Source organism: Arenibaculum sp., assembly GCF_035998295.1.
GTDB lineage: Bacteria > Pseudomonadota > Alphaproteobacteria > Azospirillales > Azospirillaceae > DASYHS01.
This window is the reverse complement of the sequence record NZ_DASYHS010000157.1, coordinates 1-53,931: the sequence shown is the minus strand read 5'-3', so window position 1 is coordinate 53,931 and position 53,931 is coordinate 1. Positions and strand designations below refer to the sequence as shown.

Annotated in this window: 56 protein-coding genes and 1 tRNA gene (1 of these 57 only partly in view); 37 read left to right on the top strand and 20 right to left on the bottom strand. The window is 70.2% G+C overall.

What is annotated here, in order from left to right; genetic code table 11:
* The 3 genes in view from folD to VGO20_RS15840 are tightly spaced (at most 35 nt apart) and all read left to right on the top strand, a layout consistent with a single transcriptional unit that may run on beyond the window.
* Window positions 1–849: the 3' portion of a bifunctional methylenetetrahydrofolate dehydrogenase/methenyltetrahydrofolate cyclohydrolase FolD gene (gene folD / locus VGO20_RS15850; protein ID WP_327503343.1), read on the top strand. The gene continues 45 nt to the left of window position 1, outside the view; the window shows 849 of its 894 coding nt (coding positions 46–894); its start codon lies off the left edge, out of view; the stop codon is at window positions 847–849.
* Entirely contained in the window at window positions 849–1,850 is a 1,002-nt protein-coding gene (locus tag VGO20_RS15845; protein ID WP_327503342.1) for a magnesium transporter CorA family protein, read from the top strand. Before folD ends, VGO20_RS15845 begins: the two co-directional genes overlap by 1 nt.
* 35 nt (window positions 1,851–1,885) lie before the next feature.
* The gene (locus VGO20_RS15840; RefSeq protein ID WP_327503341.1) at window positions 1,886–2,140 is read left to right on the top strand and encodes a hypothetical protein; all 255 of its coding nucleotides are present in this window, start codon (window positions 1,886–1,888) and stop codon (window positions 2,138–2,140) included.
* A 6-nt stretch (window positions 2,141–2,146) separates the two neighbouring features.
* On the opposite strand, the gene VGO20_RS15835 is transcribed toward VGO20_RS15840, so the two are convergent.
* Window positions 2,147–2,587, bottom strand: a complete 441-nt coding sequence (locus VGO20_RS15835; RefSeq protein WP_327503340.1) for a DUF1622 domain-containing protein — start codon at window positions 2,585–2,587, stop codon at window positions 2,147–2,149.
* A gap of 114 nt (window positions 2,588–2,701) precedes the next feature.
* Here VGO20_RS15835 and VGO20_RS15830 point away from each other — a divergent pair, with 114 nt between their 5' ends.
* Window positions 2,702–3,391 carry an NnrU family protein gene (locus VGO20_RS15830; protein WP_327503339.1) on the top strand — a complete coding sequence of 230 codons (690 nt, stop codon included), beginning with the start codon at window positions 2,702–2,704 and terminating at the stop codon, window positions 3,389–3,391.
* A gap of 27 nt (window positions 3,392–3,418) precedes the next feature.
* On the opposite strand, the gene VGO20_RS15825 is transcribed toward VGO20_RS15830, so the two are convergent.
* Window positions 3,419–4,630 (bottom strand): argininosuccinate synthase, encoded by a 1,212-nt coding sequence (locus tag VGO20_RS15825; RefSeq protein ID WP_327503338.1) that lies wholly within the window; start codon window positions 4,628–4,630, stop codon window positions 3,419–3,421.
* 134 nt (window positions 4,631–4,764) lie between these two features.
* Here VGO20_RS15825 and VGO20_RS15820 point away from each other — a divergent pair, with 134 nt between their 5' ends.
* Window positions 4,765–5,013, top strand: a complete 249-nt coding sequence (locus VGO20_RS15820; RefSeq protein ID WP_327503337.1) for a hypothetical protein — start codon at window positions 4,765–4,767, stop codon at window positions 5,011–5,013.
* A 3-nt stretch (window positions 5,014–5,016) separates the two neighbouring features.
* Here VGO20_RS15820 and VGO20_RS15815 read toward each other — a convergent pair whose 3' ends face one another.
* The 6 genes from VGO20_RS15815 to VGO20_RS15790 form a co-directional block, all read right to left on the bottom strand.
* The gene (locus VGO20_RS15815; protein ID WP_327503336.1) at window positions 5,017–5,346 is read right to left on the bottom strand and encodes a hypothetical protein; all 330 of its coding nucleotides are present in this window, start codon (window positions 5,344–5,346) and stop codon (window positions 5,017–5,019) included.
* Window positions 5,347–5,359: 13 nt separating this feature from the next.
* Window positions 5,360–5,578 (bottom strand): hypothetical protein, encoded by a 219-nt coding sequence (locus VGO20_RS15810; RefSeq protein WP_327503335.1) that lies wholly within the window; start codon window positions 5,576–5,578, stop codon window positions 5,360–5,362.
* A 103-nt stretch (window positions 5,579–5,681) separates the two neighbouring features.
* Window positions 5,682–5,867: a PLD nuclease N-terminal domain-containing protein gene (locus VGO20_RS15805; RefSeq protein WP_327503334.1), complete on the bottom strand. Its 186-nt coding sequence runs from the start codon at window positions 5,865–5,867 to the stop codon at window positions 5,682–5,684.
* Window positions 5,868–5,975: 108 nt separating this feature from the next.
* Window positions 5,976–7,142, bottom strand: coding sequence for a dual-specificity RNA methyltransferase RlmN (rlmN, locus tag VGO20_RS15800; RefSeq protein ID WP_327503333.1), 1,167 nt, complete (start codon window positions 7,140–7,142; stop codon window positions 5,976–5,978).
* 133 nt (window positions 7,143–7,275) lie between these two features.
* On the bottom strand, window positions 7,276–7,803 hold the full coding sequence (locus VGO20_RS15795) for an invasion associated locus B family protein (protein WP_327503332.1): 528 nt from the start codon (window positions 7,801–7,803) through the stop codon (window positions 7,276–7,278).
* 180 nt (window positions 7,804–7,983) lie between these two features.
* Entirely contained in the window at window positions 7,984–8,583 is a 600-nt protein-coding gene (locus VGO20_RS15790) for an RNA methyltransferase (protein WP_327503331.1), read from the bottom strand.
* Window positions 8,584–8,678: 95 nt separating this feature from the next.
* Between VGO20_RS15790 and VGO20_RS15785 the strand changes: the two genes are divergently transcribed.
* On the top strand, window positions 8,679–9,749 hold the full coding sequence (locus tag VGO20_RS15785) for an asparaginase (protein WP_327503330.1): 1,071 nt from the start codon (window positions 8,679–8,681) through the stop codon (window positions 9,747–9,749).
* Window positions 9,746–10,984: a class I SAM-dependent methyltransferase gene (locus VGO20_RS15780; RefSeq protein ID WP_327503329.1), complete on the top strand. Its 1,239-nt coding sequence runs from the start codon at window positions 9,746–9,748 to the stop codon at window positions 10,982–10,984. The genes VGO20_RS15785 and VGO20_RS15780 overlap by 4 nt, the downstream gene beginning before the upstream one ends.
* A gap of 10 nt (window positions 10,985–10,994) precedes the next feature.
* Here VGO20_RS15780 and VGO20_RS15775 read toward each other — a convergent pair whose 3' ends face one another.
* On the bottom strand, window positions 10,995–12,821 hold the full coding sequence (locus VGO20_RS15775; protein ID WP_327503328.1) for an ABC transporter ATP-binding protein: 1,827 nt from the start codon (window positions 12,819–12,821) through the stop codon (window positions 10,995–10,997).
* Window positions 12,822–12,970: 149 nt separating this feature from the next.
* On the opposite strand from VGO20_RS15775, the gene VGO20_RS15770 reads away from it, so the two are divergent.
* The 8 genes from VGO20_RS15770 to VGO20_RS15735 all read left to right on the top strand — a co-directional run bounded on the left by VGO20_RS15770 (window position 12,971) and on the right by VGO20_RS15735 (window position 21,938).
* Complete coding sequence (locus tag VGO20_RS15770; RefSeq protein ID WP_327503327.1) at window positions 12,971–13,981, top strand: alpha/beta fold hydrolase; 1,011 nt, start codon at window positions 12,971–12,973, stop codon at window positions 13,979–13,981.
* On the top strand, window positions 13,978–14,532 hold the full coding sequence (locus VGO20_RS15765) for a hypothetical protein (RefSeq protein ID WP_327503326.1): 555 nt from the start codon (window positions 13,978–13,980) through the stop codon (window positions 14,530–14,532). The genes VGO20_RS15770 and VGO20_RS15765 overlap by 4 nt, the downstream gene beginning before the upstream one ends.
* A 321-nt stretch (window positions 14,533–14,853) precedes the next feature.
* Window positions 14,854–16,116, top strand: a complete 1,263-nt coding sequence (gene glgC / locus VGO20_RS15760; protein ID WP_327503325.1) for a glucose-1-phosphate adenylyltransferase — start codon at window positions 14,854–14,856, stop codon at window positions 16,114–16,116.
* Between the two features lie 19 nt (window positions 16,117–16,135).
* On the top strand, window positions 16,136–17,587 hold the full coding sequence (gene glgA, locus VGO20_RS15755; RefSeq protein ID WP_327503324.1) for a glycogen synthase GlgA: 1,452 nt from the start codon (window positions 16,136–16,138) through the stop codon (window positions 17,585–17,587).
* 95 nt (window positions 17,588–17,682) lie between these two features.
* Window positions 17,683–19,542 (top strand): DNA helicase RecQ, encoded by a 1,860-nt coding sequence (gene recQ / locus VGO20_RS15750; protein ID WP_327503323.1) that lies wholly within the window; start codon window positions 17,683–17,685, stop codon window positions 19,540–19,542.
* Window positions 19,543–19,603: 61 nt separating this feature from the next.
* Entirely contained in the window at window positions 19,604–20,536 is a 933-nt protein-coding gene (locus VGO20_RS15745; RefSeq protein ID WP_327503322.1) for a lysozyme family protein, read from the top strand.
* Between the two features lie 67 nt (window positions 20,537–20,603).
* A tRNA-Thr gene (locus VGO20_RS15740) sits at window positions 20,604–20,678 on the top strand.
* 510 nt (window positions 20,679–21,188) lie between these two features.
* A complete protein-coding gene (locus tag VGO20_RS15735; protein ID WP_327503321.1) occupies window positions 21,189–21,938 on the top strand; it encodes an SDR family NAD(P)-dependent oxidoreductase in 750 nt (249 codons plus the stop codon).
* Between the two features lie 25 nt (window positions 21,939–21,963).
* Here the strand turns inward: VGO20_RS15735 and VGO20_RS15730 are convergent, their stop codons facing one another.
* Entirely contained in the window at window positions 21,964–22,866 is a 903-nt protein-coding gene (locus tag VGO20_RS15730; protein WP_327503320.1) for a LysR family transcriptional regulator, read from the bottom strand.
* Window positions 22,867–22,971: 105 nt separating this feature from the next.
* Here VGO20_RS15730 and VGO20_RS15725 point away from each other — a divergent pair, with 105 nt between their 5' ends.
* The 6 genes from VGO20_RS15725 to VGO20_RS15700 are packed head-to-tail and all read left to right on the top strand — an operon-like array spanning window position 22,972 to window position 28,331.
* Window positions 22,972–23,829, top strand: a complete 858-nt coding sequence (locus VGO20_RS15725; protein ID WP_327503319.1) for a dimethylarginine dimethylaminohydrolase family protein — start codon at window positions 22,972–22,974, stop codon at window positions 23,827–23,829.
* 55 nt (window positions 23,830–23,884) lie between these two features.
* Complete coding sequence (locus VGO20_RS15720) at window positions 23,885–24,985, top strand: ABC transporter substrate-binding protein (protein ID WP_327503318.1); 1,101 nt, start codon at window positions 23,885–23,887, stop codon at window positions 24,983–24,985.
* 7 nt (window positions 24,986–24,992) lie between these two features.
* Window positions 24,993–26,045 carry an ABC transporter ATP-binding protein gene (locus VGO20_RS15715; RefSeq protein ID WP_327503317.1) on the top strand — a complete coding sequence of 351 codons (1,053 nt, stop codon included), beginning with the start codon at window positions 24,993–24,995 and terminating at the stop codon, window positions 26,043–26,045.
* On the top strand, window positions 26,042–26,896 hold the full coding sequence (locus tag VGO20_RS15710; protein WP_327503316.1) for an ABC transporter permease: 855 nt from the start codon (window positions 26,042–26,044) through the stop codon (window positions 26,894–26,896). Before VGO20_RS15715 ends, VGO20_RS15710 begins: the two co-directional genes overlap by 4 nt.
* Window positions 26,893–27,690 (top strand): ABC transporter permease, encoded by a 798-nt coding sequence (locus VGO20_RS15705; RefSeq protein WP_327503315.1) that lies wholly within the window; start codon window positions 26,893–26,895, stop codon window positions 27,688–27,690. The genes VGO20_RS15710 and VGO20_RS15705 overlap by 4 nt, the downstream gene beginning before the upstream one ends.
* Window positions 27,687–28,331 carry an MliC family protein gene (locus VGO20_RS15700; RefSeq protein ID WP_327503314.1) on the top strand — a complete coding sequence of 215 codons (645 nt, stop codon included), beginning with the start codon at window positions 27,687–27,689 and terminating at the stop codon, window positions 28,329–28,331. The genes VGO20_RS15705 and VGO20_RS15700 overlap by 4 nt, the downstream gene beginning before the upstream one ends.
* Here the strand turns inward: VGO20_RS15700 and VGO20_RS15695 are convergent.
* Window positions 28,309–28,707, bottom strand: a complete 399-nt coding sequence (locus tag VGO20_RS15695; RefSeq protein WP_327503313.1) for a MerR family transcriptional regulator — start codon at window positions 28,705–28,707, stop codon at window positions 28,309–28,311. The genes VGO20_RS15700 and VGO20_RS15695 overlap by 23 nt on opposite strands.
* Before the next feature lie 77 nt (window positions 28,708–28,784).
* Between VGO20_RS15695 and VGO20_RS15690 the strand changes: the two genes are divergently transcribed.
* Entirely contained in the window at window positions 28,785–29,429 is a 645-nt protein-coding gene (locus VGO20_RS15690; RefSeq protein ID WP_327503312.1) for a cation efflux transmembrane domain-containing protein, read from the top strand.
* Window positions 29,430–29,432: 3 nt separating this feature from the next.
* Here VGO20_RS15690 and hemW read toward each other — a convergent pair whose 3' ends face one another.
* The 3 genes from hemW to rph are packed head-to-tail and all read right to left on the bottom strand — an operon-like array spanning window position 29,433 to window position 32,007.
* A complete protein-coding gene (gene hemW / locus VGO20_RS15685; protein ID WP_327503381.1) occupies window positions 29,433–30,635 on the bottom strand; it encodes a radical SAM family heme chaperone HemW in 1,203 nt (400 codons plus the stop codon).
* A gap of 2 nt (window positions 30,636–30,637) precedes the next feature.
* Entirely contained in the window at window positions 30,638–31,234 is a 597-nt protein-coding gene (rdgB, locus tag VGO20_RS15680; RefSeq protein WP_327503311.1) for an RdgB/HAM1 family non-canonical purine NTP pyrophosphatase, read from the bottom strand.
* 53 nt (window positions 31,235–31,287) lie between these two features.
* Complete coding sequence (gene rph, locus VGO20_RS15675; protein ID WP_327503310.1) at window positions 31,288–32,007, bottom strand: ribonuclease PH; 720 nt, start codon at window positions 32,005–32,007, stop codon at window positions 31,288–31,290.
* Between the two features lie 168 nt (window positions 32,008–32,175).
* On the opposite strand from rph, the gene hrcA reads away from it, so the two are divergent.
* The gene (hrcA, locus tag VGO20_RS15670; protein ID WP_327503309.1) at window positions 32,176–33,210 is read left to right on the top strand and encodes a heat-inducible transcriptional repressor HrcA; all 1,035 of its coding nucleotides are present in this window, start codon (window positions 32,176–32,178) and stop codon (window positions 33,208–33,210) included.
* A gap of 36 nt (window positions 33,211–33,246) precedes the next feature.
* Window positions 33,247–33,891 (top strand): nucleotide exchange factor GrpE, encoded by a 645-nt coding sequence (gene grpE, locus VGO20_RS15665; protein ID WP_327503308.1) that lies wholly within the window; start codon window positions 33,247–33,249, stop codon window positions 33,889–33,891.
* Between the two features lie 108 nt (window positions 33,892–33,999).
* Here grpE and VGO20_RS15660 read toward each other — a convergent pair whose 3' ends face one another.
* Complete coding sequence (locus VGO20_RS15660; protein WP_327503307.1) at window positions 34,000–34,203, bottom strand: hypothetical protein; 204 nt, start codon at window positions 34,201–34,203, stop codon at window positions 34,000–34,002.
* 621 nt (window positions 34,204–34,824) lie between these two features.
* On the opposite strand from VGO20_RS15660, the gene dnaK reads away from it, so the two are divergent.
* The 3 genes from dnaK (at window position 34,825) to VGO20_RS15645 (ending at window position 39,461) form a co-directional block, all read left to right on the top strand.
* Complete coding sequence (dnaK, locus tag VGO20_RS15655) at window positions 34,825–36,747, top strand: molecular chaperone DnaK (RefSeq protein WP_327503306.1); 1,923 nt, start codon at window positions 34,825–34,827, stop codon at window positions 36,745–36,747.
* Between the two features lie 182 nt (window positions 36,748–36,929).
* On the top strand, window positions 36,930–38,069 hold the full coding sequence (gene dnaJ / locus VGO20_RS15650; protein ID WP_327503305.1) for a molecular chaperone DnaJ: 1,140 nt from the start codon (window positions 36,930–36,932) through the stop codon (window positions 38,067–38,069).
* Window positions 38,070–38,219: 150 nt separating this feature from the next.
* A complete protein-coding gene (locus VGO20_RS15645; RefSeq protein ID WP_327503304.1) occupies window positions 38,220–39,461 on the top strand; it encodes a cation:proton antiporter domain-containing protein in 1,242 nt (413 codons plus the stop codon).
* 75 nt (window positions 39,462–39,536) lie between these two features.
* Here VGO20_RS15645 and VGO20_RS15640 read toward each other — a convergent pair whose 3' ends face one another.
* Window positions 39,537–40,124, bottom strand: coding sequence for an OmpA family protein (locus VGO20_RS15640; protein ID WP_327503303.1), 588 nt, complete (start codon window positions 40,122–40,124; stop codon window positions 39,537–39,539).
* Between the two features lie 554 nt (window positions 40,125–40,678).
* On the opposite strand from VGO20_RS15640, the gene VGO20_RS15635 reads away from it, so the two are divergent.
* Together VGO20_RS15635 and dapB are read left to right on the top strand one after the other, a co-directional pair.
* Window positions 40,679–41,662, top strand: coding sequence for a zinc ABC transporter substrate-binding protein (locus tag VGO20_RS15635; protein ID WP_327503302.1), 984 nt, complete (start codon window positions 40,679–40,681; stop codon window positions 41,660–41,662).
* Between the two features lie 58 nt (window positions 41,663–41,720).
* The gene (gene dapB, locus VGO20_RS15630; protein WP_327503301.1) at window positions 41,721–42,518 is read left to right on the top strand and encodes a 4-hydroxy-tetrahydrodipicolinate reductase; all 798 of its coding nucleotides are present in this window, start codon (window positions 41,721–41,723) and stop codon (window positions 42,516–42,518) included.
* On the opposite strand, the gene VGO20_RS15625 is transcribed toward dapB, so the two are convergent.
* Window positions 42,515–43,039, bottom strand: a complete 525-nt coding sequence (locus tag VGO20_RS15625) for a DUF2244 domain-containing protein (RefSeq protein ID WP_327503300.1) — start codon at window positions 43,037–43,039, stop codon at window positions 42,515–42,517. The genes dapB and VGO20_RS15625 overlap by 4 nt on opposite strands.
* 85 nt (window positions 43,040–43,124) lie before the next feature.
* On the opposite strand from VGO20_RS15625, the gene nth reads away from it, so the two are divergent.
* Window positions 43,125–43,796 (top strand): endonuclease III, encoded by a 672-nt coding sequence (nth, locus tag VGO20_RS15620; protein WP_327503299.1) that lies wholly within the window; start codon window positions 43,125–43,127, stop codon window positions 43,794–43,796.
* On the opposite strand, the gene VGO20_RS15615 is transcribed toward nth, so the two are convergent.
* From VGO20_RS15615 to VGO20_RS15605, 3 genes are all read right to left on the bottom strand, one after another.
* The gene (locus tag VGO20_RS15615) at window positions 43,763–44,617 is read right to left on the bottom strand and encodes a c-type cytochrome (protein WP_327503298.1); all 855 of its coding nucleotides are present in this window, start codon (window positions 44,615–44,617) and stop codon (window positions 43,763–43,765) included. The two genes, nth and VGO20_RS15615, sit on opposite strands and share 34 nt — an antisense overlap.
* On the bottom strand, window positions 44,614–45,093 hold the full coding sequence (locus VGO20_RS15610) for a c-type cytochrome (protein WP_327503297.1): 480 nt from the start codon (window positions 45,091–45,093) through the stop codon (window positions 44,614–44,616). Before VGO20_RS15610 ends, VGO20_RS15615 begins: the two co-directional genes overlap by 4 nt.
* 82 nt (window positions 45,094–45,175) lie before the next feature.
* A complete protein-coding gene (locus tag VGO20_RS15605; protein ID WP_327503296.1) occupies window positions 45,176–46,261 on the bottom strand; it encodes a lysine-2,3-aminomutase-like protein in 1,086 nt (361 codons plus the stop codon).
* A gap of 127 nt (window positions 46,262–46,388) precedes the next feature.
* Here VGO20_RS15605 and VGO20_RS15600 point away from each other — a divergent pair, with 127 nt between their 5' ends.
* The 7 genes from VGO20_RS15600 to VGO20_RS15570 all read left to right on the top strand — a co-directional run.
* Window positions 46,389–47,117 (top strand): glycerophosphoryl diester phosphodiesterase, encoded by a 729-nt coding sequence (locus VGO20_RS15600; RefSeq protein ID WP_327503295.1) that lies wholly within the window; start codon window positions 46,389–46,391, stop codon window positions 47,115–47,117.
* 160 nt (window positions 47,118–47,277) lie between these two features.
* A complete protein-coding gene (locus VGO20_RS15595) occupies window positions 47,278–48,675 on the top strand; it encodes an NAD(P)H-dependent flavin oxidoreductase (RefSeq protein WP_327503294.1) in 1,398 nt (465 codons plus the stop codon).
* A gap of 248 nt (window positions 48,676–48,923) precedes the next feature.
* Entirely contained in the window at window positions 48,924–50,762 is a 1,839-nt protein-coding gene (locus VGO20_RS15590; RefSeq protein ID WP_327503293.1) for an ABCB family ABC transporter ATP-binding protein/permease, read from the top strand.
* Between the two features lie 112 nt (window positions 50,763–50,874).
* Entirely contained in the window at window positions 50,875–51,306 is a 432-nt protein-coding gene (gene irrA, locus VGO20_RS15585) for an iron response transcriptional regulator IrrA (RefSeq protein WP_327503292.1), read from the top strand.
* 202 nt (window positions 51,307–51,508) lie between these two features.
* The gene (locus VGO20_RS15580; protein ID WP_327503291.1) at window positions 51,509–51,925 is read left to right on the top strand and encodes a rubrerythrin family protein; all 417 of its coding nucleotides are present in this window, start codon (window positions 51,509–51,511) and stop codon (window positions 51,923–51,925) included.
* 145 nt (window positions 51,926–52,070) lie between these two features.
* Window positions 52,071–53,423, top strand: a complete 1,353-nt coding sequence (locus VGO20_RS15575; RefSeq protein ID WP_327503290.1) for a heterodisulfide reductase-related iron-sulfur binding cluster — start codon at window positions 52,071–52,073, stop codon at window positions 53,421–53,423.
* Between the two features lie 23 nt (window positions 53,424–53,446).
* On the top strand, window positions 53,447–53,931 hold a 485-nt coding region (locus tag VGO20_RS15570), incomplete at its 3' end, for a DUF3501 family protein (RefSeq protein WP_327503289.1).

Sequence of the window (53,931 nt, the reverse complement as noted above, 5' to 3'; positions counted from 1 at the left end):
CTGCGCGCCCGCATCGGCGGGGAAGTCGCCGAATTGAGGGAGCGGCATGGGCTGGTGCCCGGCCTCGCCGTGGTCCTGGTCGGCGAGGACCCGGCGAGCCAGGTCTACGTCCGCAACAAGGGGCGCGCCACCCTGGAAGCCGGCATGCGCTCCTTCGAGCACCGGCTCGAGGCCGGCACCGACCAGGCGACGCTTCTGGCGCTCATCGACCGCCTGAACCGGGACCCCGAGGTGCACGGCATCCTCGTCCAGCTGCCGCTGCCGTCCGGTATCGACCCGTCCGCCGTCATCCGCGCGATCGACCCGGCCAAGGACGTCGACGGCTTCCATCCCGTCAACGCCGGGCTGCTCGCCCAGGGCCTGCCCGGCCTCGTTCCCTGCACGCCGCTCGGCTGCCTGATGCTGCTGCGCGACGCGCTGGGCGACTTGGCGGGGCTGCGCGCCCTCGTGCTGGGCCGCTCGACCATCGTCGGCCGACCGATGGCCCAACTCCTGCTGGGCGCGGACTGCACGGTCACGCTCGCCCATTCGCGCACCCGCGACCTGCCGGAGGAATGCCGCCGGGCCGATATCCTGGTCGCCGCCGTCGGCCGGCCCGAGATGGTCCGGGGCGACTGGATAAGGCCGGGGGCCACGGTGATCGACGTCGGCATCAACCGCGTGCCCGCGGCCGAACCCGGCAAGACCCGCCTCGTCGGCGACGTGCGCTTCGACGAGGCCGCCGCGGTCGCCGGGGCGATCACCCCGGTGCCGGGCGGCGTCGGGCCGATGACGATCGCCTGCCTGCTCCATAACACCGTGCTTGCCGCCCGCGCCTCGCACGGCCTCCACCGCTTCGGGCGGGACTGATGATCCGAGCCTATGGACTGGCCTCCGGTGCCGTCGTCGAACTGCCGCTGGCGCCGGGCGTGCCGTTGCCCGAGGGCACGGTATGGATCGACCTGCTGCATCCCGACGACGCCGAACGGGCCCATGTCGCCACCGTCGCCGGGATCGAGCCGCCGACGCGCGAGGAGATGAAGGAGATCGAGGTCTCGAGCCGCCTCTACGCGGAGGGGCCTGCCGCCTACATGACGGCGCCGGTCATCACGCGCGCCGACACGGAGCATCCCGAGCTGGGACCGATCACGTTCATACTGACCCAGAAGCTCCTCGTCACCGTCCGGTTCGTCGAACCGAAATCGGTCGCGACCTTCACCGCGCGCATCCGCCGGCAGCCCGACCTGCTCGCGGGTCCCGAGGAGGCGATGCTGAACCTTCTGGACGCGATCATCGACCGTGCGGCCGACGTGCTGGAGCTGATCGGGGGACGCCTGGACGAACTCGGCCGCTGCATCTTCGTCGCCGACCCGACCACGTCGGCCGGCCGGCGCGACGGCGGCGCGGCCGGCCGGCCGGCCGCGCTGACGGACGTGATGCGCAGCATCGGGCAGGTCGGCGACCTTACGCACAAGACGCGCGACAGTCTCGCCGGGCTCGACCGCCTGTTGGCCTATTTCGTCGCGGTGCATTCCGGCCGGCTGGGCAAGGAGCAGAAGGCGCTGCTGAAGACGCTGACGCGCGACCTGCGTTCGATCTCCGAGCATGCGGCCTTCCTCGCCAACCAGACCGGGTTCCTGCTGGATGCGACGCTCGGCGTCATCAACATCGAGCAGAACGCCATCATCAAGATCTTCTCGGTCGTTGCCGTCGTGTTCCTGCCGCCGACCCTGATCGCCAGCATCTACGGCATGAACTTCGAGGTGATGCCGGAACTCGAATGGCCGCTGGGATATCCGCTCGCCCTGTTGATGATGGTGGTCTCGGCCATCGTTCCGCTCGCCTATTTCCGCCGCAAGGGTTGGCTCTGACACGGGTCCGCCCTGCCAACGTTCCGGAGCCGTCCATGTCCGTCCACGATTTCCGCCGGCCGAACCAGCCCCGACCCCCTCGGCGGCGCAATCCCGACGCCCTGGCCTGGGTCGCCTTCCTGGGCGGCGCCGTCGTCTCCGTGCTGTGGAGCCTGTTCCTCGCGGGCTCGGGCGGCGGCGGAACGTTGATCGGCCTGCTCGCCGCGGTCGGCCTGTGGCTGGCGCTCAACGGGGGCGTCACCGGGGGCGGCAGCCGGGGCGGGCGCGGCGGGCCGCCGAGGCGCTACTGACGGGGCTCAAGAGCCGCCCTTGTCGTCGCGCGGCCCCCGTTTCCACGGCCAGCGGCCCTCGATCTCCGTTTCCAGCGAGAAGCTGAGGAAGGTCCGTATCAGGACGATGAGCCCGAGGATCGCGACGTTGCGCAGTGTCGGGTCGACCGCAACGGTGCCGATGATGTCGGCGGCGACCAGGAACTCGAGGCCCAGCAGGATGCCGCGCGCAAGGCGCGTCCGGTAACCATGGTAGGCGGAGGAGAGGTCGCGGCGCCTGGCCGCCAGCGCTGCGACGAAGATGGCCGTCGCCGAAACCACCGCCACCACGATCACGACGATCCCCGCCGTCTCGATGCCGAGCGTTATCCAGTGCAGCGACAGGTCGTACCATTCCGGCACCGCCATGCGGCCCGTCCCTTCGGAGGCGGCATCGATGCCAGCGGCCCCTCTGGCCGTCTCCTCCATGCATCGCTCCTCTTTTCCGTTTGCGCATCCGGGGAACGGGTGGAGCGGTTCCCGGTTCCGTGCGGCCGGCCGACGCGCTAGCCTCGCGACGTCTTCGAGCGGACGGAGAGGGGTATGGAGACGCTGATCCTGGCGGCGGTGGTGCTGCTGGCCACGCATTTCGGCGCGTCGAGCACGCCGCTGCGCAGCGTGCTGGCCGCGCGTCTGGGGGAGCGCGCCTTCCTCGCCCTGTACTCCCTGGTCGCGCTGGCCGCGATCGTATGGCTGGTTGCGGCCTACCGGCGCGCGCCGTTCGTCGCGCTATGGGGGACGGCGCCTTGGCAGGCCTGGGTCCCGCTGCTCGTGGTGCCGCTTTCGCTCGTGCTGCTGGTCGCAGGCGTCAGCACGCCCAATCCGACCGCGGTCGGCCAGCAGGAACGGCTGTCGGCATCGAGCGTGCGCGGCATGCTGCGCGTCACGCGCAATCCCGTGATGTGGGGCATCGGCCTGTGGGCGCTGGCCCATCTGGTGCCGAACGGCGACCTCGCCTCGGTATTGTTCTTCGGTACTTTCGCGGTGCTGGCGTTGGGAGGGACGCTGCTGATCGAGGCCAAGTCGGCACGCCGCCAGGGGCCGGCCTGGGAGAGCTTCGCGGCGGCGACGTCGAACCTGCCGTTTGCGGCCGTCCTGTCCGGCCGCCAGTCCGTGGGGGCCGCGCTACGCGAGACGGGATGGCCGCGCATCCTCGCCGCCCTCGTGCTGTACGCGCTGCTGCTGCACTTCCACGCCCCGGTGATCGGGGCCTCCCCCCTGCCCGCGGGCTGAGGGGAGCACCGGCGAATTCGGTCCGGCTCAGGACCCTTCGGCCATGCGGCCGAGGCGCAGGCGCAGCGCGTTCAGGCGGATGAAGCCCTGCGCGTCGCGCTGGTCGTAGACGCTGTCCTCCTCGAAGGTGACGTAGTCCAGGCGGTACAGGCTGTGCGGCGACTTGCGGCCGACGACCGTGACGTTGCCCTTGTAGAGCTTTAGGCGCACGGTGCCGGTCACGCGCTCCTGGGTCTGGTCGATCAGCGCCTGCAGCGCCAGACGCTCCGGCGAGAACCAGAAGCCGTTGTAAATCAGCTCCGCGTAGCGGGGCATCAGCTCGTCCTTGAGATGCATCGCCCCACGGTCGAGCGTCAGGCTCTCGACCGCGCGGTGTGCCGCCAGCAGCACGGTGCCGCCGGGAGTCTCGTAGACGCCGCGGCTCTTCATGCCGACGAAGCGGTTCTCGACCAGATCGAGGCGACCGACGCCGTTCGCCCCGCCAAGCTCGTTCAGGCGGGTCAGCAGCGCCGCCGGCGACAGGCGGGTGCCGTCGACCGCGACTGCGTCGCCCTTCTCGAAATCGACCTCGACATAGGTCGGCCGGTCCGGCGCCTTCTCGGGCGAGACGGAGCGGGTGAACATGTCCTCGTCGGGCTCGACCCAGGGATCCTCCAGCGCCTTGCCCTCATAGGAGATGTGCAGCAGGTTGGCGTCCGTGCTGTAGGGCGGCTCGCCGCGCTTGTCCTTGGCGATCGGGATCTGGTGCTTCTCGGCGTAGTCGAGCAGCCGGGTCCGGCTGGTCAGGTCCCACAGCCGCCAGGGAGCGACCACCTTGATGTCGGGCTTGAGCGCGTAGTAGCCCAGCTCGAACCGGACCTGGTCGTTGCCCTTGCCGGTGGCGCCGTGGGCGACCGCGTCGGCGCCGACCTCGTTCGCGATCTCGATCTGGCGCTTGGCGATCAGCGGCCGGGCGATCGAGGTGCCGAGCAGGTAGGTGCCCTCGTAGAGGGTGTTGGCGCGGAACATCGGGAAGACGAAGTCGCGCACGAACTCCTCGCGCAGGTCGTCGATGTAGATCCGCTTCACGCCCATCATCTCGGCCTTGCGGCGGGCGGGCTCCAACTCCTCGCCCTGGCCGATATCGGCGGTGAAGGTGACGACCTCGCAGCCGTAGGTCTCCTGCAGCCAGCGCAGGATGACGGAGGTATCCAGGCCGCCCGAATAGGCCAGCACGATTTTCTTGATGTCGCCGCTCATGATCTTGCCCATGCGGGTGAGGAGTGGGAAACCGCGGGAAGGTAGAGCGTGACGCGCCGGGCCGCAAGCCCGGCGCTGGGCAACTACCCACACCTCGCGGTGGTTGAACCGGCGGGAAACGGAAAGGGCGAACGATGAAGACGATGCTGACGGTGGGCGTCCTGCTGGGCGTGCTGGTCGTCGCCGCGGTGCTGGTCTACCGCTGGATGGCGGCCGCCGCGCCGGTCGAGCTCAGCACTCACGGGATGGTGGCGATGGCGCTCGGCGTGCTCGGCACGCTCGTGCTCGGCGTGGGGCTGATGTTCCTCGTCTTCTACAGCCATCGCCGGGGCTACGATCAGGCCGCCGACGAGTGGCGCCGCGACCGGCGCGACCGGGAGTGACCGCTACGGCCCGTCGGGCCGCCGGTCGTCGACCCGCCGGTTGTCGACCCGATCTTCGGTCCGGCCGGCCTGCCAGCGCGGCCAGCGCGCATAGGCCAGCGCCCAGACGACAAGGATCTCGGCCAACGGGACCATCAGTACCAACGCCCACAGGGGACTGCGCCCGGTCTTGGCCAGGACGAAGCCGGCGAAGCCGATCCTGCCGGCGACGATCAGGCTGACGATGAGCAGGCTGAGCCAGGCCGGCAGGCTCAGCACGCCGTCCAGCAGCCAGTGGCCGGCGACGGAAGGCAACGCCGACTCGGCCGTCACGGTCTCGATCACGGGGTCCATGGCCGGCACCTCCTCAGGTCGCCCGCTGCTTGCGCAGCGGCGGCGGAGGCGGCGGCGGCATGGTCGGCCAAGGCTTGAGCGCCAGCACGGCGGCGACAGCCAGCAGCCCGACCAGGGGCAGGAAGGTCAGCAGCGACCACCACGGCGACAGGCCGGCGCGCCGCAGGATGCGCGCGAGGGGCCAGACCGTCAGCGCGCCGACCACCAGGGAGTTGATGAGGGAACCGAGCAAAGGAAGACACCACCCGCGCATCCGATCGATCGCGAGAGAAAAGGGGATCGAGGGGGCGTCTGTCGAGCCGAAAATCCTTCCGCCGGCAGGTTTTTCCGTCGCGTCAGGTCGCCATCGAGGCGGTTCGCCGCGGGCCGGCGACCAGCCAGATCAGGAAGCCCACCACCGGCATGATCAGGATCAGCAACACCCACAGCACCTTGGCGAGCGTGGACGATCTGCTGCCGATGACGTGAATGATGGCCCAGACGTCGAGGACGAAGACGACCAGCCCGAGCAGAAATTCCATGACGCTCCCCATCCGAGTTTTCGTGTCACGCCAGCCAAACAGGCGCGAAGGTGGAGTGTTCCGCCGAAAGTGCGGCCTGGTCAGAGGGGCCCGGTCAGAGGGGCCCGGTCAGAGGGACTGGGCCGCTTCCTTCTCCGCGATCACCTGGGCCATGGCTGCGCGCTCGGCGGCCGAGAGGCGCAGGCTGTCGGACTTCAACTGGCCGCATGCCGCCATGATATCCTCGCCACGCGGCGTCCGCACCGGACTGGCATAGCCGGCCGCGTTGACGAAGTCGGCGAAGCGCTCGATCTGTTTGCGGTCCGAGCGCTCGAACGGGGCGCCCGGCCAGGGATTGAACGGGATCAGGTTGATCTTGGACGGGATGCCCTTCAGCAGGCGCACCAGCTCGCGCGCGTCGGCGAGGCTGTCGTTCACGCCCTTCAGCATCACGTACTCGAAGGTGATGCGACGCGCGTTGCTGGCGCCGGGATAGGTGCGGCAGGCCTCCAGCAGCTCGGCGATCGGGTATTTCCGGTTGATCGGCACGATGCGGTCGCGCAGCTCGTCCGTGACCGCGTGCAGGGATACTGCGAGATTGACGCCCAGCTCCTCGCCGCAGCGCCGCATTATCGGCACCACGCCCGAGGTCGACAGTGTGATGCGCCGCTTGCTGATCGAGATACCCTCGCCATCCATCACGATCTTCAGCGCCTTGGCGACGTTCTCGTAATTGTAGAGCGGTTCGCCCATGCCCATCATCACGATGTTGGACAGTAGCCGCCCGTCCGGCGGCGCCGGCCACTCGTCGAGCGCGTCGCGGGCCATCATGACCTGGGCGACGATCTCGCCCGCCTCAAGGTTGCGCACGAGGCGCTGCGTACCGGTGTGGCAGAAGCGGCAGGTCAGGGTGCAGCCTACCTGCGAGGAGACGCACAAGGTGCCGCGGTCCTCCTCCGGGATGTGCACCGTTTCGAACTGCTGGCCATCCTCCATGCGCAACAGCCATTTGCGCGTGCCGTCCTCGGAGCGGAGATCCCGGCTGACCTCGGGACGGCGGACCATGAAATGCCCGGACAGGCGTTCGCGCACGGGCTTGGCGAGCGTCGTCATCGTTTCGAACGATGTGGCGCCGCGATGATAGATCCAGTGCCAGAGCTGGCGTGCGCGGAACGGCTCGAGCCCGAGCTCGGCGACCGCGGCGGTCAGCTCGGCCCGGTCGAGCCCGACGAGATTGCGGCGCCCGTCCGACCCGACGGTCGGCGCGAACGTGCTGGCATGACTGAGGACACCCATGGGCGCAGAAATGGGCTCTGCGCCCGCCGCTGTCAAAAGGAAAGTGGGGTCGGCCCCCGCCGCAGGGCGGCGCTTTTAACGGCTGATGCCGCAGGCGGCGTTTTTTATCGGCTGACGCCGCAGGCGGCGTTTTTTATCGGCTGACGCCGCAAGCGGAGTTCATGGCGGTGTAGGCGGCGGACGAGCCGGCAAGGCTGTAGGTGTCCGTCGTCGCGGTGCCGCGGTTCGACGTACCGCGCACGACCATCGAGTTGCCGCCACGGATCGCGGCTACGATCTGGCGGTCCGTCGCCTCGTCCCGGGCCCAGGCCGTGTCGCCGTCGGTGAACAGCCGGAAGGTCTGGTTGCCGATCTGGACCGTCGTCTCGCTGGCGGGCTGGTAGGTATAGCCGGCGATCACGCTGACGACGTCGAGGCTCTTTTCGGCCGGGCGTTGCGTGACCAGCACGTAGATCTCTCCACGCGCCCGGTAGTTGCCCTCGTGCTTGGTCGGCCGGCTCGCCATATAGCAGACCCGGTTCCCGTTCTCCTCGTAGGTGAAGACGTTCCAGTCCTTGTGCGAGCCGACCAGCTTGGGTTCGGCGGCCGAGGCGGCTGCGGAGAGGAATGCGCTGCCGAGGAGCAGGGCGGCGGTCACGGAAGGGATCAGGCGTCGTAGCATGGAGGAGCGCGGACTCTTCGTGCGGGTGCGGTGCGGCATCGCGAGGGGGCCACGGTACATGGGTTGAGGCGGAATTTCCAGCGGGACCGCCGGACCGGAGCAGGTTGCGGGGCGGCCCGTACCGCAACCGGTGCGTTCGGGGCCGCCTGGTCCCAGTCTGCCGGGTTTTGTGGCGAAATTTTAGCGGTCCTCGCCCGGGGCGTCGGCCCGGAACTCCTGGGCGGCGAGACGGCGGTCGCGGCGGGTGCGTACCTTCTGCGCGCCATGCGCCTGCACGCCGTGGGTTTGGCGCGCCGGCCCCTCGGCCGGGCCGCCGACGCGGACCGGCCGTTCCGCGAAACGGCCCAGGCTGATCATGCGGTCGTACATCACCAGCGCGCCGGCGACCCCGACGTTGACGCAGAAGCGGGTCGGTATCCTGACCACGAACTCGCACCGCTCGACCAGGGCGGGCGACAGGCTGCCCCGTTCCGGCCCGAGGACATAGGCTGCGCGCAGGGGATGTCGGAAGCTTGGCAGGTCGACGGCTTCGTCCAAGAGCTCGACGCCGACCAGGCTGCAGCCCTCGGGAAGCCGCATGCCCTCGGGGTCGGGCCAGGTGTAGAGCGGCAGATGGGTGCGCGCGTCGGAGGTGTCGGACACCTTCATGTCGCGCAGGTTCAGCCGGCTCGCCACGGTGAAGGCGAAGCTCGCGCCGAAGGCATGGGCCGAACGGACCAGGCTCCCGACGTTGAAGACCTTGCTGACCCCCTCGACGCCGATGGCGAAGTATCCACGCATGCCCGCACCTTGCACCTGCCGCCGCCGCAGGGCAAGTATCGGGGGCGACCGCCCGTCCGGGCGGCCGTCCCCGTTCCCTACCGCGACGGTCCGAGATGAGCGACGAGTCCCATTCCTCCTGCTGCGGCCACGAGGCCGGGCATAAGCCGGACGACGCCCCCGTCCTGGTCGAGGTGACGCGCGGCGGCATGGTCGAGTCGCGCCACCATGCCGTGGCCTGCGTCGTCGACGCGGAAGGCCGGGTGGTCCGCCACTGGGGCGATTTCGAGCGGCCGGTCTACGCCCGCTCGGCCATCAAGTCGCTCCAGGCCCTGCCCTTGATCGAGACCGGTGCTGCGGACGCCTTCGAGCTCGGCGACGAGGAGTTGGCGCTTGCCTGCGCTTCGCATGCCGGCGAGCCCGTGCATACCGCCCGGGTCGCGGCCTGGCTGGAGCGCATCGGCCTCGGCCCGTCCGACCTCGAATGCGGCGTCCATCTGCCTTACGACGAGGAGACGGCCCACGACCTGCTGCGCCGGGGCGAAGGGCCCCGCCCGGTGCACAACAACTGCTCGGGCAAGCATGCCGGCATGCTGACGACCGCGGTGCATCGGGGCGAGCCGACCCGGGGCTACATCCGCCGCGACCACCCCGTCCAGCAGCGCATCCTGGGCGTTCTCGAGCAGATGACCGGCCACCCCCTCGAGGGCGCCCCCTGGGGCCATGACGGCTGCGGCATCCCGACGATCGCGATCCCGCTCGGCGGCATCGCCTTCGCGATGGCACGCATCGCCGATCCCTCGGGCCTGCCCGACCGCCGGGCCGAGGCGGCGACGCGGCTGCGCCGGGCCTGGAGCGCGCATCCGCACCTCGTCGGCGGCCGGGGCAGCTACGACACCGGCCTGATGAAGGCGGCCGGCAGCCGGGTGCTGCTGAAGGTCGGCGCGGAAGGCGTGATGTGCGCGGTCGTGCCGGAGCTTGGCCTGGGCGCGGCGGTCAAGGTCGAGGACGGGGCGGGCCGCGCCGCCGGCGTGGCAATGGCCGCGATCCTCGGCGAACTCGGCGTGCTGCCGGACGCGGGCGAGGACCTGGCGGCGCTGCTGCGGCCGCCGCTCGCCAACCGCGCCGGGCTGCGGGTCGGCGAGGTCCGGCCGTCCGACGTGCTCGCCGGCGGGCCGGCGGCATGAGGGGGGACCTTCGCGCGCAGTACGAAGCCTATCCCTATCCCGAGCGCGACCCCCGGGACGAGGCGCGCCGGCTGGTCACGGGATCGCCCGGCCACCTGGACGAGGTGATCCATTTCGGGTTCGGCGGCCGCCTCGACGCCGCACGGCCGTTCAGAGTACTGGTCGCCGGCGGCGGCACCGGCGATGCGACGATCATGATCGCGCAGCAGGCGCGCGATGCCGGCTTGCCGATGGAGGTGACGTATCTCGACCTCTCGGACGCCTCGCTCGCGGTCGCGCGGGCGCGCGCCGAGGCGCGGGGACTGACCTCGATCCGGTTCCTGCGCGGCTCGCTGCTCGACCTTGCCGGCCTCGGCCCGTTCGACTACGTCGACTGCTGCGGCGTGCTGCATCATCTGGACGACCCCGAGGCCGGGTTGCGCTCCCTCGCCTCGGCGCTGGCGCCGGGCGGGGCGATCGGCATCATGGTCTATGGCACCTATGGCCGGACGGGCGTCTACCCGCTCCAGGACGCGTTGCGGGCGCTCACGGACGGCCTCGACCCGCCGGCCCGGATCGCGCTGGCCAAGCGGCTGCTGGCCGGGCTGCCGCCGACGAACTGGCTGCGCCGCAATCCCCATGTCGGCGACTGGCGGCAGTCGGACGCGGGGCTCTACGACCTGCTGCTGCACGGCTGCGACCGGTCCTACACGGTGCCGGAGCTGTTTACCCTCGCCGATGCGGCCGGGCTCGCGATCACTGCGCTGATCGAGCCCGCGCGCTACGAACCCGGGACCTGGGTCTCCGACCCGGCCGTGCTGAAGCGTGCCGAAGGGCTGGATCGGATCGGCCGCGCGGCATTGGCCGAGCGGATCGCCGGCAATGCGGCGAAGCATGTCTGCTACCTGACCCGGCCGGAGGACGCGGCGTCGGCCGTCGCGGCGCCGGACGGGCCGGACGTGGTGCCGGTCCTGCGCGACCTCGACGGGCCGGCATTGGCTCGCGGCCTGAAGCCGGGCGCGGCGCTGGAGGCCGAACTCGGCGGCGTCGCCCTGCGCTTCGCGCTGCCGCGGCTTGCGGGCCCGATACTGGCCCGCATCGACGGCCGCACCAGCCTGGGGGCGGTGCACGCGGCCCTGCAAGACCTCGACTCCCGGCTGGGCTGGGACGCGTTCATGACCCAGTACGACGAGCTGTACCGGGTGCTGAACGGGCTTAACAAGCTGGTACTGCGGCGCCGGGCGCATCGGTCGTAGCCGGCTGCCCTCACACCGCCAGGAACCCGCCGGACTGACGCTCCCACAGGCGGGCGTAGAGGCCGCCGCGGGCGATCATCTCCTGATGGGTGCCCTCCTCGACGATGCGGCCCTCGTCCATCACCACCAGACGGTCGAGGGCGGCGATCGTCGACAGGCGGTGGGCGATCGCGATCACCGTCTTGCCCTTCATCAGGGCCGCGAGCTGGCCCTGGATGGCCGCCTCGACCTCCGAGTCCAGCGCCGAGGTCGCCTCGTCCAGGATCAGGATCGGCGCATCCTTCAAGATCACGCGCGCGATCGCGATGCGCTGGCGCTGGCCGCCGGACAGCTTGACGCCGCGCTCGCCGACCTGGACGTCGTAGCCGGTGCGCCCCTGGCGGTCGCGCAGGGCTTCGATGAAGCCGTCCGCCTCCGCCAGCCGCGCGGCGCGCACGACGTCCGCGTCGGTGGCCTCTGGGCGGCCGTAGCGGATGTTCTCGGCGATCGTGCGGTGCAGCAGCGCGGTGTCCTGGGTCACCACGCCGATATTGGCCCGCAGGCTCGTCTGGGTCACGTCGGCTATGTCCTGCCCGTCGACCAGGATGCGCCCGCCCTCCAGGTCGTAGAACCGCAGCAGCAGGTTGACCAGCGTCGACTTGCCCGCCCCAGACCGGCCGACCAGCCCGACCCGCTCGCCCGGCCGGACGTGCAGGGTCAGTCCATCGACGACCCCGGATTCCCGGCCGTAGTGGAAGCGGACATCCTCGAAGCGGATCTCTCCGCGGCCGACGGTCAGCTCGCGGGCGCCGGGGCGGTCGGTCACGCCGTGCGGCCGGGCGATCGTCTCCATGCCGTTCTGGACGGTGCCGACGTTCTCGAAGAGCGCGGTGATCGTGCGCAGGATCCAGCCCGACATCTGGGTCAGGCGGATGATCAGGCCGGTCGCCATCGCGGTCGCGCCGGCCGTCACGGTGCCGCCCAGCCACAGATGCACCGCGAACCCGACTGTCGCGGTCAGCAGCAGCCCGTTCAGGACCGTCAGGATCACCGTCATGTCGAAGATCGCCCGCATCATCGCCCGGAACGCCTCGAGGTGGCGGACGAGGCCGGCCCGCGCGAAGGCGTCCTCGCGCTCGGCATGGGCGAACAGCTTCACCGAGAGGATGTTGGTGTAGCTGTCGACGACGCACCCCGACAGCGACGATGTCGCCTCCGACAACGCCGCCGACTTGTGGCGCACCGGCGGCACCATGCGCACGATCACGATGGCGTAGGCCGCCGTCCAGGCCGCGAGCGGCAGCAGAAGCCGCCAGTCCAGCGCCGCCAGCAGAGCCACCGTCCCGGCGAGGAAAGTGACCAGGAACCATACCCCGTCGATGACGTTGACGACCGATTCGCGCACCGCCGGGCCGGTCTGCATCACCTTCTGCGCGATGCGGCCGGCGAAGTCGTTCTGGAAGAAGGACAGGCTCTGGCGCAGGACCCAGCGGTAGTTCTGCCAGCGGATGCGGTTGGTCAGCGCCGGCACCAGGGTCAGCGTGATCAGCCCGCGCGACGCGAGCACCAGGATCGGGCGCAGGACGAGCGCCACTGCCGCCATTCCGGCGAGCGTCCAGCCGTGCTGGTCGAGGAAGTCCTCGCGCGCCGTGGTGCCCATCCAGTCGACTATGATGCCGAGGAACGCGAACTGCGCCAGCTCCGCGACCGAGGCAAGCCCGGCCACCACCAGCGTCAGCACGAGCAGTCCCCGCACCGGCTTCAGGAAATGCGCGTAGAAGCCGGCGACCCCGGCCGGCGGCTGGACCACGTCCTGGGAAGCGAGAGGCTCCAGGAGGCGCTCGAAGAAGGCATGCATGGAACCGTCACCGGGTTGGGGGCTGCGCGGACGGGGGCGACAGCAGGTGAAACACTCTTCGCCCCCGACCGGTCAACAGGCGACGGGGCGGGAACCATCCCGACCGGCCGTGGTTCTCGGGGCCGGAACACGGGAACGGGAGATCGGGCATGGCGCTGCAGCGATGGCGGGACGCCGAGGCCGGAGGACGGGTGCGGAGCGGGGCGATCCTGGCCGTGGGAGCGGCAGCGCTCGCGGCGGCCGCCGTCTACAACGCGCGCCGGGCGCGGCGCATTCAGCGGGAGATGCCGCCGACGGGACGGTTCGTCACCGTCGACGGCGTTCGGCTCCACTATCTGGAAAAGGGAGAGGGGCCGCCGGTGGTTCTGCTCCACGGCAACCTGGTCGAGGCGCGGGACTTCGCGCTGAGCGGCGTGCTGGATCTCGCGGCCGGGCGGCACCGCGTCGTCGCCTTCGACCGCCCCGGCTTCGGCCACAGCGACCGGCCCCGCGGAAAGGCCTGGACGGCCCGCCAGCAGGCCGAACTGCTCCACCGCGCCTTCGAACGGCTCGGGATCGTGCGGCCGGTCGTCGTCGGCCATTCCTGGGGCTGCGTCGTGGCCCTGGCCATGGCCCTCGCCCGGCCGGACTCGGTGCGCGGGCTGGTGCTCGCCGGCGGCTACTACTTTCCTACGGCCAGGCTGGACGCGCTGATGGTGGCGCCCGCCGCCCTTCCCGTGGTGGGCGACGTGCTGCGCCACACCGTGCTGCCGCTGCTCGGCCGCGTGCTGACGCCGCTGATGCTGCGCAGCGTGTTCGATCCGGCCCCCATCCCTCCGGGCTATGCGGGAGCCCTGCCGGTCGAGCGCGCGGTCCGGCCGTCGCAGATCCGCGCCACGGCCCAGGATGGCGCCACCATGGTGCCTACCGTGGCCGGGATGCGCCGCGGCTATGGGGACCTGCGGATGCCGGTCGCGATCTTCGCCGGCACGGGAGACCACGTCGTCGGCCACGAGGCGCATGCGGTCCGCCTGCACCATGAGATCGCATCCTCGGAACTGCGGCTGATCGCCGGTGCCGGGCACATGGTCCACCATGCCGTCCCCGAACTGGTCGCAGACGCCATAGACGCCGTTGCCGCGCATCCCGCGGTCCTGGCGGAACCGGAGGCGGTGCGGTGAACCCGGTCCTGGCGGCCGCCGTCGCCGGATGCCTGGCAACCGGCCCGATGACGGCCGTCATGTCCGGGCTGTTCCGCCGCCTTCCCGCCGGCGAGCGCCACCCGCTGCCGCCCCGCCTCGTGACCGAGCGCCTCCTCGGCCCGCTGGGGCTGCTGGACGGCGTGCCGGAGGACCGGCGGGCCGACGCGGCGCTGGCGGCCCATTACGCCTATGGGGCGCTTACCGGGGCGGGATACCCGCTCGCGGCCCGCGTGCTGGGCGGCCCGCCGGTAGTCGCGGGCGCGGCCTACGGGGTCGCGGTCTGGGCCGCCAGCTATCTGGGCTGGATCCCGGCGACCGGTACGCTGACGCCGGCCACCCGCCATTCCCGGCGCCGCAACGCGATGATGATCGCAGCCCATCTCGTCTGGGGCGGGGCGACCGCCGCGCTGGCGCAGACTCTGTGCGCGCGTCCTTCCGGATTTGGTGCGCCGCACGGTGCGACCGCGCCGGTGTCGCCGGCCTTGCCGGAGATCCCGGAGCCGGAGGCGGTGCGGATGAGGGCCTGGTAGTAGAGCGTCTGCCGGTGGCGCTCCAGCGCCACGGCCGAGACGACGGCGAGGAAGGTGAGCGGGCCCGCACGCACCGCGACGCCCTCCACTTCCAGCACCTCGCCGAGCCTCTGAGCGGCGCGCGTGCTTCATGCCGTCTCCGTCAACATCCACCTGGACCCACCGGTCGGTCGCGCTCGAATGTTGCCGCCAAGTGCTTCGATCGTCCGTTATGAAGTCGGAGAGCCGGAGCGGTGGTCCGCAGCAGCGAAACATGGCAGGTTGGCGAGAGCCCGGACGGCCGGGTGCCGCCGCCGGGCGGAAGAGGATCGGGAGGACGCCGTGGCATACGAACGGGAATTGCGCCTGGCGCCGCGGCGCGCCATCGCCCTCGTCCTGGCGGGAGGGCGCGGCAGTCGGCTGAAGCAGCTGACGGATCGGCGCGCGAAGCCTGCGGTCCATTTCGGCGGCAAGTACCGGATCATCGACTTCGCACTGTCGAACTGCATCAATTCCGGCTTCCGCCGGATCAGCGTGCTCACGCAGTACAAATCGCACTCGCTGCTGGTGCATCTCCAGCGCGGCTGGAACTGGTTGCGCGGCGAGATGGGCGAGTACGTCGACTTCCTGCCGGCCCAGCAGCGCATCGACGAGACCAGCTGGTACCAGGGCACGGCCGACGCCGTGTACCAGAACCTGGACATCCTCAGAAGCCGTGGCGCCGACTACGTGCTCATCCTGGCCGGCGATCACATCTACAAGATGGACTACGCGGCGATGCTGGCCGAGCACGTCGAGCGCGGCGCCGACGTCACCGTGCCCTGCGTCGAGGTCCCGCGCCTGCAGGCGACGGGCTTCGGCGTGATGCATGTCGACGAGACCGACCGCGTCGTCAGCTTCCTGGAGAAGCCGGCCGATCCGCCGGCGATTCCGGGCAAGCCCGACCGCGCGCTCGCCAGCATGGGCATCTATGTCTTCAACGCCCGTTTCCTCTATGACCAACTGATGCGCGACGCGGCGGACCCGACGTCCAGCCGCGACTTCGGCAAGGACATCATCCCGTACCTGGTGCCGCGTGCGAAGGTGATGGCGCACAGGTTCGAGAACTCGGCGGTGCGGACCGAGCAGGAGGCGGAACCCTACTGGCGCGACGTCGGTACGATCGATGCCTACTGGGAAGCGAACCTGGACCTGACCTCGGTAACGCCGGCGCTCAACCTCTACGACCGGGAATGGCCGATCTTCACCTACCAGGAGCAGTTGCCGCCGGCGAAGTTCGTGTTCGACGACGAACGGCGGCGCGGCATGGCGGTGGACAGCCTGGTGTCGGGCGGCTGCGTCATCTCGGGCTCGTCGGTGCGGCGCTCGCTGCTGTTCAGCCAGGTGCGGGTCAACAGCTATTGCCGGCTCGACGAAGCGGTGGTGCTGCCCCAGGTCGAGATCGGCCGCCACGCGCGGCTGAGCCGGGCCGTCGTCGACCGCGGCTGCCGTATCCCCGATCACCTCGTCGTCGGCGAGGACCCGGAGGAGGACGCCCGCCGGTTCTACAGGACCGATCAGGGGATCACGCTGATCACGCGCGAGATGCTGGCCCGACTCGGCTGAGGCGGGTATAACCTCGGGCATGCGTATCCTTCACGTCGCTTCGGAGTGCTACCCGCTTATCAAAACGGGTGGCTTGGCGGACGTCGTCGCGGCGCTGCCGCCGGCCCAGGCGCTGCTCGGCGCCGACGCGCGGCTGCTGCTGCCCGGATATCCGGCCGTGCTAGACGGGCTCGCCGACGCGCGGCGCATCCGCCATTTGCCCGATCCCTGGACCGGAGGGACGGCGCGGCTCGTCCACGGGACGACGCCGGCCGGGGTCGCGTGCTACGCGGTCGAGGCGCCGGAGCTGTTCGGCCGGCCCGGCAACCCCTATGTCGACCCGTTCGGCCGGGACTGGCCGGACAACCACCGGCGCTTCGCGCTGCTGGGCTGGGTGGCGGCCTGGCTCGCCGGGCCGGGCGGCGGGCCGCGCTGGCGGCCCGACATCGTCCATGGTCACGACTGGCAGGCCGGACTGGCCCCGGCCTATCTCGCCCATGCCGGGGGGCCGCGCCCGGCGGCGGTGACGACGATCCACAACATCGCCTACCAGGGCGTCTTCCCCGCCGGCCTGTTCGATGAGCTGCATCTGCCGCCGGCGGCCTTCGCGATCGACGGCGTCGAGTATTACGGCGGCGTCGGCTTCCTGAAATCCGGCTTGTGGCACGCCGACCGCATCACGACCGTGAGCCCGAGCTATGCCGCCGAAATCCGCTCGCCCGGCGGCGGCATGGGGCTGGAGGGGCTGCTCGCGGCCCGTTCCTCCGACCTGCTGGGTATCCTCAACGGGGTCGACTACGCGGTGTGGGACCCCTCGGGAGACCCGCTGCTGCCGGCGCGCTACGATGCCGACGACCTCTCCGGCAAGGCGAAGTGCAAGGCGGCGCTCCAGGCGGAGCTGGGGCTCGACGTCGCGCCGGAGCCGCCACTGTTCGCGGTCGTGACCAGGCTGACGGAGCAGAAGGGTTTCGACCTGCTGCTGGAGGCGGCACCGATGCTGCTCGGGCGCGGCGGCCAACTCGCCGTGCTCGGCAGTGGCGAGCCCTGGCTGGAGGACGGCTTCCGCTCGCTGGCGGCGCGATTCCCCGGCCGGGCGGCGACCGTGATCGGGTACGACGAGGCGCTGTCGCACCGGATGCAGGGCGGGGCCGACCTGATCGTCCTGCCGAGCCGGTCGGAGCCTTGCGGCTTGGTCCAGATGTTCGGCCTACGGTACGGCACCCTGCCGCTGGTGCGCCGCGTCGGCGGCCTCGCCGACACGGTGGTGGACGCGGACGAGGCGGCGCTCCGGTCCGGGCGCGCGACCGGCTTCACGTTCGATGACGCCGCCCCCGAGGCGCTGTCGCGCGCGATCGAACGCGCGCTGGCGCTGTTCCGCCGTCCGGGCGACTGGCGTGCCGTCCAGCGCCATGCGATGTCCCGCGACTTCAGCTGGGCCGCGAGCGCGACGAGCTACCTGGATCTCTACCGGACCCTGTATCTCGAGGTGTGAGGACCGGCCGCCTGACGATTGGCCCTTCCATAAGCGGCTCGCGATGTGCAAATACGGTGCACCGAGACCGGCTTCGACAAACCGATCGCCAGACATTGAGCCAAGCGCTGAACATCGCCGGGCGCGACCCGGCGCTGGAGACGCTCCGCCGCGTCTTCGGCTACGAGAGCTTCCGCGGCCCGCAGGCGGAGATCATCGAGCACGTGGTCGCCGGCGGCGACGCGCTGGTGCTGATGCCGACCGGCGGCGGCAAGTCGCTGTGCTTCCAGATCCCGGCGCTGGTGCGCCCCGGGCTTGCGGTCGTGGTCTCGCCGTTGATCGCGCTGATGCGCGACCAGGTAGATGCGCTGCGCCAGGTGGGCGTTTCGGCGGCCTATCTCAACTCGTCCCTGGACTGGCGCGACGCGCTCGACGTCGAGCGCCAGATCGCCGCGGGCGCCCTCGACCTCGTCTACGTCGCGCCCGAGCGGCTGGTGACGCCGCGGTTCTTGGAGCTGCTGTCGCAGACGGAACCGAGCCTGTTCGCGCTCGACGAAGCGCATTGCGTCAGCCAATGGGGCCACGACTTCCGGCCGGAATACCTCCAGCTCTCGCTGCTGCACGAGCGCTTCCCGACCGTGCCGCGCATCGCCCTGACCGCGACGGCCGATGCGCAGACCCGCGCGGACATCCAGCAGCGCCTCGGCCTGCAGGACGCGCGGGTCTTCATCTCCAGTTTCGACCGGCCGAACATCACCTATCGCATCCTCCAGAAGCGCGAGCCCAAGCGCCAGCTCCTGGATTTCATCCAGGCGAATCACCCCGAGGATGCCGGCATCGTCTACTGCCTGTCGCGGGCGAAGGTGGAGGAGACGGCGGAGTGGCTGGCCGAGCGCACCGGGCGCGAGGTGATCCCCTACCATGCCGGACTCGACCCGGCGCGGCGCGAGGCGAACCAGGACCGCTTCATCAAGGGCGAGGGGGTGATCGTGGTCGCCACGGTCGCCTTCGGCATGGGCATCGACAAGCCCAATGTCCGCTTCGTCGCGCATCTCGACCTGCCACGCTCGCTGGAGGCCTACTACCAGGAGACCGGGCGCGCGGGGCGCGACGGGCTGCCGGCGACGGCATGGCTCTCCTACGGGGTCCAGGACGTCGTGATGATCCGCCAGATGCTGGAGGGATCGGACGCGGCCGAGACCTTCAAGCGGGTCGAGCGGGCGAAGCTGGAGGCGCTGGTCGGCTATTGCGAGACGGCGTCGTGCCGGCGCCAGGTGCTGCTGAACTATTTCGGCGAGGTGCTGGCGGAGCCGTGCGGCAACTGCGACACCTGCTTCGAGCCGGTAGAAACCTATGATGGTACGGTGGTGGCGCAGAAGGCATTGTCGGCCGCCTATCGCACGGGGCAGCGGTTCGGGGCGGGCCACCTGATCGACGTGCTGCGCGGCACGGCGACCGAGAAGGTGACGAAGTTCGGCCACGATCGCATCCGCACCTTCGGAGTCGGGGCGGACCTGTCGAAGCAGGACTGGCAGTCGGTGTTCCGCCAGCTGATCGCTGGCGGACTGCTCGCGGTTGACCACGAGAACTACGGCGGGCTGTACCTGACGCCGGCCGCGACGGCCGTGGTCAAGGGCGAGCAGGGGGTGCGGCTGAGGCGCGAGGCGGCGGAGCGCACGAAGCGCAGCCTGCGCGAGGCGCGCGGTGCCCGGGCATCGGCGGCGCCGGCCCAGCTCTCGGCCGCGGACGATCGGCTTTGGCACGCGCTGAAGGCCTGCCGGCTGGAGATCGCGCGCGCCCAGGGCGTCCCGCCCTATGTGATCTTCCACGACAGCACGCTGCTGGAGATGGTGCGCGAGAAGCCGCTCGACGAAGGCCGGCTCGCGGCGTTGGCGGGCGTCGGCACGCGCAAGCTGGAGCGCTACGGCGACGCGTTCCTGGGCGTGATCCGGGAGCATGCCGGCACGAACGGGTGACGCCGGCCGCGGCTCTGATATGCTGGCCGGAGCCGAACGCCACCGCCGCGATGCCCGCCTCATGACCATCGACCGCACCCCGTCCCCGCCGCTTCCGGCCCGCAAGCCGCCCGTGGTCCAGGCGTCGGCCCCGCTCCCCGGACGCAAGCCTTCGGCGGGCGCCTTGGCCGCGGCGCCGCCGCCCACCCCCGGCCGCAAGCCGGAGCCGCCGGTCCAGCAGGCCGAGGCGGCGCGGACTGGCGCCCCGGCCCACGGTACCCCGACGGAGGCGGACCGCCTGGGCGAGGCGATCCGCTCGGTCGCCGGGCTTTCGGGCCACAGCTTCCAGACGCTGCTGGCCCAGGCGACGCAGGAGAGCGGGCTGGACCCCAAGGCGCGGAGCCGGACCAGCTCGGCCGTCGGTCCCTTCCAGTTCCTGGAGCGGACCTGGCTCGACATGATCCGCCGCCACGGCGCCGCCTACGGACTGGGCGACCTCGCGCGCGCGGTCACGGTGCGGGACGGCGTCCCGGTCGTCGCGGACGCGCGCCTGCGCAAGCGGATCCTGGCGTTGCGCGAGGATCCGCACCTGTCTGCCGGCATGGCCGCGCGCCATCTGGCGGAGGGGCGCGAGGCCTTGTCGCGCCGTCTCGGCCGGCCCGCGAGCGAGGTCGAGAGCCGCATGGCCTATGTGATGGGGGCGGCGGGGGCGGCGAAGCTGATCACCGCGGCCGAGCGGACCCCGGGCGTGCCGGCGAGCGAGCTGCTGCCCAAGGCGGCCAAGGCGAACCGCCCGCTGTTCCACGATGCCGGCGGCCGGGCGCTGCCGGTGCGCGAGATGGTGGCACGCCTCGCCCGGCGGATGGAGGAGGACGCAATGCGCCTGGGCGCGCTGGAAGCGGCCGGGCAAGGTGGCGCCGGCGCGCCCGAGGCGCCGCGCCGGGACGATGCGCCTCCGAACCCGCTGCTGTTCGCCCAGGAGGAGGGAAGCGGCGTGGAACGGGGCGGCGCCTGACGTCCCCGAGCAGGAACGCAAGGCTTGCATTCCAGGAACGATGGCGCTAGGTTCCGCCGTCTCTGGCGCCGCAGTAGCTCAGGGGTAGAGCAACTGATTCGTAATCAGTAGGTCCGGGGTTCGAATCCCTGCTGCGGCACCACTCTAAGGCCCTGAAACGTAACGCGTTTCGGGGCCTTGCCATGTCCGGGGCCAGCAATCTTCAGACATTCCGTATGTCTGAATTCAGACACCGGTTAGTTGGACGTGCCCGTTCCGGCCCGCTTCCGTTCCTCGAACGCGACCAGCTTCGCGATTACGGCGTCGGCCCTAAAGCCGCTCATCGCGAGGCAGTGCTTGAGTGGCCTTGTAGGCACTTTTCAAGTCGTGGCCGAGCGCTGCCATTGGACTTGCTTCATGTTCATCAGGGCCTCCTTCGTCTCCGCCATTCCGCTCTTCGATGTCTTTCCGCCAGTAGCGCTTCGCACAGTCGGCCGTCTTTGTGCTTGCTTCACTTGGCCCCGCGTAGTCTGCGATGACGTTGCGCTTTACATGGCCGGGGCTCTGTGTTTCTGCTCCTGCCAAAACCTGTCACTCCGGACCCTTAGGATGTCTCTCCAAGAGGATCACCAAGGACTATGAGCCTCGCTGGCCCGCACATAATGGAGCCGTCATGTCCGAGTTCATGAACAAAGTCGTTCTCGTGACCGGTGCCGCCACCGGCATCGGGGAGGCGATTGTCACGAAAGTCCACCAACTCGGCGCGACCGTCGTCGCGACCGGCCGGAGCCTGGAGGGCGTGTCCGCCCTGGCCGCGCGCCTCGACCGTTCGGGCGAGCGCGTGTTTCCGCTCGAAGCGGACGTGCGGGACCCCGGTGCCGTCGCGGCCATGGTCGAGGCGGTCCTTCGCCGGTTCGGTGCTCTCCACTGCGCGGTGAACAACGCCGGCATCACCGGCCCACGGGCTTCGATCGAAGACACGACCGTCGAGACCTGGAACGACGTGCTGGCGACGGATCTCGGCGGGGTGTTCTTCGGCCTGAAGTACGAGTTGCCGGCCATCGTTCGCAGCGGCGGCGGCTCGATCGTCAACATGTCCTCCGCCAATGGGGTGGTGGGCGTTGCCGGCGTCGGCGCCTACACGGCGGCCAAGCACGGCATCCTCGGCCTCACGCGGACGGCCGCGCTGGAATATGCCGGCCGCGGCGTGAGGGTGAATGCCGTCGGCCCGGGATACGTGGACACGCCCCGCATGAAGCTCCTGCCCGAGGAGGACCGCATGGCCATGGCCGCGAGCCATCCGATGGGCCGCATGGCCGAACGCGAGGAGGTCGCCGAGCTCGTCGCCTTTCTGCTCTCGGACCGCGCGTCCTTCATCACCGGCAGCTTCCACCCCGTCGATGGCGGCTATACCGCCCGATGATCCGGCCCGCTCCGGCCGTGCACCCTCAGTCCGCCGCCCGTTCCGCCATCAGGTCGTCGGCGAAGGCCGCCACCACCCGGGTCGGCTGGACGCCCCGCCGCAGCACCAGATCGAACAGGGCGTCGTAGGAAAGGGCGTCCGGCAGCAGCGCCTGCAAGGCTCCCGCCTCGACCCACCGGCGCGCGTAGTGCGTCGGCAGGAACCCCAGATAGGCCCCGGACAGGATCAGCGCCGCCTGCGCCTCCATGTTGAAGACGGTGGCCGCCGCCGCTGCCGGCGGCAGGTCGAGGCGCACGATGTCGTGCTGGTTCCAGTAGCCCCGCGTCACGATGCGCGCGCGCCGGATCTCGTCCAGGCCGATGCTCCCGGCCGCGAACAGCCGATGCCCGAACCCGCAGTAGAAGTCCTGCCGCTCCGCGTAGAGCGGCGCATAGGTCAGGCTGGGCACGCGGCGCGGGAAGCTGCCGACCGCGAGGTCCAGGCCGCCGTCGAGCACGCCCTGCTCCAGCTCCTGCGGGCCGGCGATCGACACGCGCAGATGGACGTGGTGGTCGCGCGCCGAGAACCGCCGCACCGCCCGGACCACGGGCGAGGCGTCGTCGGTCACGGTGTTGTCGACCAGCCCCATGCGCAGGTCGCCCGACAGCGCGCCTTTCAGGGAGGCGGCCTGGCTGCGGAACGCCTCGGCCGCGTCGAGGAGCCGGCGCGCCGCGTCGTAGACGATGCGGCCCTTGTCGGTCAGGCGGAACCCGGCCCGCCCGCGCTGGCACAGCTCCACGCCCAGGCGCTGCTCCAGCGCCGCCATGTGGTTGCTGATCGTGGTCGCGGCGATGTTGAGGCGCGGCTGCGCCGCCGCGAAGCCGCCGGCGTCCGCGACCGCGACGAAGACCCTTAGCAGGCGCAGATCGGCGGTGCTGATCCCGGTCATGGTCATCACATTGAAGGATCTCAAAGTGAATCGCACGAATGCGGTATTTTATCCACCGATCCGTCATGCAAGCGTGAACCGTCGAACGGATCTGGGAGACGCGCGATGGCTTGGCGGGTGGATTCGGAAACCGGCGTCCTGCGCGACGTGCTGCTGTGCCGGCCCGATCACTATTCCTGGCAGCCGACCAACAGCATCGCGCGCGCGACCTTGGAGCGCGGCTCCGCCTTCGACCGCGACGCCGCTTCGCGCCAGTACGGCGAGATGGTCGCGGCGCTGGAGGAGGCGGGTGTCCGCTGCCATTACCTTGCTCCCGAGCCGCACCTCCCCTATCAGGTCTATACCAGGGACTCGAGCCAGACGACCCCCTGGGGCCCGGTGCTGACCCAGCTCTTCCGCCCGCAGCGGCGGGGCGAATACGCGTCCGTGCTGGACTTCCACCAGTGCGACGGCGCTGGGTTCTGGCGCATGGGCAGCGCCGGCACGCTGGAGGGCGGCGACATCCACGTGATCCGCCCCGGCCTGCTGCTGGTCGGCTGGACCGGCGAGCGGACCGACCTCGCCGGCGCGCGCCAGTTCGCGGGCTGGTTCGAGGCCGAGGGATGGGAAGTGCGCCTCGAACCCTTCGCCGAGCATTTCCTGCACCTGGACGTCCTGTTCTGCATGGTCGCCGACGGCCTCGCCGTCGCCTGCACGGACGTGCTCGACGACGCGCTGCTCGCCTGGCTGCGGGGACACGGGATCCGACTGCTGCCGGTCTCCTACAAGGCGGCGATGGAGATGGGCTGCAACGTCCTGGCGCTGGGGGGTGGGCGCGTGGTCTCGCCCCGGCACAACGCCGAGCTGAACGCCCGCCTGCGCGCCGAGGGGCTGCGCGTGCTCGACCCCGAGCTGGATCTCTTCACGATGGGCGGCGGCGGCGTACACTGCATGACCATGCCGCTGCGCCGCGACACGCCCTGAGGCCGACCGTTCCCACCAAATCATTCCCGCCAACCGACCGCTGCGAGGTATCGAGATGAGCCAGTCCTCCGCTTCCAACGGCTTCTCCCGCCGCACCCTGCTCAAGGCGACCGCCGCCGCGGCCGCGGTGACCGCGACCGGGCTGCGCGCGCCCTTCGTGCATGCCCAGCAGCGCAGCCTCAAGGTCGGCACCTATGGCGGCTATTTCGAGGAGAGCTTCTCCGAGCACGTCTATCCCGGCTTCACCGAGGCGACCGGCATCGAGGTCGAATCGATCCCGGAGCCGACCGGCGAGGCGTGGCTGGTCCAGCTCCAGGCGGCCGCGCGCGCCGGCCAGGCGCCGGCCGACGTCTCGATGATGGCCCAGGTGCCGATGCTGCGCGGCATCACCGCCGACCTGTGGCAGCCGCTCGACATGGAGCGGATGCCGAACGCGCGCGAAACGATCGCGGAGTTCCGCAACACCTGGCCCGACGGGCGCGTCGCCGGCGTCCCCGCGGTCACCTGGTACATCACGCTGGTGACCAACACCGACGTCTATCCCCAGCCGCCGGAGAGCTGGGCGGACATGTGGGCGCCGGGGAACGAGCGCCGTCTCGGCCTGCTGGCGCTCGCCAGCAACTCCTTCCTGCTCGAGATCACGGCGGAGACCTTCTTCGGCGGCCAGGACCTGCTCGCCACCGACGAGGGCGTCGAGCGGGTCCTCGCCAAGCTCGCCGAACTCAAGCCGAACGTCGCGCTGTGGTACCGCGACGAGGGCCAGTTCCAGCAGGCGCTGCAATCCGGCGAGATCCCGATGGGCCAGTACTATCACGACGTCACCGGGCTCGCCGCGGCCGACGGCTTCCCGGTGCGCTCGACCTTCCCGAAGGAGGGCGGCGTGGTCGACCGCGGTTCCTGGGCGGTGGTACGGTCGTCCGACCGCCTGGAGGAGGCGCAGGTCTTCATCGACTACGTCTCCCAGCCTGAGATCCAGGCCCTGCTCGCCCGCAAGGTCGGCACCGCGCCGACGATCCCGCGCGAACTGCTCGACCTGACGGACGAGGAATTCGCGGCCGTGTCCAGCACCGGGCGGCCGATCATCCCGAACTACGCCCTCTACACCGAGCGCGGCGACCGGATCGCCGACCGGTGGACCGCGATGATCACGGGCTGACCGGGCGATGCACGAGCTGCGGCTGGAGGGCGTGCGCAAGGCCTACGGGCCGGTGCTGGCCGTGACCGACGTCGACCTGCTGGTTCCGGCCGGGGAGCTGGTGTGCTTCCTCGGGCCGTCCGGCTGCGGCAAGACCACCTTGCTGCGCATCGTCGCCGGGCTGGAGGCGCCGTCCGCCGGCCGCGTGCTGCTCGACGAAGCCGACATCACGCCGGTGCCGACGGACCGGCGCCAGTTCGGCATGGTGTTCCAGTCGCTGGCCCTGTTCGGCCATCTCTCGATCGGCGACAACATCGCCTATCCGCTGCGCATCCGCGGCGTGCCCGCGGCCCGGCGCCGGGCCCGGGTCGAGGAGCTGCTGGAACTGGTCCGCCTGCCCGGCGTCGCGGAGCGCTCCGTCACCCAGATCTCGGGCGGGCAGCGCCAGCGCATCGCGATCGCCCGCGCGCTCGCGATGGAGCCGAAGCTGCTGCTGCTGGACGAGCCGCTCTCCGCGCTCGACGCCAAGCTGCGCGAGGCGATGCAGATCGAGCTGCGGCTGCTCCAGCAGCGGCTCGGCATCACCTCCGTCCTGGTCACCCACGACCAGCGCGAGGCCATGACCATGGCGGATCGCATCGTCGTGATGGGCGAGCGGCGCATCCAGCAGGTGGGCCGGCCGCTCGACATCTACCGCAACCCCGCCAACACCTTCGTCGCCGACTTCATAGGGACCAGCAATCTGCTGCCGGTCCGCCTGGCGCCCGGCGGCGTCCGCTTCGCCGACCGCGTCGTCCAGGTGGACCGCGTGCCGGCCGGCCTCGCGGACGGAGCGGCGGCGACCCTGCTGGTCCGGCCCGAGGAACTGCACGTGCGGCCGGGGCTCGATGCGGCCGGCGCCGGACTGCCGGCCCGGGTCGCTTTCGTGCGCGATCTCGGAAGCATCGTCGAGGTCCATGTCGACTGCGCCGGCAGCCGGCTGGTCGCGACCGCGTTGCGCAAGGACCAGCCTCCGCTGGCTCCAGGGCAGGAGGTGGCGCTGGACCTGCCGGCCGAGGCCTGCGTGGTGCTGGCGGCATGACGGCCGGAACGGTGCCATCGGGGCTGCGCGGCCATCTGCCGGTGATCTACCCGGCGCTGATGCTGCTGGTCTTCTTCGTGGCCCCGTTCGCGATCATGCTGGCCTTCAGCTTCTTCCACCGGGTCGAGGGCGGCTTCCACGAGCCGGCGTTCGAACTGTCGAACTATGCCCGTTTCCTTTCGCCGCTGTTCGTCTCGGTGCTGGGCTTCTCGATCCTCCTGTGCTCGCTGGCGGCAGTGATCTGCGTACTGGCGGCGCTGCCCTTCACCTGGCTGCTCGGCCGCTCCACGCCGCGCGTCCAGACGGCGTGGCTCGTCTTCATCCTGTCGGTGCTGTCCCTGTCCGAGGTGATCGTCGGCTTCTCCTGGTCGGTGCTGCTCTCGCGCACGGCCGGAATATCGAACCTGCTGGTGGCGCTCGGCCTCGCGGACGGGCCGCAGGCCTACGCGCCGGGCTTCGCGGCGCTGCTGCTGGGCCTGTGCTATCTCAGCTTTCCCTATGCGGTGCTGGTCCTGTACCCCTCGGTCGTGCGCCTCGACCCGCAACTGACCGAGGCGGCGCGCACCCTGGGCGCCAGTCCGCTGGTCGGCTTCCTGACCGTGGTGGTGCCGTCGCTGCGCCGGGCGATCACCGCGACCTTGATCCTGGTCTTCGTCTTCACGCTCGGCTCCTACGTGCTGCCGCAGGTTCTCGGCCGGCCGCAGCACTGGACGCTGTCGGTATTGATCACCGACCAGGCGGTCTACCAGTCGAACATTCCCTTCGCGGCGGCGATCGCGATCTTCCTGATGCTGGTCAGCCTGGCGCTGATCGGGCTGACCCTGCTGCTTTCGGGCGAGAGGCGGGGATGAGGCGCGCGAACCTGGCCGGGCGGCTGTTCATGGGCGCGGTCGCGCTGTTCCTGGCCGCGCCCCTGGTCGTGATCGCCGGCGTCTCGCTCAACGGGCAGCGCCGCCTGCTGTTTCCGCCCGAAGCGCCGTCCTTGCGCTGGTACACGGCCTTCGCCGGCGATGCCGGCTGGACCGGGGCGCTGACGAACAGCGTCGCGATCGCACTGTGCTCGGCGGCACTGGCGGTGTCGATCGCGCTGCCGCTGTCCTGGTTCCTGTGGCGCTACCGGGTGCGCTACGCGCGTGCGCTGTTCACGCTCGGGGTGGCGCCGTTCATCCTGCCGCCCGTGGTGACGGCGCTGGGCTTCCTGGTGTTCTGGACCTCGGTCGGGCTCTACGGGGACATCCTGGCGACGATCATCTCGCACGGCATCTTCTTCGTGACCCTGCCGCTGGTGAACCTGTCGCTGGGCTTCGAGTCGATCGAGCGCGAGACGGTGGAGGCGGCGCGCACGCTGGGCGCCGACGACCGGACGGTGTTCCGCACCGTCGTGCTGCCGGCGATCCTGCCCTATCTGCTGTCGGGCTACGCTTTCGCCTTCGTGCTCAGCATCAACGAGTACATCGTCGCCTACATGGTCTCGGGCTTCACGGTGGAGACGGTGCCGATCCGCATCTACAACGCGCTGCGCTACGGCTACTCGCCCGTGATGGCGGTGGTCGCGGTGCTGTTCGTGACCGTGTCGCTGACGGTATTCGGCCTGATGGCCCGCAAGGGCCGCCTGCTGCGCCTGCTCGGGCGGGATCGGGCGTGAAGCGCGCCGCCGCCTGCCTCATCCTGCTGTGCGCCGGCTGCGCCGGCCTTGCGGAGGCCGGGCCGGAGCGCGGTCTCGTGCCGTACGCGTGCGGCGACGAGACGGCGGTCGCGCGCTTTTCCGATGGTGCCGTGTCGCTCGCGCTGACCGAAGCCGATCTCCGTCTGCCGCAGGTGCCTGCCGCGTCGGGAGCTCGCTACGAGGCGGACGGCACCCTGTTCTGGATCAGGGGCGAAGAGGCGCTCCTGGAGCGTGCGGGCGGGCCTGCGCGAACCTGCGCCGTCGGCCCGCCGGCGAGATGGCGGGACGCGGCGGAGGCGGGGACCGACCTGCGGGCGGTGGGCCAGGAGCCGGGCTGGCTGCTCGACCTCGACCTGGGGAAAGGAATCGTGCTCCGGGCGGATTACGGCGAGACCGTCGTCAGCACGCCCGCTCCGGCGCCCGGTGCCGGGACCTTGTCCTGGCACGCTCGTGCCGGTAGCCGGCGCCTGTCGGTGGCGGCCGAGGAGCGTGTCTGCCGGGACGCGATGAGCGGCCAGCCCTACCCGCTGGCGGTCGCCGTCACGCTCGACGAGCAGGTCCTGCACGGGTGCGGGACATGGCTGGGCGGGAGCCATCCTATGGCGACAGCGCCTCGATAATACGGCATTCCGACACGAGGCCGCCGCGGCACTGATGCGCGAGGCGCTCGAGTTCCGCGCGCAGCCGTTCCAGATCGGCGATCTTGCGCTCGACCGCCTGGAGCTGGTCGACGACCAGCGCATCCACCTCGCCGCAGGGGCGGTTCGGCTGGTCGGCGAGCGCCAGCATCGCGCGGACCGCCTCCAGCGGGAAGCCGAGCTCACGCGCCTTGCGGACGAAGCTCAGGCGCGCGGCGTGGGCTTCGCCGTAGCTGCGGTAGTTGCCCGCCGTCCGCTCGGGCTGCGGCAGGATGCCGACCTTCTCGTAGAAGCGGATGGTCTCCGGTTTCGTACCGGTCGCCTTGCCGAGCGCGCCGATCGTCATGCCGCCGTCCATGAAAAACTCCCTTGACCCTATAGCGACTACAGGGTCCATCTTGGGCAGCGGCACGCATCCGAGCAAGGGATACAATCATGGGCGCCAAGTGCTGCGGCAGCACCTGCTCCTCGTCGAAGCCGCCGGTCGACCGGACCTATCGCCGCGTCCTCTGGGCGGCGCTGGTCGTCAATGCCGGCATGTTCCTGGTCGAGATCGTCGCGGGAGCCGCGGCGGGCTCGGTCTCCCTCAAGGCCGACGCCATGGACTTCCTGGGCGATGCCGCGAACTACGCGGTCAGCCTGTTCGTTCTCGGCATGGCGCTCGCCGTGCGGGCGCGAGCGGCGCTGCTCAAGGGGATCTCGCTCGGGCTGATCGGCCTCTGGGTCGCGGGGGAAACGGCCTTCAACGCCGTTCACGGCACGGTGCCGGAGGCCGGGATCATGGGCGTCGTCGGTTTCCTGGCGCTCGCCGCCAACTTGGCGGTCGCTGCGATGCTGTTCGCATGGCGGACCGGCGACGCCAACATGCGCTCGGTCTGGATCTGCTCGCGCAACGACGCCATCGGCAACGTCGCCGTCATGATGGCGGCGCTGGGCGTGTTCGGGACCGGCACGGGCTGGCCGGACCTCATCGTCGCCGCGGTGCTGGCGGCCCTGGCGGTGACCGGCGCGGCCCAGATCGTGCGCGGGGCGTTGCAGGAGCTCCGCTCCGCCCGCGGAGCCCCGGTTCCGGCGGAGTGAGCGCTACCGCACCAGCGCCGCCAGCACCGCATTGAGGCGCTGGCGCCCGGCGGCGGCGGCGCGCAGGCGGGTCGCCGTCAGCTCGACGAAACCGGCCGCCGACAGGCGGGCCAGCGCCCCCGGATCGACCGCCTCGTCCACGTCCCGCCCGGTCTCCTCGACCAGGCGGCGGCGCGAGATCCCCTCGGCGAGGCGCAGGCCCATCATCAGCATCTCCTCCAGCCGCGCCTCGGGAGGGACCACCTCCTGCTCGTGGCCGCCATGGCCGCGGCTCTCTACCCGCTCCAGCCAGGCTTCGGGGGCCCGATGGGTGCGCGTCGCGCGCTTCGTCCCGTCCAGCGTCAGCCGCCCGTGCGCCCCGGGGCCGACGCCGACATAGTCGCCGTAGCGCCAGTAGGTCAGGTTGTGCCGGCATTCCTGGCCCGGCCGCGCGTGATTGGAGATCTCGTAGGCGGGCAGGCCGGCCGTCTCCAGCACCTCCTGCGTCGCTTCGTGCAGTGCCGCGGCCGTGTCCTCGTCCGGCAGCACCAGCTCGCCCCGGCCGTGCAGCGTGTGGAAGCGGGTCCCCTCTTCGATCGTAAGCTGGTAGACCGACAGGTGCCCGACCGCGAGACCGACGGCACGGGCCAGCTCGGCCCGCCACGCTGCCTCGTCCTGGCCGGGCCGGGCATAGATCAGGTCGAACGAGAAGCGCTCGAAATGCCGTGCCGCCAGCCCGATGGCGTCCAGCGCCTCGGCCGAGTCGTGCCGCCGGCCGAGGAAGCGCAACGCCGCGTCGTCCAGCGCCTGCACGCCGAGCGAAAGCCGGTTGACGCCGGCAGCCCGGAACGCCCGGAACCGCCCGGCCTCGGCGGAGGTCGGGTTCGCCTCCAGCGTCACCTCCAGGCCGGGCGCGATCGTCCAGTGGCGGGCCACCCGCTCGATCACGGCGCCCGCGGTCGCCGGCTCCATCAGCGAGGGCGTGCCGCCGCCGAAGAAGATGGACGTGACCGTGCGTCCCGGCGTCAGCGCGGCGTAATGGTCCAGCTCCGCCAGCAGGGCCCGGCGCCAGCGGTCATGCTCCACCCGCTCGCGGACATGGCTGTTGAAGTCGCAATAGGGGCATTTCGACAGGCAGAACGGCCAGTGCACGTAGATGCCGAAGCCCGCCTCGTTCTCCGTCTCCGCGTTCGCCGTCTCCGCCTTCTCCGTCGCCGCGTCCTGCATCATCACGTGAAGCATGCCGCCAGCAGCCGGCGGAACGCATCGGCGCGATGGCTGATGCGGTCCTTCGACTCGGGCTCCATCTCGCCGAAGGTGTCGGCGAAGCCGTCGGGAACGAAGATCGGGTCGTAGCCGAAGCCCCTGTCGCCCCGCGGCGGCCAGGTCAGCTCTCCGTATACCCGGCCCTCCACCGTCTCGACGTGGCCGTCCGGCCAGGCGAGCGACAGGGCGCAGACGAAATGGGCGTTGCGCGGCGCGTCCTCGGGCAGTTCGCTGTGGACGCGCTCCATCGCGGCCCGGAAGTCCTTGCCCGGTCCGGCCCAGCGTGCCGAGTAGATGCCCGGGCTGCCGCCGAGTGCCGCCACCACCAGCCCGCTGTCGTCGGACAGCGCGGGGCGCCCGCTCGCGGTGGCGGCGGCCAGCGCCTTCAGTTCGGCGTTCTCCCGGAACGTCGTTCCCGTCTCCTCCGGCTCGGGCAGGCCGATCTCGCCGGCCGAGGCGAACCGGGCGACGTGCGGGCGCAGGAGCTGGGCGATCTCCCGCACCTTGCCCTGGTTGTGGCTGGCGATGACGAGTTCGTCGCCCGAGAATTTCCTGCTCATCGGCTTTCCGGAAGGAGGTTGCGGCGTGACGCCCATATGGGGGGTGCCGGCCCTCAGTCCAGGCCGAGCGCGGCGCGCTGGATCTGGGTCAGCTCGGCGATGCCCCCACGCGCGAGGCGCAGCAGCTCGAGGAACTGTTCCTCGGCGAAGGGCTCCTCCTCGGCGGTGCCCTGGATCTCGACGATGCCGCCGGCACCGGTCAGCACGAAATTGGTGTCCGCCTGGCAGGAAGAGTCCTCGGCATAGTCGAGGTCGAGCACGGCCGAGCCCTTGTAGAGGCCGCAGCTCACGGCGGCGACGTGGTCGGTCAGCGGAATCCCGGAGATGCGGCCGATCGCCTTCAGATGCGCAAAAGCCTGGTACAGGGCGACCCAGCTGCCGGTGATCGCGGCCGTCCGGGTGCCGCCGTCGGCCTGAAGCACGTCGCAGTCGACCTTGATCTGCACCTCGCCCATCGCCGCGCGGTCGGTCACCGCGCGCAGCGCCCGTCCGATCAGGCGCTGGATCTCCTGCGTCCGGCCGGACTGCTTGCCGCGCGCCGCCTCGCGGTCGGTGCGGGTATGGGTCGAGCGCGGCAGCATGCCGTATTCGGCCGTCACCCATCCGAGGCCGGTGTTGCGCAGGAAGGGCGGGACCTTCTCGTCGACGCTGGCGGTGCACAGGACATGGGTGTCGCCGAAGCGCACGAGGCACGACCCCTCGGCATGCTTGGCGAAGCCTGGCTCCAGGCTGATGGGGCGCAGGGCGTCGAAGGCTCGGCCGGACGGGCGCATGGGGGTGTCTTCCGCATATGATCGTTTCATGGGGCCGGCAGGCTAGCCGCATGGCCCCGTGCCGTCCAGGGCACGCATTGATAAGGTGCCGCGGCACAACTACATTCGGAACGCCGGTTCCGCCGGTATTTCGTATGTTCCCGTTCGAAGGCCCGTTCGTCGGAAGACATGATCAGCGAACTGAACCAACGGTCGCGCGAGATCTTTCGGACCATCGTCGACGCCTATGTCGAGACGGGGGAGCCGATCGGCTCGCGGACGATCTCGCGCCGGCTCGGCATTACGCTGTCGCCGGCGACGATCCGCAACGTGATGGCGGACCTGGAGGAGCAGGGGCTCCTCTACGCGCCCCACACCTCGGCCGGCCGGCTGCCGACCGAGGCCGGCCTGCGCCTGTTCGTGCACGGCCTGCTCGAGTTGGGCGCGCTCGGCGAGGGCGAGCGCGAGAGCATCGAGATCAAATGCAGGGCTGCCGGCCGCTCCCTGCCGGAACTGCTGACCGAGGCGACGACGATGCTCTCCGGCCTGTCGAGCTGTGCCGGTCTCGTCGTCGCTCCCAAGTCGGACCGCCCGCTGCGCCACATCGAGTTCGTCAACCTCGGCCCCGGCCGCGCCCTCGTCGTGCTCGTCACCGAGGACGGCCTGGTGGAGAACCGCGTCGTCGAGGTGCCGCTGGGCATGCCGGCCTCGACCCTGCAGAGTGCGAGCAACTATCTCAATGCCAAGCTGGTCGGCCGGACCCTCGACGAGACCCGGATCGAGATCCTGTCCGAGATCGAGGCCCAGCGTACCCAGCTCGACGAGTTGTCGTCGCGCGTGGTCGAGGCCGGGCTCGCGACCTGGGCCGGGGCCGGATCGACCGGGCACCTGATCGTCCGCGGTCAGGCGAAGCTGCTCGACGACGTGACGGCGCTGACCGATCTCGAGCGCATCCGCGCCCTGTTCGAAGCGCTGGAAACGAAGGAGTCCATGGTCCGGCTGCTGGATGCGACCGGTAGGGCGGACGGCGTGCAGATCTACATCGGCGCCGAGAATTCCCTGTTCAACTATTCCGGCTGCTCGCTCATCATCGCGCCCTACCAGAACAGCCGCGAGCAGATCGTGGGCGCGATCGGCGTGATCGGTCCGACCCGGATCAATTACGCCCGCATCATTCCGATGGTCGACTACACGGCCAAGGTCATCAGCCGCCTGCTCGGCTGAGCCGGCCGGTCCAACAAGCGACGAGAAGAGTTGCGCATGAACGCCGATTCCAACACCAGCAAGAATCCCGATCCCAGGGACGCCGCCACCCAGCCGGGCCCCGGCGCGCCCAGCCCCGAAGCGGCTGCCGGCGAAACGGCGCCGGCTTCGGAACCCCCGGCCGAGCCGGTGTCGCTCGACGACGACCGCGTGGCCCAGCTCGAAGGCGAGGTGGCGGGCCTGAAGGACCAGCTCCTGCGTGCGGTCGCCGAGACCGAGAACGTGCGCCGGCGTGGCGAGCGGGAGCGCGAGGAGACGTCGCGCTACGCGGTCGCCCGGTTCGCGAAGGAACTGGTGGGGGTGGCCGACAACCTCCAGCGCGCGCTGACCGCCGTGCCTGCCGAGGCGCGCGCGGCCGACGAGGCGCTCAACAACCTGATGGTCGGCGTCGAGGCGACCGAGCGCCAGCTTGCCTCCGCTTTCGACAAGTTCGGGGTGAAGAAGCTCGACAGCCTCGGCAAGGCTTTCGATCCGAACTTCCATCAGGTCGTGATGGAGGTCGAAGCTACGGGGAAGGCCGCGGGCACCGTCGTGCAGGTCCTGCAGGAAGGTTACGTGATCCACGACCGGCTGCTGCGCGAGGCGATGGTCGCGGTCGCCAAGCAGGGCGACGGCCAGGGCCACGTCGATACGACCGCCTGACCCCGCTGGCCTATCCGTGACCTGCCCGATGCCCTGATCGGCCGGCCGAGCGGTCTCCCGGCCGGGAGACCGCTCCCGCATCCATCCGCGGGCGGGCCGATCCGGCGTTCAGCAGTGGCCGGCTTCCCCGGCCAGCAGCGCCTTCAGCAGGTCGCCGCGCGGGTCGGCGGCGGCGGCGGCCTCCTCGGCGGCCAGCGCCGCCAGGCTGATGAAGTGCGCGAGTTCGCCCATCTCGCTGCGCGCGGCGTCGTCGGCGAGACTTTCCAGGCATGACTTGATCGCGATCGCAAGGTCGCGGCGGCTCTCGGACATCTTGAAGCTACCCCCTCGTGCACCCCGTTGGGCCCGGGCGCGTGGCGGATGCCTCCCGGGGCTCCGCGACATTCGCCTTTGGCCGAATGGATATACCATATTCTTCAGGGCAAGTAGACGCTGATAATTCGGTCAGGTTAGAGAAAACTGACAACCGTTAATTGAGCCCTGGCGAATAATCACGCGGGCAGAATTTAAGACTTCGTTAACTTGAAAAGTTGGTTGTCGAACATTCGGCCCCGATATTCGCATGTGTGGCCGCGGCTTCTTCCTCGCGAGATTTACTCCGGGTAGTAGTTCTATCGCGGCAATTCGAGCGGCGTGCGAATATTGCATACTCAGGTATGAAAATGAGGGCGGCGGCCTCGTGCCGCGGGCCGGCCGCCTCCTTTCGGACCGTCGTCCGCCATGTCTGCGCCGCACATCCGCCCCTGTCGCCCGCCGTCCGTCCGTCCGTCCGGCGCCTCTGCCCGGATGCCTCCGCGCCGGCGGTTGCAGCCTCCGGGGCACCTGCCTATATCTGCGTCCAGACGGTTCCTCACCTTATCCATCGACCCTGGGGGCCGTGGCGGTGCCGAGAACACGGGCCGCCGCCGGTCTGCCGCAACGAAGAGGCTTAACATGAGCAAAGTGATCGGTATCGACCTGGGCACGACGAACTCCTGCATCGCGGTCATGGACGGCACGACCGCCAAGGTGATCGAGAACGCCGAGGGGATGCGCACCACGCCTTCGATGGTGGCGTTCACCCAGGGGGGCGAGCGCCTGGTGGGCCAGCCGGCCAAGCGTCAGGCGGTCACGAACCCGGAGAACACGTTCTTTGCCATCAAGCGCCTGATCGGCCGCCGCTACGACGACCCGCTGACCCAGAAGGACAAGGGGCTGGTGCCCTACAAGATCGTCTCGGGCGACAACGGCGACGCCTGGGTCGAGAGCCACGGCAAGAAGTACAGCCCGAGCCAGATCAGCGCCTTCATTCTGCAGAAGATGAAGGAGACGGCCGAGAACTACCTCGGTGAGCCGGTGACCCAGGCGGTCATCACGGTGCCGGCGTACTTCAACGACAGCCAGCGCCAGGCGACCAAGGACGCCGGCAAGATCGCCGGGCTCGAGGTGCTGCGCATCATCAACGAGCCGACGGCGGCGGCTCTCGCCTACGGCATGGAGAAGAAGGGCACCGGGATCATCGCGGTCTACGACCTCGGCGGCGGCACCTTCGACGTCTCGATCCTGGAGATCGGCGACGGCGTGTTCGAGGTGAAGTCGACCAACGGCGACACCTTCCTGGGCGGCGAGGACTTCGACGCCCGCATCATCGACTATCTCGCCGACGAGTTCCGCAAGGAGCAGGGCATCGACCTGCGCAAGGACCGCCTCGCCCTGCAGCGCCTCAAGGAGGCCGCGGAGAAGGCGAAGATCGAGCTGTCGTCGACGCCGCAGACCGAGGTGAACCTGCCCTTCATCACGGCCGACCAGTCCGGCCCGAAGCACCTCAACATCAAGCTGACGCGCGCCAAGCTCGAGGCCCTGGTCGACGACCTGGTCCAGCGCACGATCGAGCCGTGCCGCGCGGCGCTCAAGGACGCCGGCCTGAAGGCGAGCGAGATCAACGAGGTGATCCTGGTCGGCGGCATGACCCGCATGCCGAAGATCATCGAGACCGTGAAGCAGTTCTTCGGACGCGAGCCGCACCGCGGCGTCAACCCCGACGAGGTCGTGGCCGTGGGTGCCGCGATCCAGGGCGGCGTGCTGAAGGGCGACGTCAAGGATGTGCTGCTGCTCGACGTGACCCCGCTCTCGCTCGGCATCGAGACGCTGGGCGGCGTGTTCACCCGCCTGATCGACCGCAACACCACGATCCCGACCCGCAAGAGCCAGGTGTTCTCGACCGCCGAGGACAACCAGAGCGCCGTCACCATCCGCGTCTTCCAGGGCGAGCGCGAGATGGCGGCCGACAACAAGCTGCTCGGCCAGTTCGACCTGGTTGGCATCCCGTCCGCCCCGCGCGGCGTGCCGCAGATCGAGGTGACCTTCGACATCGACGCCAACGGCATCGTCAGCGTCTCGGCGAAGGACAAGGCGACCAGCAAGGAGCAGTCGATCCGCATCCAGGCGTCGGGTGGCCTGTCGGACGCCGACATCGACAAGATGGTCAAGGACGCCGAGGCGCACGCGAGCGAGGACAAGAAGCGCCGCGAACTGGTCGAGCTGCGCAACCACGCCGACTCCCTGATCCATACGACCGAGCGGACGATCAAGGAAGCCGGCGACAAGGTCCCCGCCGGCGACAAGGAGGCGGCCGAGAAAGCCATCGCCGAGCTGCGCACCGCGATAGAGGGAGACGACGGCGCCGCCATCAAGGCCAAGACCGAGGCGCTGGCCCAGGTCTCGATGCGCGTCGGCGAGGCGATGTACAAGGCCGGCCAGGAAGGCGGCGACGGCCCCGGCGCGCCCGGGGCGGGCGGTACCGCCTCTTCCGGCGAGACCGTCGTCGATGCCGACTTCGAGGAGGTCGACGACGACAAGAAGAGCAAGTCGGCCTGATCCCCGGGGCCGGGCCGTACGGCCCGGCCCTTCGTTCATGGTCCGGCGGCCGCCCCGCCCCGCGCAGGATCGCCGGGCGGGGCGGTTTGCGGTTGACACCGTGCCGGCGTCCCCGGACGCTGGCGTCTTCTCCAGAGCCCGCCCGCGGGCGGTGACGATCGACCCCAGGGGCTGAAAGCCGCATGGCGAAACAGGACTATTACGAACTGCTCGGTGTGGCGCGCGGGGCGTCCGCGGATGAGATCAAGAAGGCCTATCGCAAGATGGCCATGCTCTATCATCCCGACCGCAACCCCGGAGACCAGCAGGCCGAGCAGAAATTCAAGGACGTCAACGAGGCCTATGACGTCCTGAAGGACGAGCAGAAGCGCGCCGCCTACGACCGCTTCGGCCATGCCGCCTTCGAGAACGGCGGCGGCCGGGCCGGAGCGGGGGCCGGAGGCTTCGATTTCGGCAGCGGCTTCGCGGACATCTTCGACGAGATGTTCGGCGAGTTCATGGGCGGCCGGCGCGGGGCCGGCGGCGGCGGTCGCGGCGCCGACCTGCGCTACAACCTGGAGATCACCCTCGAGGAGGCGTTCAAGGGGAGTGCGGCGACCGTACGGGTCCCGACCTCCGTGATCTGCGACGTCTGCACGGGCACGGGGGCGGAGGCCGGTACCGCGCCGACCGGCTGCCCGACCTGCGGCGGTATCGGCAAGGTGCGTGCCCAGCAGGGCTTCTTCACGATCGAGCGGACCTGCCCGTCCTGCCACGGGGCCGGCCGGGTCATCAAGGATCCGTGCAAGAACTGCGGCGGCAGCGGGCGCGTGCGCAAGGAGAAGACGCTGCAGGTCAACATCCCGGCCGGAGTGGAGGACGGGACCCGCATCCGTCTCGCCGGCGAGGGCGAGGCCGGGTTGCGCAGCGCTCCGCCCGGCGACCTCTACATCTTCCTCGCGATCGCGCCGCACCGTTTCTTCCAGCGCGACGGGGCGAACCTGCACTGCCGGGTACCGATCCCGATGACGACGGCCGCACTCGGTGGCACGATAGAGGTGCCGACGGTCGACGGCAGCCGAGCCAAGCTGAACGTGCCGTCCGGAACCCAGACCGGCCATCAGTTCCGCCTGAAGGGCAAGGGGATGTCGGTGTTGCGCAGCCCGAACCGCGGCGACATGTACATCCAGGCCATGATCGAGACGCCGGTCAACCTGACCAAGCGTCAGCAGGAACTGCTGCGCGAGTTCGAGAAGGCCGGCGGCAAGGAAGGTTCCCAGCACCCGGAATCCGAAGGCTTCTTCGCGAAGGTGCGCGAACTCTGGGAAGACCTGAAGGACTGACCCGGCACGTTGGAGCGCTACCGGGCGCGCAGGGGGCAATCACGGCGTCGTCGCGGGCGGCTTCCAGGGGAGCGGGCCGGCCATTCCTGAACCGGCCACCGGTCCCGGTGGTTGAGTCGGGAACTGCGCCACCTGCCGTCCGGAGCCCCGATGACACAGCTGAACGTCGCCCTTGCCGTGACCGGCACGGTCGTTCTCCTCGTCGGCCTGCTTTCCAACCGGATCAAGAGAAGCCCCCTCCAGGAGCCGATGATCGCCGTCATGGTAGGCATGGCCGCGGGCCCCTATGCGCTGGGCTGGCTCGACTTGGCGCAATGGGGCGAGGAAGTTCCCATCCTGGAGCAGGCGGCGCGGCTCACCATGGCCATCGGCCTCATGGGCATCGCATTGCGGCTGAAGAGGGACAGCATCCGGTCGCTGTGGCGCCCGGTGGCGGTCCTGCTGCTGCTCGGCATGCTCGGCATGTGGCTCGTCTCCTCCGCGCTCGCGGGCTGGCTGCTCGGCCTGCCCGTCTGGATGGCGCTCCTCCTCGGCGCCGTCGTCACCCCGACCGACCCGGTGGTGGCGAGTTCCATCGTGACGGGCCCCTTCGCCACGAAGCACCTGCCGTTGCACGTGCGCGACGCGATCTCTTTCGAGGCCGGAGCCAATGACGGGCTGGCCTACGTCTTCGTGATGCTGCCGGTGCTGATGCTCGGCCACCCGCCCGACGCGGCGTGGGAACGCTGGTTCCTTCACTCGCTCCTGATAGGCGTCGTCGGGGCCGTTCTCGCCGGCGGCACCGTCGGCTGGGCCGCAGCCAAGCTGCTGGGCCATGCCGAGCGTCGCCGGTACGTCGAGAACACGGCGCTGCTCGGCTACACGGTAGCCTTCTCGCTTCTCACTCTCGGGGCAGGGAAACTCCTCGGCGCGGATGCGCTCATCTCCGTCTTCGTGGCCGGGCTGGTGTTCAACCTCTGCTCGGACAGGCGCGAGGAGCACGAGGAGAGGCACATCCAGGAGGCCGTCGCCAAGCTGTTCACCCTGCCGATGTTCGTGATCTTCGGCGTCGCGCTGCCGCTGGCCGACTGGGTACGCCTGGGCTGGCCGCTGCTAGCACTCGTGGTGCTCCTCCTCCTCCTGCGCCGTCCGCCGGTGGTCGCCACGTTCTTTCCCGGTCTTCGGGGCTGGCTGGATGGCCGGGATACCGCCTATGTCGGCTGGTTCGGGCCGATCGGGGTCGCCGCGATCTACTACGCGGCGTTTGCGCGCGGGCACGTCCACGACCCCGTCGTCTGGCACGCGGCGAGCGCGCTCGTCTTCGGCTCGATCATGGCCCATGGCAGCACGGCGGCGACGCTCACGCGCCTTTATGCACGTCGTCGGCATGAAGGTGCGGAGCAGGCCGGCTGAAGCAGCCTTCGGGCAAAAAGAAAACGGGAGGGGCCAAGCCCCTCCCGTTCCATTACGTCCGTTGCCGGGACCGTCTTACCGGAAGCGGATCTCCGCACGGCGGTTCGACGGCTCGCGCACGCCGTCGCCAGTCGCGATCAGCGGCTGCTCCTCACCGACGCCGGCAGTCGCCACCGCGCCGGCAGGCACGCCGCCGCGCACCAGCGAGTCGCGGACGGCGGTCGCACGCCGCTCCGAAAGGCGCTGGTTGTAGGCCGGCGGGCCGGCGGTGTCGGTGTGGCCGACCACCGCGACGCCAGCCGCGTTGTTGCGGCGGAAGTCGGTGACGACCGTGTTGATGATGTCCTGCGCCGCCGGGGTGATGTTGGCCCGGTCGAAGTCGAAGAACACGAAATAGACCGAGTCGGCCAGGCTCGGCGCCGGGGCCGGGGCGGGCGCCGGAGCGGGTGCCGGCGGAGCCGCGGTGACCTGCGGCGGGCACGGGACCGAACCGTTGTGGAGAACCAGCGAGTCGCCCGCAGCCGAGTACACGGGCTCGTTGGCGCCGTGGACGACCGGGTTGCAGAACTCGCCGGGCTCCTGGGCATTGGCGGCCGGCGCGAAAGCCGTCGCGAAACCGAGCAGAGCGAACGCCGACGAGGCGGTGATGATCTTACGGATCACGAGAGAGACCCCCCTTACTTGAGTGACAGCATTAACAACACGCACGAACTTGAGTGTCAAATTCTAAAATATAAGCACTTTCATCAATATCAACCTGCGCGTTACCCCTTTTGCTCTATTGCGTTCGGCGGTAGCCGTGAAATCTGTCGCGCTGCAATGGTGACTTTCTTCGGCTTGCCCGCAACCGTAATCGGGCCCAGTAGCCGTCCGAAACGGAAGCTCAAATTCGAACAATTCCGGTTGAGCTTGGTTCCGCAACGCTTGTAGCACTGCTGCGCTAGTTCTGGCGCGCCGCCGCCGTCGCAGCAAGCGGCGGCGAGCGATTAGAGGCGTGGTAGTGCGTAAATGCAACATGTGTGGCCGGTGCGGAGCCGGGTTGCGGCAAAACCGTGACCATGGGACGTCGGAACTGTGGCTGGCGCGCGGCATCGGCCCCCGACTTCCGCTCGGCCGCGCGCGACGGTCCAGCGACTCGTGATTGGCCGACAGCGATTGACGCGGTAATTGCAACGTTATAACACTACGACCGCTTAATGTGGTTCTTCGAGGTCTCCATGCCCTTCCGCTCTCTTGCAGCGTTCGGCACGCTGCTGCTGGTCACGGCGAGCCTTCCGGCCCGGGCCGAGGTGCCGCGCGTCGTCGCCAGCGTCAAGCCCGTCCACAGTCTCGTCGCCGCCGTGATGGACGGGGTGGGAGCACCCGAGCTGCTCGTCGACGGTGCCGGCTCGCCCCACACCTACAGCCTGCGGCCCTCCGACGCCCGAGGACTCGCATCTGCCGACCTCGTCTTCTGGATCGGCCCGGAACTCGAGATCTTCCTCGAGCGCCCGCTGGCGACGCTGGGGGAGAATGCGCGCGCGGTCGCCTTGATAAGCGCGCCGGGTATGGTGCTCCGGAGCGGCAGCGAACACGATCACGACGACGATCACGGCCATGACGACGATCACGGCCACGGCGACGGTCACGGCCACGGCGACGATCATGGCCACGACGACGGTCACGGCCACGGCGGCGGCGGCGGGATCGATACGCATGTCTGGCTCGACGTCGGCAATGCCGGCGCGATGGTGGCCGCCATCGCGGATGCTCTGGCCGCGGCCGACCCCGGCAATGCCGCCACCTACCGGACGAACGCCGAGACCGAGGCCCGGCGCCTCGACGCGTTGGATGCCGAACTGCGCGCGCGCCTCGCCCCGCTGGCCGACCGTGCGTTCGCGACCTTCCACGATGCCTATGGCTATCTGGAGCATCGCTACGGCCTGCGGTCGGTCGGAGCCGTGACCGTCAGTCCGGACCGTCCGCCGAGCGCCCGGCGCGTGTCGGAGCTGCGCGCGCGCCTCGTCGGGCAGCAGGCGGTCTGCCTGTTCTCCGAGCCGCAGTTCGAGCCTGCGATCGTTGCCACGATCACCGAGGGTACCGGCATCCGTACCGGCGTGCTCGACCCGTTGGGCGCGACACTGGAGAACGGTCCGGAGCTCTATCCCGCCATGATGCGCAACCTGGCCGACGGCCTGGCCGGCTGCCTCGGCTCCCGGTAGGCCCGCGGCTGCGGCTGTGCTAAAGCCTCTTCGTGCTGCGGGATCGGAGGGGAGCGCCATGAGAGTCGGTGTCGTCGGCTGTACCGGACGGATGGGCCGGATGTTGATCGCCCAGATCGCCTCGACGCCGGACTGCTCGGTTGGCGGCGGAACCGCGCGGGCGGGGAGCGACGTCATCGGGCGCGACGTCGGCCTGGTCGCCGGGCTGGAGCCGTTGGGCGTCCCGGTCTCGGACGACCCGGTCGGGCTCTTCGCCGGCGCGGACGCGGTGATCGACTTCACGACACCCGCGGCCACGGCGCGTCACGCGGCTCTGGCGGCTCAGGCCGGGACGGTCCATGTGGTCGGAACGACCGGCCTGGGCGCCGCCGAGCAGGAGGCAATCGTCCGCGCTGCGCATCACGCGCCGATCGTCCAGGCCCCGAACATGAGCCTCGGCGTGAACCTGCTGACCGCCCTGGTCGAGCAGGTCGCGCGCACGCTCGGGCCCGACTTCGACATCGAGATCCTGGAGATGCACCATCGCCGGAAGGTGGATGCTCCCTCGGGCACCGCGCTCGGGCTCGGCCGGGCCGCGGCGGCCGGGCGCGGCGCCGACCTGGACGCGGTCGCCGCCCGGGCGCGGGACGGCCACACCGGCGCGCGTCGACAGGGGGACATTGGCTTCGCGGTGCTGCGCGGCGGCGACGTCGTCGGCGATCACCTCGTCACTTTTGCGGGCGAGGGCGAGCGGATCGAGCTCGGGCACCGGGCATCCAGCCGGGCGATCTATGCGGTCGGGGCGGTCCGCGCCGCACTCTGGGCCCGCACCCAGCCGCCCGGGCTCTATTCCATGCGCGACGTGCTCGGGCTCTAGCCTGAGGGACCGGCCGGACGCGCCCGCCAGCGGGACAGCCGCCACTGGGTCAGGGCGCGTTCGAGCGCGTGGGCGAAGTCCAGGCGCTCCTCCGGCGACAGGAACGACCCGACGACCACCGACCGGCCATGGCTTGATAGCACCACCTGGCTGTCGTGTTCGGGCGGGTCGTCGATCGCGACGCGCAGCCAGGACGGCTGGAATCTCCAGAAGCGCCGGCCGCCGCGGTGATCGATCCGCTGGACCTCCAGCTCCGCCTCGGTCAGCCGCACCCGCTCGTGCATGCGCCCGGCACGATAGCTGAGGCGGAAGGCGACATAGAGCAGCAGCACGTCCAGCCCGAAGAAGCCGAACACCGGCCAGGCGCCCTGTGCGAGGAACCAGCCCCCGACCGCCAGGCTGACTGTGCCGACGGACCCCATCAGCACTGCGAACCCCCGCGGGCTCAGGCTGCGGTGCGGGTGAAGCACCGCGTCGAAGAGGATGCGCCGGTCAGCGGCGCCGTCCGGATCCTGCTGCATGGGATCGAGAGTAGTCGGGCGGTCCGGTACCGGCAAGCGATGCACCCCCTTTGCGCCGCGCGTCGTCCCGGCTAAAGTCGCGCCCATGACGCCCGCCGACATCGACGAGTTCTTCCGCCGCCTCGCGGCCGCCGACCCCGAGCCGGCGAGCGAGCTCGAATACCGCGACCCCTACACCCTGCTGGTGGCGGTCGTGCTGTCGGCGCAGGCGACCGACGCCGGGGTCAACAAGGCGACGCGCCGGCTGTTCCATGCGGCCTCCACGCCCGTAGCGATGGTGGCCCTGGGCGAGGCGGCCGTGCGCGAGCACATCAAGACGATCGGCCTGTTCAACACCAAGGCCAGGAACGTGATCGCCCTGTCGGAGATCCTGGTCCGAGAGCATGGCGGCGAGGTCCCGCGCGACCGCGAGGCGCTGGAGGCCCTGCCGGGCGTCGGCCGCAAGACCGCGAACGTGGTCCTGAACGTGGCGTTCGGGGAGCCGACCATCGCGGTCGATACCCACATCTTCCGCGTCTCGAACCGCACCGGGTTGGCGCCCGGCCGCACGCCCGACGCGGTCGAGCGCGCCTTGCTCGCCTGCGTGCCGGAGCGTTGGCGCCTGCATGCCCATCACTGGCTGATCCTGCACGGCCGCTACGTCTGCAAGGCGCGCCGCCCGGACTGCCCGACCTGCCCGGTCCGCGACCTGTGCGCCTATCCCGAGAAGACGCCGGCGAAGGCTCACGGGCCGATGGGCGGCAGCGACAGCAGGTAGGCGGCGATCGCGGCCCGATCCTCGGGCGTGAGGCGCGAGGTGCTGGCCTCCACCACCTCGTTCATGCCGCCGCCGACGAAATCGCCGTCCGGCAGCATTCCCGTCTCCAGCAGGAAGGTGACGTCGCCGGGCGACCAGGAACCGATGCCGGCCTCGGGATGGGGCGTGATGTTCGGGACCGGCCGACCCTCCGGGCCCGCCTCGCTGCCCCCCAGGAAGCGGTCTTCGTCCATCGCGCCCAGCCGGTTGCGCGGCGTGTGGCATTCTCCGCAATGGCCGAGTGCCCGCACGAGATAGCGCCCGCGGTGCCACTGGGGGTCGCGGCCCGGCTCCTCGGGCAGCTCGCCCGCCTCGAAGTGGAGCAGGCGCCAGGCCGGGAGCAGGAACCGCCAGCCGTAGGGGGCGTCCAGTTCATGGGGCTGGTCGGCCTGCGCCACCGCCGGCTGCGCGTCGAGATAGGCCTTCAGGTCCAGAAGGTCCCGCTCGGTCATCCCGGTGTAGGAAGTGTAGGGAAAGGCGGGGAAATAGACCGTCCCGTCGGGTCCAATTCCCTCGCGCATCGCGCGGACGAAGTCGGCGTCGCTCCAGCCGCCGATGCCGTGCTCGGGATCGGGGGTGATGTTGGGCGTGCGGAAGGTCCCGAACGGTGTCTCGAGAGCCCGGCCGCCGGCCAGCCTTTCGCCATCGGGCGCGGTGTGGCAGCCGGCGCAGCCGGCCGCGTCGAACACGTACTCGCCCCGCGCCACCGGATCCGCTGCGGCCCCGCTGCCGCTGGCGAGCGCCAGCGGCACGACCAGCCATGCGGCCCGGGCAGCCCTCACTTTTCGGCCCGGTAGGTCTCGTGGCACCCCCCGCAGCTCCGTCCGGTGGCCGCGAAGGCGGCCGCGATCGCGGCCCGGTCGCCGCTCTCGGCTGCCGCCGTCAGCTCGGCGCTCGCGGTGGTGAGGGCGCCGGCCGCCTGTTCGAACCCGCTCCAGTCGTCCCAGATCGCGGGCAGGGCATCGCTGCTGCCGACGCCGGCCTCGGTGCCGGCGGGGAACAGGTGCGGCACGATGGAAGCGGAGACCAGGTCGATGGTGGCGGCGCCCTCGCGAACGTCCTCTATGGTACCGCCCTCGTTCTTGACGTAGGCGCTGATCGTCTTCATGGCGCCGCCCATCTCTTTCATCGCGGCTTCGCGCTGGGCGATCTGCTCGCTCGGGTCCTGGGAGGTCGGCTGGGGCGACTGGGCGTGCGCGCCGAAGGCGATCGCTGCGGCGATCAGCGATCCGATGGTGATGGTCCCGATGCGAAGCATTGCGTTTTCCCCTGCTGGTCGGCGCGGCGCGCCGGCGTCCCCCATATGGGCCAACCCTATACGGCGGGACCGCCCGGCCGGATCATTCCAACCCATCTTTCCGGTCGATGGCAACCCTCGTTGCCTCGGGAGGATAGGCGTGGCGCCGGCCGCGCCAGTCCTCGACCTCGATCCCGTCGCCCTGCGCGCTCCCCCCATGCAGCCAGACCGGCCCTATCGGCGCCTTCCCATGGCCGCCGGGAATGTCGAGCACGTAGGTCGGCTGGCAAACACCCGACAGCCTGCCGCGAATCGCGCGCATCAGTGCTTGGCCCTCCTCCAGGTCGAGGCGGAACCGGGCCGTGCCCGGCGCCAGGTCGGGATGATGCAGGTAGTAGGGTTTGACCCGGTTGCGCACGAGGCCCCGGAAAAGCGCTTCCAGGACCGCCGGGTCGTCGTTGACGCCGCGCAGCAGCACCGTCTGGCCGAGCAGGGGGATGCCCGCGTCGGCGAGCCGGGCCAGCGCCGCCGCCGCCTCGGCCGTCAACTCGGCCGGATGGTTGCAATGGACCGCGACCCAGACCGCCGTGTCGCTCGCCCGCAGGGCCGAGACGAGGTCCGCGTCGATGCGGCCGGGATCGGCGAGTGGCACGCGGCTGTGCAGGCGGATCACGCCGACATGGCCGATCGCGTCCAGCACCCCGACCACCTCGGCGAGCCGTCGCGCGCTCAGCGCCAGAGGGTCGCCGCCGGTCAGGATCACCTCCCATACCTCCTCGCGGGCACGGACGTAGTCGAGCGCGGCGGCGAGCTCGTCCTTCGACAGCGCGTCGCCGCCGGGGCCGACCATCTCGCGCCGGAAGCAGAACCGGCAGTAGACCGGGCATGCGTGGTGCAGCTTCAGCAGCACCCGGTCGGGATACCGGTGGACGATGCCCTTCACGGGCATGTGGGCGCCGTCGCCGATCGGATCGGGGCGCTCCTCCGGCGCCGCATCGGTTTCGCCCGGGTCCGGCAGGTACTGGCGCGCGAACGGCTCGCCACCGTCGCGGATGCGCTCCAGGAGATAGGGCGTGACGGCGATCGCGTAGCGGTCGGCCACCCTGGCGAGGCCGGCGGCGGCCTCCGGGGCGAGCACGCCGGCCGCGACCAGGTCGTCGAGGCTGCGCGCCGTGCGGGGCTGGTTCATCTGCGGCGGACCGGTGGGGGATCTCGTTCGGGCGGCATCTTCATGCGTGCGGCGCTCGCGCGCACGGTCTATATGTAGCGCCCGGCGCCTCCGGCAGCCAGTCCCGTTCCCTTTTCCCGTTCCGCCCATGCTCACCCTGCCCAGGATCATCGGTCACCGCGGCGCTGCGGCCGCGGCGCCTGAGAACACGCTCGCCGGCATCCGCGAGGCTCATGCCCAGGGGGCCGGCTGGGTCGAGGTGGACGTCAAGCTGACGCGCGACGGCGTGCCCGTGCTGATGCACGACGACCGGCTTGAGCGCACGACCGACGGCCGGGGTGCGGTGGCGGACGTCGATTTCGCTGACATCCGCCGGCTCGACGCCGGATCGTGGTTCGGCCCGGCCTTCGCCGGCGAGCCGGTCCCCACGCTCGACGAGCTGTTCGCGCTCTGTGCGGAACTCGGCCTCGGCCTCAACCTGGAGATCAAGCCCTGCCCCGGTCGCGAGGCCGAGACCGCCCGCGTCGCGGCCGAGCGGGCTAAGGCGCTCTGGAACGGACGGCCGCTGCTGGTCTCCAGCTTCGAGGAGGCATCCCTGGTCGAGGTCCGCCGCGTCGCCCCGGACCTGCCGCTCGGCGTCCTGTTCGAGGACGTGCCGGCGCAGTGGCGCACGCTTGCGGCACGGCTTCGCGCCGACGCGCTGAACGTGGACGGCGGGCTGGAAACCTCGGCCATCCGGAACTATGTGGATTTCGGCCGTCCCGTCCTGGCGTGGACGGTGAACGAAGTGGGCCGGGCGCGGTCGCTCGCGGCCCTCGGCGTCCACGGCGTGTTCTCCGACCGGCCGGGGGAAATGCTGGCGGGGTTCGGCGGTTGAGACTACTGTTCGCAGCGGATTTTCCGCCCGCGGACTCTTCTTCGGCGCACATCCTTCATATATGGCGTCGCGGGGGCTATCGGACGGGCTGCGACCGCAGGCCGTTCCCGGTGTTTTTCGGGCTGAGTTCTGTTCGGCCGAGTTTTCTTGGAGGGTCGCTTTGAAGGCTTTGAAGCCTCTGGTCATCTCCGGTCGCGAGGTTCTGCCGCTGGTGGAAGGCGGCAAGGGCGTCTCCGTCTCCAATGGCGAGAGTTCGGGCGCCTGGGCCGCGGCGGGCGGGGTCGGCACGTTCTCGGGCGTCAACGCCGACAGCTACGACGCCGAGGGCAACCTGGTGCCGCAGGTCTACCGCGGCAGGACCCGGCGCGAACGCCACGAGGAGCTGATCCGCTACGCGATCGCCGGCGGCGTCCACCAGGCGCGAGTCGCGCATGAGCGCAGCAACGGCCAGGGTCGCATCCACATCAACGTGCTGTGGGAGATGGGCGGCTGCGAGGATGTCCTGGAAGGGGTCCTGGAAGGGGCGAAGGGCCTCGTCCACGGCGTGACCTGCGGTGCGGGCATGCCTTATCGCATCGCCGAGATCACGGCCCGCTACGGCATCCACTACTATCCCATCGTTTCCTCGGCGCGCGCCTTCCGCGCGCTGTGGAAGCGTGCCTATCACAAGTTCCCCGAGAATCTCGGCGGCGTCGTCTACGAGGACCCGTGGCTGGCCGGCGGCCACAACGGATTGTCCAACAGCGAGGACCCGCACCAGCCCGAGGATCCGTTCCCGCGGGTCCTGGCGCTGCGCCAGATGATGAACAGCTTCGGGCTGGAGCAGGTGCCGATCGTGATGGCGGGCGGGGTCTGGTACCTGCGCGATTGGGAGGACTGGATCGACAACCCCGACCTGGGGCCGGTCGCGTTCCAGTTCGGGACCCGGCCGTTGCTGACGCAGGAAAGCCCGATCTCCGACGCGTGGAAGCGCAAGCTGCTGCGCCTGAAGGCCGGGGACGTGTTCCTGAACCGCTTCTCGCCGACCGGGTTCTACAGCTCGGCCGTGAACAACGCCTTCATGCGCGAGCTGCGGGAGCGCAGCGAGCGCCAGGTCGCCTACATGACCGAGCGGATCGGCGACCACACGGCGGAGTTCCCGGTCGGCCCCCGCGGCCGTCCGGTCTACCTGACGCCGGGCGACCGCGACCACGCCTTCGCCTGGGTCGAGGCCGGCTTCGACACGCCGATGAAGACGCCCGACAGCACGATGGTCTTTGTGACGCAGGAGAAGTCGCGCGAGATCCTGACCGACCAGATCAACTGCATGGGCTGCCTGTCGGCCTGCGCCTTCAGCAACTGGGCGCAGAACGAGGAGGGGAGCACCGGCCGCAAGGCCGATCCGCGCTCCTTCTGCATCCAGAAGACCCTGCAGGCGATCAGCCATGGCGACGAGTGCGACGACGAACTGATGTTCGCGGGCCACAACGCCTACCGCTTCGCCCAGGACCCGTTCTACGCCGGCGGTTTCGTTCCGACGGTCAAGCAGCTCGTGGAGCGCATCCAGACCGGCGATTGAGGCGACGCGCCGGCATCTGAGGTCGGACCTCCCGCCCCTCCTGCGCTCGGAGGAGCGGGGGCGCCCGGCCGTCGCGCCGCACCGCGGACGCGAGTGCCGGTGCGGCGGTCTCGATCAGGGGGCGACCCTGATGATCGGGGCGAAATCCTTCAGCGCTTCGATGCCGCCGAGGCTTGAAACGGTGCCCGGAACCATCGTTTCGCGGTGCCGCGCTCGTATCCGTCCCGCCCAGTGCCCAGATTGGCCCCATGTCCGATCCGAAGCGCCCCCCGGGCGGCGGGGCGTCCGCCGATATTCCTCCCTCGCGGCCCCAGGACCTCAAGGCGCTCCGCCTGGTTCTGCCCTTCCTGTGGCCGAAGGACGATCGGGCGCTGCGCCTGCGCCTCGGGGCGGCTGTCGGGCTGCTGGGACTGACCGCCCTGCTGAACGCGCTCGTCCCGTTGCTGTTCGCGCGCGCGGTGGACCAGCTCTCGGGCGGCGCGCCGGCCGGGTTCGGCCCGATGACCCTGCCGGTCGCGCTGCTGCTGGCTTTCGGCCTGCTGCAATGGCTGGCCAAGATCGGCAACGAGATGCGCTGGGCGCTGTACGGCCCGCTGGAGCAACGCCTGCAGCGGCGCGTCGGGCTCGCGGTGTTCCGGCACGTGCACGCGCTGTCGCTGCGCTTCCATCTGTCCCGGCGCACCGGCCAGCTCTCACGCGTGCTCGACAACGGCATCCGCGGCGTGCGCGAGCTGCTGTTCGACCTCGTCTTCCTGATCCTGCCGCTGTTCGCGGAGATCGCCTTCATCTCGGTGGTCCTGCTCGGCACGCTGCCGCCGCTGTTCGGGGCGCTGGCGCTCGCCACGCTCGTGCTCTACGGCGCCTGCCTCGTGGCCGGCTCGGAATGGCTGCGCCGGCACCAGCGCCGCGCCGTCGCCGAGGGGGCGAAGGCCCATGGCGACGCCGTCGACAGCCTGCTCAACCACGAGACCGTCAAGTATTTCGGCAACGAGGAGCACGTCGCCGAGCGCTACGACCGGGCGCTGCGCCGGGTCGAGGAGCTGCAGGTGCGGGCGCTTACCTGGCGCAGCCTGACCGGCGCGCTCCAGGTCTCGATCCTGGGCGCCGGGCTGACCGCGATGCTGGTGATGGCGGGGCTGGAGGTCGGACGCGGCGTGCTGTCCGTCGGCGACCTCGTGCTCGTGAACACCTACCTGCTCCAGCTCCTGCGACCGCTGGAGCGGCTGGGCCAGATCTACCGCTCGATCAAGCAGTCGCTCACCGACGTCGAGCAGATGATGACGCTGCTGGCGGAACGGCCGGAGATCGCGGACGCGCCGGGTGCCGGGCCGCTGCCGTCCGGACCCGGCGCGCTGGCGTTCGAGGGCGTGGGCTTCGCGTATGATCCGCGCCGCCCCGTGCTGGAGCGCGTTTCCTTCTCGATCGAGCCCGGGCGCACGCTCGCGATCGTGGGGGCCAGCGGGGCCGGCAAGTCGACGATCGGCCGGCTGCTGTTCCGCTTCTACGATCCCGGTTCGGGGCGCATTCTGCTCGACGGGACGGACGTCCGGACCGTTCGGCAATCCTCGCTGCGCGAAGCGATCGCGGTGGTGCCGCAGGACGCCGTGCTGTTCAACGACACGATCTTCTACAACATCGCCTTCGGCCGCCCCGACGCGACCCGTGAGGAGGTCGAGCGCGCGGCCGGCCTCGCCCGCGTCCACGACTTCGTGACCGCGCTGCCCGACGGCTACGACACCCAGGTCGGCGAGCGCGGGCTCAAGCTGTCGGGCGGGGAGAAGCAGCGCATCGCGATCGCGCGCGCGATCCTGAAGCGCCCGCGCGTCTTCCTGTTCGACGAGGCGACCAGCGCGCTCGACAGCCACACGGAGCGCGCGATCCGCGACAGCCTGGCCGAAGTCTCGCGCGGGACCACGACCCTGGTCATCGCGCACCGGCTCTCGACCGTCGTGCACGCCGACGAGATCCTGGTCCTGGACGGAGGCAGGGTGGTCGAGCGGGGGACCCACGCGGCCCTGCTCGCTCGCCGGGGGCCCTATGCGGCGCTCTGGTCCCGCCAGCAGGACCCGGCCCGCGCCGCGGAGTAGACGGCGGCGTCGGCTCATCAACGGCTTGCAACCGGGCCTGGATTCGTTCCAAATAGGCCGGACGGCCCATGATGGTATTCAAGAACGGGGCCGCAATGACCATATGACGTCCATGAGCAGCCCCAGCCGTCCCTTCAAGCCCGTCCTCGACCGCCTCAAGAAGGCCGGCCTGCGCCCTACGCGCCAGCGCCTCGGCCTCGCGCGGCTCCTGTTCTCCACCGGCGACCGGCACGTGACCGCCGAGCAGCTCTTCGGCGAGGCGTCGGCGGCCGACATGCCGGTGTCGCTCGCGACCGTCTACAACACGCTGCACCAGTTCACCGCCGCCGGTCTGCTGCGCGAGGTCGTCGTCGAGGCGGGACGCTCCTACTTCGACACCAACGTCCACGACCATCACCACTTCTTCCACGAGCACACCGGGCAGCTCCAGGACATCCCCGGCACCAGCGTGGCGCTAGCGGCCCTGCCGGAGGCGCCGCCGGGCACCCGGGTCGCGCGGGTCGACATCATCATCCGCCTCTCGGCCGACCGAGCCGCAGACTGAAGTTCAGTCTTCTCTTTACCTGCCTCCAGCATAGCCTTGCGCTGCAGTTTGGAATTCCTCTAAACTGTTGACAGCCGCCTTGCGCGGGTGCATAGAAGCCGACGAGCGGTTTTTTGCGAGGTGCCGCCGTAAATGGGACGCCCGCCAACCGGGCGCCGACCAGCACGAGTTTTCCACGGAAACCGGGAGAGAGGAGGATCACATGTCGCTCAAGGGCACGAAGACCGAGCAGAACCTGAAGGACGCCTTCGCGGGCGAGAGCCAAGCCAACCGCCGCTATCTCTACTTCGCCCAGAAGGCCGACGTGGAGGGCTACAACGACGTGGCCGCCGTGTTCCGCTCGACCGCCGAGGGTGAGACCGGCCATGCGCACGGCCACCTGGAATTCCTCGAGGAGGTCGGCGACCCCGCCACCGGCGAGCCGATCGGCGCCACCGACCTGAACCTGAAGGCCGCCATCGCCGGCGAGACCCACGAGTACACCGATATGTACCCGGGTATGGCGCGCACGGCCCGCGAGGAAGGCTTCGACGAAGTCGCGGACTGGTTCGAGACGCTCGCCAAGGCCGAGAAGTCGCACGCCGGACGCTTCCAGAAGGCTCTCGACCAGCTGGCCTGATCCGTCCCGGACGCCCCACCGGGCGAACCCGAAGCGGCCGTCGGCGGCCCTCTCTCCACGGGGAGGGGCCGTCGGCTGGCCGTCTTTCGGACGGCGGACGCGACCCCGGCACGTGACCCCCGACATGTAATCCCAAGGGACGCCAATGCGCGAAGGCAGCCTCGAGGCCCCCACCCGCCACCGGGTCGACTGGCAGGACCCGGACTTCTACGACGAGGCCAAGCTCGACGCGGAGCTGCGCCGGGTCTTCGACATCTGCCACGGTTGTCGGCGCTGCTTCAATCTCTGCGACAGCTTCCCGCGACTGTTCGACATGGTCGACGCGACGGATGTCGGCGAGGTCGAGGCGCTGAGTTCGGACCAGTTCAAGCCGGTCGTGGACGCGTGCACGCTGTGCGACATGTGCTTCATGACGAAGTGCCCCTACGTCCCGCCGCACGAGTTCAACCTGGATTTCCCGCACCTGATGCTGCGCTACCGCGCAGTCGAGGCCCGCAAGGACAAGGTTCCGTTCGCCGAGCGCGAGCTGACCAAGACCGATCGCAACGGCAAGCTGGCCGGCGCGGTGGCGCCGATCGCCAACTGGGCGTCGGACACGGGCAACGCGCTGACGCGCCCGATCCTGGAGAAGGTGACCGGCGTCCATCGCGAGGCCGCCCTGCCGAAGTTCCACGGCAAGACCTTCGCGCTGCGCGCGAAGTCCGACGGGGTCGAGGTCAACCGCGACGCCCCGGCCTTCGGCCGCAAGGCCGTCCTCTACGCGACCTGCTTCGTCAACTACAACAATCCCGCGATCGGCGAGGCGGCGCGCAAGGTGCTCGCGCATAACGGCGTCGAGACCGAGGTCGCCTATCCCGGCTGCTGCGGCATGCCCCAACTCGAGCATGGCGAGCTTGCCAAGGTCGACGCGAACGCGGCACGTGTCGCGACCGCGCTCCAGGACTATGTCGATCGCGGCTACGACGTGATCGCGCTGGTGCCGAGCTGCGCCCTGATGCTGAAGTTCGAGTGGCCGCTGATCGTGCCCGAGGCGGCACCCCACCGCGCGGCGGTCGAGAAGCTGGCCGGGGCCACCTTCGACCTGTCCGAGTACGTCGTCGACATCGCGAAGAAGCACGGCCTCGCTCCCGGGCTGAAGCCGCTCGACGGCGGCGTCGCGGTCCATCTCGCCTGTCACGCGCGCGCCCAGAACATGGGCCAGAAGGCGGCGGAGATGCTGCGCCTGATCCCCGAGCCGGACATCCGCGTGATCGAGCGCTGCTCTGGTCACGGCGGTTCCTGGGGCGTGATGAAGGAGAATTTCGACGTCGCGCTGAAGGTCGGCAAGCCGGTCGCCAACCAGACCGTCAAGGCCGGCAAGGCCTATGTCGCGAGCGAGTGCCCGCTGGCGGGCATGCACATCATGCAAGGGGTCGAGCGGGTGCGCAAGGACACCGACCCGCCGCCGCCGACCAACCTGCACCCGATCGAGATCTTCGCGCACGCCTACGGGCTGTGAGCGCGCGAGCGAGGAGCGAGACCATGGAGACGAGCCTGCCCAGGAAGACCGAGATCACGCGCGCCGACATCATGCCGATGGCGGACTACGCGAAGGTCCGCGCCGCCCGGCGCAAGGAGCTGGTCGCCGTAAAGAAGAACCGTCGGCTCGCCGTCGGCCCGGTCGCGACCTTCTACTTCGAGAGCTACGCGACCATGTGGGGGCAGATCCACGAGATGCTCTACATCGAGCGCGGCGGCGAGGAGCAGATCGAGGACGAACTGCGCGCCTACAACCCCCTGGTCCCGAAGGGCAGCGAACTGGTCGCGACCGTGATGTTCGAGATCGACGACCCGAACCGGCGCAAGGCCCTGCTGTCGCGCCTGGGCGGCGTCGAGGAGACCATGACGATCCAGTTCGCCGGCGAGACGGTCAAGGGCGTGCCCGAGGCCGACGTCGACCGCACGACGGCGGCCGGCAAGGCGTCGTCGGTGCAGTTCGTCCATTTTCCCTTCACTCCCGGCCAGAT

Excerpts from the sequence above, each read along its gene's own strand:
- hrcA (WP_327503309.1), top strand. The coding sequence starts at position 32,176 with ATGATCAGCGAACTGAACCAACGGTCGCGCGAGATCTTTCGGACCATC.
- VGO20_RS15580 (WP_327503291.1), top strand. The coding sequence starts at position 51,509 with ATGTCGCTCAAGGGCACGAAGACCGAGCAGAACCTGAAGGACGCCTTC.
- VGO20_RS15695 (WP_327503313.1), bottom strand. The coding sequence starts at position 28,707 with ATGGACGGCGGCATGACGATCGGCGCGCTCGGCAAGGCGACCGGTACG.
- VGO20_RS15735 (WP_327503321.1), top strand. The coding sequence starts at position 21,189 with ATGTCCGAGTTCATGAACAAAGTCGTTCTCGTGACCGGTGCCGCCACC.
- dnaJ (WP_327503305.1), top strand. The coding sequence starts at position 36,930 with ATGGCGAAACAGGACTATTACGAACTGCTCGGTGTGGCGCGCGGGGCG.
- VGO20_RS15645 (WP_327503304.1), top strand. The coding sequence starts at position 38,220 with ATGACACAGCTGAACGTCGCCCTTGCCGTGACCGGCACGGTCGTTCTC.
- VGO20_RS15725 (WP_327503319.1), top strand. The coding sequence starts at position 22,972 with ATGGCTTGGCGGGTGGATTCGGAAACCGGCGTCCTGCGCGACGTGCTG.
- VGO20_RS15625 (WP_327503300.1), bottom strand. The coding sequence starts at position 43,039 with ATGCAGCAGGATCCGGACGGCGCCGCTGACCGGCGCATCCTCTTCGAC.
- VGO20_RS15790 (WP_327503331.1), bottom strand. The coding sequence starts at position 8,583 with ATGCGTGGATACTTCGCCATCGGCGTCGAGGGGGTCAGCAAGGTCTTC.
- VGO20_RS15720 (WP_327503318.1), top strand. The coding sequence starts at position 23,885 with ATGAGCCAGTCCTCCGCTTCCAACGGCTTCTCCCGCCGCACCCTGCTC.
- VGO20_RS15775 (WP_327503328.1), bottom strand. The coding sequence starts at position 12,821 with ATGCATGCCTTCTTCGAGCGCCTCCTGGAGCCTCTCGCTTCCCAGGAC.
- VGO20_RS15785 (WP_327503330.1), top strand. The coding sequence starts at position 8,679 with ATGAGCGACGAGTCCCATTCCTCCTGCTGCGGCCACGAGGCCGGGCAT.
- dapB (WP_327503301.1), top strand. The coding sequence starts at position 41,721 with ATGAGAGTCGGTGTCGTCGGCTGTACCGGACGGATGGGCCGGATGTTG.
- VGO20_RS15795 (WP_327503332.1), bottom strand. The coding sequence starts at position 7,803 with ATGCTACGACGCCTGATCCCTTCCGTGACCGCCGCCCTGCTCCTCGGC.
- hemW (WP_327503381.1), bottom strand. The coding sequence starts at position 30,635 with ATGCAGGACGCGGCGACGGAGAAGGCGGAGACGGCGAACGCGGAGACG.
- VGO20_RS15600 (WP_327503295.1), top strand. The coding sequence starts at position 46,389 with ATGCTCACCCTGCCCAGGATCATCGGTCACCGCGGCGCTGCGGCCGCG.
- VGO20_RS15690 (WP_327503312.1), top strand. The coding sequence starts at position 28,785 with ATGGGCGCCAAGTGCTGCGGCAGCACCTGCTCCTCGTCGAAGCCGCCG.
- VGO20_RS15610 (WP_327503297.1), bottom strand. The coding sequence starts at position 45,093 with ATGCTTCGCATCGGGACCATCACCATCGGATCGCTGATCGCCGCAGCG.
- VGO20_RS15730 (WP_327503320.1), bottom strand. The coding sequence starts at position 22,866 with ATGACCGGGATCAGCACCGCCGATCTGCGCCTGCTAAGGGTCTTCGTC.
- VGO20_RS15660 (WP_327503307.1), bottom strand. The coding sequence starts at position 34,203 with ATGTCCGAGAGCCGCCGCGACCTTGCGATCGCGATCAAGTCATGCCTG.
- VGO20_RS15705 (WP_327503315.1), top strand. The coding sequence starts at position 26,893 with ATGAGGCGCGCGAACCTGGCCGGGCGGCTGTTCATGGGCGCGGTCGCG.
- glgA (WP_327503324.1), top strand. The coding sequence starts at position 16,136 with ATGCGTATCCTTCACGTCGCTTCGGAGTGCTACCCGCTTATCAAAACG.
- grpE (WP_327503308.1), top strand. The coding sequence starts at position 33,247 with ATGAACGCCGATTCCAACACCAGCAAGAATCCCGATCCCAGGGACGCC.
- dnaK (WP_327503306.1), top strand. The coding sequence starts at position 34,825 with ATGAGCAAAGTGATCGGTATCGACCTGGGCACGACGAACTCCTGCATC.
- VGO20_RS15840 (WP_327503341.1), top strand. The coding sequence starts at position 1,886 with ATGTCCGTCCACGATTTCCGCCGGCCGAACCAGCCCCGACCCCCTCGG.
- rdgB (WP_327503311.1), bottom strand. The coding sequence starts at position 31,234 with ATGAGCAGGAAATTCTCGGGCGACGAACTCGTCATCGCCAGCCACAAC.
- irrA (WP_327503292.1), top strand. The coding sequence starts at position 50,875 with ATGAGCAGCCCCAGCCGTCCCTTCAAGCCCGTCCTCGACCGCCTCAAG.
- VGO20_RS15745 (WP_327503322.1), top strand. The coding sequence starts at position 19,604 with ATGACCATCGACCGCACCCCGTCCCCGCCGCTTCCGGCCCGCAAGCCG.
- VGO20_RS15780 (WP_327503329.1), top strand. The coding sequence starts at position 9,746 with ATGAGGGGGGACCTTCGCGCGCAGTACGAAGCCTATCCCTATCCCGAG.
- VGO20_RS15845 (WP_327503342.1), top strand. The coding sequence starts at position 849 with ATGATCCGAGCCTATGGACTGGCCTCCGGTGCCGTCGTCGAACTGCCG.
- rph (WP_327503310.1), bottom strand. The coding sequence starts at position 32,007 with ATGCGCCCGTCCGGCCGAGCCTTCGACGCCCTGCGCCCCATCAGCCTG.
- VGO20_RS15835 (WP_327503340.1), bottom strand. The coding sequence starts at position 2,587 with ATGGAGGAGACGGCCAGAGGGGCCGCTGGCATCGATGCCGCCTCCGAA.
- rlmN (WP_327503333.1), bottom strand. The coding sequence starts at position 7,142 with ATGGGTGTCCTCAGTCATGCCAGCACGTTCGCGCCGACCGTCGGGTCG.
- VGO20_RS15710 (WP_327503316.1), top strand. The coding sequence starts at position 26,042 with ATGACGGCCGGAACGGTGCCATCGGGGCTGCGCGGCCATCTGCCGGTG.
- VGO20_RS15605 (WP_327503296.1), bottom strand. The coding sequence starts at position 46,261 with ATGAACCAGCCCCGCACGGCGCGCAGCCTCGACGACCTGGTCGCGGCC.
- VGO20_RS15635 (WP_327503302.1), top strand. The coding sequence starts at position 40,679 with ATGCCCTTCCGCTCTCTTGCAGCGTTCGGCACGCTGCTGCTGGTCACG.
- nth (WP_327503299.1), top strand. The coding sequence starts at position 43,125 with ATGACGCCCGCCGACATCGACGAGTTCTTCCGCCGCCTCGCGGCCGCC.
- VGO20_RS15590 (WP_327503293.1), top strand. The coding sequence starts at position 48,924 with ATGTCCGATCCGAAGCGCCCCCCGGGCGGCGGGGCGTCCGCCGATATT.
- VGO20_RS15575 (WP_327503290.1), top strand. The coding sequence starts at position 52,071 with ATGCGCGAAGGCAGCCTCGAGGCCCCCACCCGCCACCGGGTCGACTGG.
- VGO20_RS15820 (WP_327503337.1), top strand. The coding sequence starts at position 4,765 with ATGAAGACGATGCTGACGGTGGGCGTCCTGCTGGGCGTGCTGGTCGTC.
- VGO20_RS15815 (WP_327503336.1), bottom strand. The coding sequence starts at position 5,346 with ATGGACCCCGTGATCGAGACCGTGACGGCCGAGTCGGCGTTGCCTTCC.
- VGO20_RS15825 (WP_327503338.1), bottom strand. The coding sequence starts at position 4,630 with ATGAGCGGCGACATCAAGAAAATCGTGCTGGCCTATTCGGGCGGCCTG.
- VGO20_RS15830 (WP_327503339.1), top strand. The coding sequence starts at position 2,702 with ATGGAGACGCTGATCCTGGCGGCGGTGGTGCTGCTGGCCACGCATTTC.
- VGO20_RS15715 (WP_327503317.1), top strand. The coding sequence starts at position 24,993 with ATGCACGAGCTGCGGCTGGAGGGCGTGCGCAAGGCCTACGGGCCGGTG.
- VGO20_RS15770 (WP_327503327.1), top strand. The coding sequence starts at position 12,971 with ATGGCGCTGCAGCGATGGCGGGACGCCGAGGCCGGAGGACGGGTGCGG.
- VGO20_RS15805 (WP_327503334.1), bottom strand. The coding sequence starts at position 5,867 with ATGGAATTTCTGCTCGGGCTGGTCGTCTTCGTCCTCGACGTCTGGGCC.